The 57,671-nt window shown below is 52.8% G+C and carries 48 protein-coding genes and 1 pseudogene (1 of these 49 only partly in view); 13 read left to right on the top strand and 36 right to left on the bottom strand.

Annotated features, from left to right (window positions below):
• The 3 genes from GP475_RS07310 to rpsB form a co-directional block, all read right to left on the bottom strand.
• Positions 1–466 carry the 5' end (the start) of an acyltransferase family protein gene (locus tag GP475_RS07310; protein WP_187973777.1) on the bottom strand. 1,619 nt of this gene lie to the left of the window's left edge, so only the first 466 of its 2,085 coding nucleotides appear in the window; it begins with the start codon at positions 464–466; its stop codon lies off the left edge, out of view.
• Between the two features lie 146 nt (positions 467–612).
• Positions 613–1,440, bottom strand: coding sequence for a translation elongation factor Ts (gene tsf / locus GP475_RS07315; protein WP_187973778.1), 828 nt, complete (start codon positions 1,438–1,440; stop codon positions 613–615).
• Positions 1,441–1,534: 94 nt separating this feature from the next.
• A complete protein-coding gene (gene rpsB / locus GP475_RS07320) occupies positions 1,535–2,353 on the bottom strand; it encodes a 30S ribosomal protein S2 (RefSeq protein ID WP_187973779.1) in 819 nt (272 codons plus the stop codon).
• Positions 2,354–2,733: 380 nt separating this feature from the next.
• Between rpsB and GP475_RS07325 the strand changes: the two genes are divergently transcribed.
• On the top strand, positions 2,734–3,255 hold the full coding sequence (locus GP475_RS07325; protein ID WP_187973780.1) for a murein hydrolase activator EnvC family protein: 522 nt from the start codon (positions 2,734–2,736) through the stop codon (positions 3,253–3,255).
• On the opposite strand, the gene GP475_RS07330 is transcribed toward GP475_RS07325, so the two are convergent.
• From GP475_RS07330 to rplS, 8 genes are all read right to left on the bottom strand, one after another.
• Positions 3,218–4,165, bottom strand: a complete 948-nt coding sequence (locus tag GP475_RS07330) for a tyrosine recombinase XerC (RefSeq protein WP_187973781.1) — start codon at positions 4,163–4,165, stop codon at positions 3,218–3,220. The genes GP475_RS07325 and GP475_RS07330 overlap by 38 nt on opposite strands.
• Before the next feature lie 216 nt (positions 4,166–4,381).
• Positions 4,382–5,548: a DNA-processing protein DprA gene (gene dprA / locus GP475_RS07335; protein WP_187973782.1), complete on the bottom strand. Its 1,167-nt coding sequence runs from the start codon at positions 5,546–5,548 to the stop codon at positions 4,382–4,384.
• 2 nt (positions 5,549–5,550) lie between these two features.
• Positions 5,551–7,080 (bottom strand): YifB family Mg chelatase-like AAA ATPase, encoded by a 1,530-nt coding sequence (locus tag GP475_RS07340; RefSeq protein WP_187973783.1) that lies wholly within the window; start codon positions 7,078–7,080, stop codon positions 5,551–5,553.
• Positions 7,067–7,423 (bottom strand): YraN family protein, encoded by a 357-nt coding sequence (locus GP475_RS07345; protein ID WP_224400498.1) that lies wholly within the window; start codon positions 7,421–7,423, stop codon positions 7,067–7,069. The genes GP475_RS07340 and GP475_RS07345 overlap by 14 nt, the downstream gene beginning before the upstream one ends.
• A 172-nt stretch (positions 7,424–7,595) precedes the next feature.
• Positions 7,596–7,904 (bottom strand): DUF2469 domain-containing protein, encoded by a 309-nt coding sequence (locus tag GP475_RS07350; protein ID WP_187973784.1) that lies wholly within the window; start codon positions 7,902–7,904, stop codon positions 7,596–7,598.
• Positions 7,894–8,580, bottom strand: coding sequence for a ribonuclease HII (locus tag GP475_RS07355; protein WP_187973785.1), 687 nt, complete (start codon positions 8,578–8,580; stop codon positions 7,894–7,896). Before GP475_RS07355 ends, GP475_RS07350 begins: the two co-directional genes overlap by 11 nt.
• Positions 8,581–8,583: 3 nt before the next feature.
• On the bottom strand, positions 8,584–9,381 hold the full coding sequence (gene lepB, locus GP475_RS07360) for a signal peptidase I (RefSeq protein ID WP_187973786.1): 798 nt from the start codon (positions 9,379–9,381) through the stop codon (positions 8,584–8,586).
• An 81-nt stretch (positions 9,382–9,462) separates the two neighbouring features.
• A complete protein-coding gene (rplS, locus tag GP475_RS07365) occupies positions 9,463–9,804 on the bottom strand; it encodes a 50S ribosomal protein L19 (protein WP_187973787.1) in 342 nt (113 codons plus the stop codon).
• Positions 9,805–9,960: 156 nt separating this feature from the next.
• On the opposite strand from rplS, the gene GP475_RS07370 reads away from it, so the two are divergent.
• Genes GP475_RS07370 through GP475_RS07380 form a run of 3 tightly spaced genes read left to right on the top strand, consistent with a single transcriptional unit; the run spans position 9,961 to position 13,545 of the window.
• Positions 9,961–10,140, top strand: coding sequence for a hypothetical protein (locus tag GP475_RS07370; protein WP_187973788.1), 180 nt, complete (start codon positions 9,961–9,963; stop codon positions 10,138–10,140).
• Positions 10,106–11,842 (top strand): ATP-binding cassette domain-containing protein, encoded by a 1,737-nt coding sequence (locus tag GP475_RS07375; RefSeq protein WP_187973789.1) that lies wholly within the window; start codon positions 10,106–10,108, stop codon positions 11,840–11,842. Before GP475_RS07370 ends, GP475_RS07375 begins: the two co-directional genes overlap by 35 nt.
• The gene (locus GP475_RS07380; protein ID WP_187973790.1) at positions 11,842–13,545 is read left to right on the top strand and encodes an amino acid ABC transporter ATP-binding/permease protein; all 1,704 of its coding nucleotides are present in this window, start codon (positions 11,842–11,844) and stop codon (positions 13,543–13,545) included. Before GP475_RS07375 ends, GP475_RS07380 begins: the two co-directional genes overlap by 1 nt.
• On the opposite strand, the gene GP475_RS07385 is transcribed toward GP475_RS07380, so the two are convergent.
• The 4 genes from GP475_RS07385 to rimM all read right to left on the bottom strand — a co-directional run bounded on the left by GP475_RS07385 (position 13,542) and on the right by rimM (position 18,252).
• A complete protein-coding gene (locus tag GP475_RS07385; protein WP_187973791.1) occupies positions 13,542–15,851 on the bottom strand; it encodes a Tex family protein in 2,310 nt (769 codons plus the stop codon). The two genes, GP475_RS07380 and GP475_RS07385, sit on opposite strands and share 4 nt — an antisense overlap.
• Positions 15,852–15,930: 79 nt before the next feature.
• Complete coding sequence (locus tag GP475_RS07390) at positions 15,931–16,854, bottom strand: chymotrypsin family serine protease (RefSeq protein ID WP_187973792.1); 924 nt, start codon at positions 16,852–16,854, stop codon at positions 15,931–15,933.
• A 1-nt stretch (position 16,855) separates the two neighbouring features.
• Complete coding sequence (trmD, locus tag GP475_RS07395; RefSeq protein ID WP_187973793.1) at positions 16,856–17,752, bottom strand: tRNA (guanosine(37)-N1)-methyltransferase TrmD; 897 nt, start codon at positions 17,750–17,752, stop codon at positions 16,856–16,858.
• Between the two features lie 2 nt (positions 17,753–17,754).
• Positions 17,755–18,252: a ribosome maturation factor RimM gene (rimM, locus tag GP475_RS07400; protein WP_187973794.1), complete on the bottom strand. Its 498-nt coding sequence runs from the start codon at positions 18,250–18,252 to the stop codon at positions 17,755–17,757.
• 147 nt (positions 18,253–18,399) lie between these two features.
• On the opposite strand from rimM, the gene deoD reads away from it, so the two are divergent.
• A complete protein-coding gene (gene deoD / locus GP475_RS07405) occupies positions 18,400–19,113 on the top strand; it encodes a purine-nucleoside phosphorylase (protein ID WP_187973795.1) in 714 nt (237 codons plus the stop codon).
• Positions 19,114–19,116: 3 nt separating this feature from the next.
• A complete protein-coding gene (locus GP475_RS07410; protein ID WP_187973796.1) occupies positions 19,117–20,490 on the top strand; it encodes an MFS transporter in 1,374 nt (457 codons plus the stop codon).
• 107 nt (positions 20,491–20,597) lie between these two features.
• On the opposite strand, the gene GP475_RS07415 is transcribed toward GP475_RS07410, so the two are convergent.
• From GP475_RS07415 to GP475_RS07425, 3 genes are read right to left on the bottom strand one after another with little or no spacing between them, the layout of a single operon-like run.
• Positions 20,598–22,235 (bottom strand): phospho-sugar mutase, encoded by a 1,638-nt coding sequence (locus GP475_RS07415; protein ID WP_187973797.1) that lies wholly within the window; start codon positions 22,233–22,235, stop codon positions 20,598–20,600.
• Positions 22,236–22,239: 4 nt separating this feature from the next.
• Positions 22,240–22,884 (bottom strand): deoxyribose-phosphate aldolase, encoded by a 645-nt coding sequence (gene deoC / locus GP475_RS07420; RefSeq protein WP_187973798.1) that lies wholly within the window; start codon positions 22,882–22,884, stop codon positions 22,240–22,242.
• 34 nt (positions 22,885–22,918) lie between these two features.
• Positions 22,919–24,202, bottom strand: a complete 1,284-nt coding sequence (locus tag GP475_RS07425; RefSeq protein ID WP_187973799.1) for a thymidine phosphorylase — start codon at positions 24,200–24,202, stop codon at positions 22,919–22,921.
• 173 nt (positions 24,203–24,375) lie between these two features.
• On the opposite strand from GP475_RS07425, the gene GP475_RS07430 reads away from it, so the two are divergent.
• Positions 24,376–24,792 carry a cytidine deaminase gene (locus tag GP475_RS07430; protein WP_187973800.1) on the top strand — a complete coding sequence of 139 codons (417 nt, stop codon included), beginning with the start codon at positions 24,376–24,378 and terminating at the stop codon, positions 24,790–24,792.
• Positions 24,793–24,795: 3 nt separating this feature from the next.
• Entirely contained in the window at positions 24,796–26,010 is a 1,215-nt protein-coding gene (locus GP475_RS07435) for a NupC/NupG family nucleoside CNT transporter (RefSeq protein WP_187973801.1), read from the top strand.
• 58 nt (positions 26,011–26,068) lie between these two features.
• Here GP475_RS07435 and GP475_RS07440 read toward each other — a convergent pair whose 3' ends face one another.
• Positions 26,069–27,028: a sugar-binding transcriptional regulator gene (locus tag GP475_RS07440; RefSeq protein WP_187973802.1), complete on the bottom strand. Its 960-nt coding sequence runs from the start codon at positions 27,026–27,028 to the stop codon at positions 26,069–26,071.
• 101 nt (positions 27,029–27,129) lie between these two features.
• Positions 27,130–27,618 carry a 30S ribosomal protein S16 gene (gene rpsP / locus GP475_RS07445; RefSeq protein WP_187973803.1) on the bottom strand — a complete coding sequence of 163 codons (489 nt, stop codon included), beginning with the start codon at positions 27,616–27,618 and terminating at the stop codon, positions 27,130–27,132.
• A gap of 249 nt (positions 27,619–27,867) precedes the next feature.
• On the opposite strand from rpsP, the gene GP475_RS07450 reads away from it, so the two are divergent.
• Positions 27,868–28,341 (top strand): ankyrin repeat domain-containing protein, encoded by a 474-nt coding sequence (locus GP475_RS07450; RefSeq protein WP_187973804.1) that lies wholly within the window; start codon positions 27,868–27,870, stop codon positions 28,339–28,341.
• A gap of 14 nt (positions 28,342–28,355) precedes the next feature.
• On the opposite strand, the gene ffh is transcribed toward GP475_RS07450, so the two are convergent.
• The 14 genes from ffh to gdhA all read right to left on the bottom strand — a co-directional run bounded on the left by ffh (position 28,356) and on the right by gdhA (position 49,354).
• On the bottom strand, positions 28,356–29,954 hold the full coding sequence (ffh, locus tag GP475_RS07455; RefSeq protein ID WP_187973805.1) for a signal recognition particle protein: 1,599 nt from the start codon (positions 29,952–29,954) through the stop codon (positions 28,356–28,358).
• Between the two features lie 44 nt (positions 29,955–29,998).
• Positions 29,999–32,116 carry a [protein-PII] uridylyltransferase gene (locus tag GP475_RS07460; protein WP_187973806.1) on the bottom strand — a complete coding sequence of 706 codons (2,118 nt, stop codon included), beginning with the start codon at positions 32,114–32,116 and terminating at the stop codon, positions 29,999–30,001.
• Entirely contained in the window at positions 32,097–32,435 is a 339-nt protein-coding gene (locus GP475_RS07465) for a P-II family nitrogen regulator (protein ID WP_187973807.1), read from the bottom strand. Before GP475_RS07465 ends, GP475_RS07460 begins: the two co-directional genes overlap by 20 nt.
• 75 nt (positions 32,436–32,510) lie before the next feature.
• Positions 32,511–33,839: an ammonium transporter gene (locus tag GP475_RS07470; protein ID WP_187973808.1), complete on the bottom strand. Its 1,329-nt coding sequence runs from the start codon at positions 33,837–33,839 to the stop codon at positions 32,511–32,513.
• A 472-nt stretch (positions 33,840–34,311) separates the two neighbouring features.
• Positions 34,312–35,997 carry a signal recognition particle-docking protein FtsY gene (gene ftsY, locus GP475_RS07475; protein WP_187973809.1) on the bottom strand — a complete coding sequence of 562 codons (1,686 nt, stop codon included), beginning with the start codon at positions 35,995–35,997 and terminating at the stop codon, positions 34,312–34,314.
• Between the two features lie 26 nt (positions 35,998–36,023).
• Positions 36,024–39,575: a hypothetical protein gene (locus tag GP475_RS07480; RefSeq protein WP_187973810.1), complete on the bottom strand. Its 3,552-nt coding sequence runs from the start codon at positions 39,573–39,575 to the stop codon at positions 36,024–36,026.
• Between the two features lie 61 nt (positions 39,576–39,636).
• Positions 39,637–43,131, bottom strand: coding sequence for a chromosome segregation protein SMC (gene smc / locus GP475_RS07485; protein ID WP_187973811.1), 3,495 nt, complete (start codon positions 43,129–43,131; stop codon positions 39,637–39,639).
• Positions 43,132–43,169: 38 nt separating this feature from the next.
• Positions 43,170–43,454: an acylphosphatase gene (locus tag GP475_RS07490; RefSeq protein ID WP_187973812.1), complete on the bottom strand. Its 285-nt coding sequence runs from the start codon at positions 43,452–43,454 to the stop codon at positions 43,170–43,172.
• Complete coding sequence (locus GP475_RS07495; protein WP_187973813.1) at positions 43,451–44,926, bottom strand: alanine/glycine:cation symporter family protein; 1,476 nt, start codon at positions 44,924–44,926, stop codon at positions 43,451–43,453. The genes GP475_RS07490 and GP475_RS07495 overlap by 4 nt, the downstream gene beginning before the upstream one ends.
• Positions 44,927–44,971: 45 nt before the next feature.
• Positions 44,972–45,823 carry a bifunctional DNA-formamidopyrimidine glycosylase/DNA-(apurinic or apyrimidinic site) lyase gene (mutM, locus tag GP475_RS07500; RefSeq protein ID WP_187973814.1) on the bottom strand — a complete coding sequence of 284 codons (852 nt, stop codon included), beginning with the start codon at positions 45,821–45,823 and terminating at the stop codon, positions 44,972–44,974.
• A 6-nt stretch (positions 45,824–45,829) separates the two neighbouring features.
• Positions 45,830–46,612, bottom strand: a complete 783-nt coding sequence (rnc, locus tag GP475_RS07505) for a ribonuclease III (RefSeq protein ID WP_187973815.1) — start codon at positions 46,610–46,612, stop codon at positions 45,830–45,832.
• Positions 46,609–47,142, bottom strand: a complete 534-nt coding sequence (locus GP475_RS07510) for a YceD family protein (RefSeq protein ID WP_187973816.1) — start codon at positions 47,140–47,142, stop codon at positions 46,609–46,611. The genes rnc and GP475_RS07510 overlap by 4 nt, the downstream gene beginning before the upstream one ends.
• Positions 47,143–47,172: 30 nt before the next feature.
• Positions 47,173–47,931, bottom strand: coding sequence for a DivIVA domain-containing protein (locus GP475_RS07515; protein ID WP_187973817.1), 759 nt, complete (start codon positions 47,929–47,931; stop codon positions 47,173–47,175).
• Between the two features lie 76 nt (positions 47,932–48,007).
• Positions 48,008–49,354, bottom strand: coding sequence for an NADP-specific glutamate dehydrogenase (gene gdhA, locus GP475_RS07520; protein ID WP_394367375.1), 1,347 nt, complete (start codon positions 49,352–49,354; stop codon positions 48,008–48,010).
• 138 nt (positions 49,355–49,492) lie between these two features.
• Between gdhA and GP475_RS07525 the strand changes: the two genes are divergently transcribed.
• On the top strand, positions 49,493–50,596 hold the full coding sequence (locus tag GP475_RS07525; RefSeq protein WP_187973818.1) for a glycerate kinase: 1,104 nt from the start codon (positions 49,493–49,495) through the stop codon (positions 50,594–50,596).
• On the opposite strand, the gene GP475_RS07530 is transcribed toward GP475_RS07525, so the two are convergent.
• A complete protein-coding gene (locus GP475_RS07530) occupies positions 50,593–50,988 on the bottom strand; it encodes a hypothetical protein (protein ID WP_187973819.1) in 396 nt (131 codons plus the stop codon). The genes GP475_RS07525 and GP475_RS07530 overlap by 4 nt on opposite strands.
• Positions 50,989–51,017: 29 nt before the next feature.
• Here GP475_RS07530 and GP475_RS07535 point away from each other — a divergent pair, with 29 nt between their 5' ends.
• The 3 genes and pseudogenes from GP475_RS07535 to GP475_RS07545 all read left to right on the top strand — a co-directional run bounded on the left by GP475_RS07535 (position 51,018) and on the right by GP475_RS07545 (position 56,154).
• A complete protein-coding gene (locus tag GP475_RS07535) occupies positions 51,018–52,355 on the top strand; it encodes a DUF4921 family protein (RefSeq protein ID WP_187973820.1) in 1,338 nt (445 codons plus the stop codon).
• A 71-nt stretch (positions 52,356–52,426) separates the two neighbouring features.
• Complete coding sequence (locus tag GP475_RS07540) at positions 52,427–53,689, top strand: amidohydrolase (protein ID WP_224400525.1); 1,263 nt, start codon at positions 52,427–52,429, stop codon at positions 53,687–53,689.
• Positions 53,690–53,764: 75 nt separating this feature from the next.
• A pseudogene (locus tag GP475_RS07545) lies at positions 53,765–56,154 on the top strand (glycogen/starch/alpha-glucan phosphorylase).
• An 84-nt stretch (positions 56,155–56,238) separates the two neighbouring features.
• Here the strand turns inward: GP475_RS07545 and pyk are convergent.
• Positions 56,239–57,669 (bottom strand): pyruvate kinase, encoded by a 1,431-nt coding sequence (gene pyk, locus GP475_RS07550; protein ID WP_187973821.1) that lies wholly within the window; start codon positions 57,667–57,669, stop codon positions 56,239–56,241.
• Between the last annotated feature and the right edge of the window lie 2 nt (positions 57,670–57,671).

A 57,671-nucleotide genomic window follows, 5' to 3' on the forward strand; every position in this document is an offset into this window, starting at 1 on the left:
CGGCTGGCAAAATACGTCGAGCTCTTCGCAACCAGAACTGCGGTAGGCTCACAGATCTGGTGACGGCTTTTTCGCGAACCAATAGCGACGTGATTAAGAATCCGGAGAGGACGAAGAAGATATCGACCCCCAAAAATCCACCAGGAAGCAGGTGTGCAAAGAAGTGATAGATCACTACTACTGATACAGCGATACCCCGAAGACCATCTAAGCCAGGGACGCGACGAATCTTTGGTTTGTTCTTCTTCTGCCCTGGCCTAGACGGCGCCGGGGCGGTAGTTTCCCGATGATCGTCATGTGGCACCGACGTTGGCCGCGGCGCAATGGCACGCGGCTGGACTTTCTTCACAGGGAGAGGGCGTCGGGCTGGAGTCAGCGCTTTTATAGGTTCGCGGGAGGACTTGCCAGGCGGCAAGGCTAGTTGTGGTTCAGTTGGCTTCCCCGGGCCCACCTGCGACGATTCCATCCCTGATAAATTTCCCTCAATCCAATAGTGCCGATGCCTGCTAAAGCACTAGCCCAAAAACGACAGAGACCACCCTACGCGCATGAGGCGCGAGGGTGGCTCTTTGGGGGCGGGTGTGTCGCTAAACAATACCCTCTAAATAGATATTAGTGCTGGCCGACCTCAAAACGGATAAAGTCCGTGAGGGTAACTCCCGCTTCATCCATCAGTTGTTTTACGGTCTTCTTATTGTCAGCAACAGAGGGCTGCTCAAGAAGAACAGCATCCTTGTAGAAACCGTTGAGGCGCCCCTCGACAATCTTCGGAATAGCCTTCTCCGGCTTTCCTTCCTCACGGGTAATTTGCTCAGCAATGCTGCGCTCTTTCTCCACTACCTCAGCGGGAACTTTATCCCGGCTCAGATAAGCGGCTTTCAATGCAGCTACCTGCATGGCTGCATTATGCGCTGCCTGCTCTGCAGCCTCTCCGGAACCGGTGTAAGCAACAAGCACGCCTACTGCCGGAGGTAGGTCAGCAGACCGCTGGTGAAGATAAACCGAGACGTTATCGCCCTTGATGGTAGCGGCGCGACGCAGTTCGAGTTTTTCACCGATCTTGGCAGACAGTGCCTGGATAGCGTCAGCGGCGCTTTGACCATCCACCTCAACTGCCTGTAGCTCTTCGGCAGAGTTCGCGCCAGCGGCAGCAGCAGCTTGAGCAACCTTAGCTGCGAAGTCTTTAAACTCGGCATTCTTAGCCACAAAGTCGGTTTCGGAGTTGACCTCAATCATGGTCTTGCCAGATACCGCAATAAGGCCTTCAGAGGCATTACGCTCGGCACGCTTACCAACATCCTTGGCACCTTGAATACGCAGGACCTCAATGGCCTTTTCAAAGTCACCATTGGTTTCTTCCAGCGCATTCTTACAATCCAGCATGCCGGAACCGGTGATTTCACGAAGCTTCTTTACGTCTGCAGCGGTGTAATTCGCCATGAGTTTTTGTGTTCCTCCTTCGATGGGAACAAAGTTAAGTCTGGGAACACCCGGGGTCTCCCCAGACATCGTTGACAGTGCGTCCTAGCAAATTTTACTGAGCATCCTCAGCTTTTTCAGCTGTTTCCTTCGCCTCAGCATTAGCTTCCGCAGACTCCACCGCTGCGGCATCCTTTTCTGCGGTATCACCAGCGGATTCCTTTGCAGCAGCCCGCTCACGCTCTTGCCGAGCCTTACGCCCCTCTTCAACGGCGGTAGAAATCACACGCGTGAGCAACGTGGTGGAGCGGATAGCATCATCATTACCCGGAATAGGATAGGTAACTTCATCAGGATCGCAGTTGGTGTCCAGGATAGCTACCACCGGAATGCCCAGCTTCTTTGCTTCAGCAACAGCGATATGTTCCTTATTGGTATCAACAATCCATACTGCGGAAGGAACCTTAGACATCTCAGCAATACCACCGAGGACTCGCTCAAGCTTGACCCGTTCGCGGGTGAGCATGAGGACTTCCTTCTTGGTGCGTCCTTCATAACCGTTCTCAGCAGCGTCCATAGCCTGAAGTTCTTTCATCCGGCCCAGCCGCTTAGATACAGTCTGGAAGTTCGTGAGCATACCGCCCAACCAACGGTGGTTTACATAAGGCATGCCAACACGCTCAGCTTCAGTCTGCACTGCTTCCTGAGCTTGGCGCTTTGTTCCTACGAACAAGATAGTGCCGCCGTGCGCCACAGTTTCCTTGACGAACTCGAAAGCCTCGTCAATATAGGTCAAGGTCTGCTGCAAATCAATGATGTAGATGCCATTACGGTCAGTGAAAATGAACCGACGCATCTTCGGGTTCCAACGACGGGTCTGGTGGCCAAAATGCACACCAGCATCCAGAAGCTCTCGCATGGTCACGACTGCCATGGGATGCTCCCTCCTTAAAAATCTCGTTTCGGTTTTCAGAATATGTGCAGGTGTTGTGTCTTTGCCTGCACCCTGGCGACCGGACCACCATCAACACCCTGGCCGGAGAACCCGATTCAGGGACCGCGTCAATAGTGATTGCTCTTAGCTTTAATGCCAAGACCGCCCGCGCGTAGTCAGCTATCCTGAGCCAGGAAAATTCTCTTCCCCATGGCACGGACACACTGCTGGCCGTAACTTTAGCGCATTTTTCTTCCAATACCTAATCCCGCTAGTGCGTTTTCCACAGCCAGAAAACACAGGTCACAGCCGTCACATTTTCCCCAAGGCCCTAACGTCTGGATCACCCACCCTCGGGATATTCCCCGAAGATATTCTTCATGAGAAACCGTATCCATGTCCGCTATGGCAGCAGAATCGGTTCAGCACTGATCTGGCTAGCAGTTCACCTTATTGTCGCTTCTCCAGCTCTAGCTTATGTCGAACCTACGAGAGCATTACCGCACGCAACTGGTGTCCTACGAGGATTCGACAAACCTGAGCACAATTGGTTACCCGGGCACCGAGGAGTGGACTTGGCCTTAGATATTGGCGCCCCCGTACATGCTGCCGAAGAAGGCGTAGTGGCGTTTACCGGCGTAGTAGCGGGGACACCGGCAGTATCCATAGATCATGCCGACGGCATTAGAACCACGTACCAACCGGTATACCCGCAGGTTAACCGCGGCGATCAAATTTCCGAAGGCCAAATCATCGGTACCCTAGCCCACCCCTTCGACGGCCACCCCGGACTCCATTGGGGAGCAAAAAAGGGCACAGAATACATCAATCCTTTATCGCTCTTATCCACCCCGGTGATTCGCCTCAAGCCCGTGGGTGGGCTTGGCGATAAACCTGTTTGAGCCGCTCAGCATTGACATGGGTGTAAATCTGCGTGGTCTGAAGAGAACTATGCCCCAACATTTCCTGAACCATACGAAGATCTGCTCCCCCCTCGAGTAAATGGGTGGCGGCGCTATGTCTTAATCCGTGCGGAGTTAATGTTCCACAGCCATTGACAGCAGCAGATTTTTCCACAACCCGACGCACTTGCCGTTGGTTGATACGTCGTCCCCGCACTCCCACAAATAGCGCGTCTTCTTCAGCCGAAGCCAATTCTTGTCGACCCAGGTCAAGCCACTTTTTAACTGCTTCAGCCGCTGGCCTACCAAAAGGCACGACGCGTTGCTTATCCCCTTTGCCCGTTACCCGTGCCGTACGCAGCCCTAGATCAATGTCTCCAACATTTAACCCGCACAACTCGGCTACCCGCATTCCTGACGCATAGAGCAATTCCAGCATGGCGACGTCACGATAATATTCTGGCTCTGAAGAAGAGTCCGTATTAGTGATAAGTTCTTCAGCTTGATCGGGATTAATCACCACCGGCAAAGTCCGATAACTGTGCGGATTAACTAGCCGAGCGGCAACATCCTGGTCGAGATAGCCCTGAGTACGAGACCATCTACTAAAAGCTCGTACTGCGGCTGCCCGGCGCGCCAAGGTGGCACGACTTCGCCCAACGCGCATAGCTTCCGCTAACCAGGAGCGGAGATTTTCCAAAGTGAAATCCGCATAGGTGGGAGCTATCTTCGCTAAGGATTGAAGATCAGATCTGTATCCCTTTACCGTGGCCGAGGATCGACCTTTCACCAAGCTTTGATAATCCGCAAAATCCTCAATGGCGGCGTTGAGTTGGACGCGGGGCCTCGACGTGGTCGAAGGCGGCGTCGGCCGTTGCTCCGACGCCGCCTCCCTTGTTGACTCACCCATAATGCACAACCTTAGCTTCCGATCAGTCCCGGGGCGAGGTTCCTTTATCCTTACGCTGACCCGATCTTCCCTTTCGGTAGCGATCCTGAGCCCAGCCCGACTCAGGATCACTTAACTTAGGCTTGCCTGCATCACTTTAGCCTAACCTTCGTGAACCGGCAAGGGGTCTGCGGAAAATTTTCTTGTTTCATCATCCCCCTTCGCTGGTTTCCGTGACTAGCAGCGGATCCAAGTGGTTCCCTTCCTCTGGCACAAACCGCGTTCTTGCAGCGCCATCAAGGTATAAACGCATAATCTGAGAGGCACTCCAGAATCTCGAGCGATATTCTCGGTTTCGATCCGGTGGTAGTTACTTAGCGCATCAAAGACCCGTAACTCTACCGGAGCTAAACCTTGAATATCATCGGCTGCAAATTGCCTCTCCCATTGTTCGGTAGCGTCCACCGCACCCACTTGTTCTACAAGTGAGCGAATATCATCGCCACTGATTACTAGTTGGGCCTCTCCCTTTTGAATTTTGTCATGACATCCAAGAGAGTTGATCGAAGTGATCGGACCGGGCACCGCCATACCTACCCGTCCTAGGCCTTGAGCCCACATCAAGGTGTTTAATGCCCCGGAACGCCACGCGGCTTCTACCACCACTGTTCCTTGTGATAGTGCGGCAACCAATCGATTCCTGGTCAAGAAGCGATGTCGAGCCGGTCTGAGTAGTGGCGGATACTCAGTAAGTAGTGTGCCGCCACCTTGGGCAACTCGACGAAATAGTTGCTTATTGGCTGCCGGGTAATTGACCCCTGCCCCGCTAGCCATCACAATGATGGTCCGGCCACCCGACGCCAAAGCCTGCTCATGGGCGACAGTATCTACCCCTAAGGCTCCTCCCGAGACGATGTTCCACTGATGCGGAACCAACTCACTGACGAGTTTTTCTGTGGCGTGCCTGCCGTAGTTACTTAATGCCCGTGTACCAACAACCGCGATAGCTCGCTGGCTTGATTCGGCCACCTCGTCCCCCGCCACCCATAGGGCATGTGGACAGGTGGCATCATGCTGATAACTACGGATGATGTCGCTTCTCCCCGATGAAGCAAAGCCGAAGGCTTGTTGAAATTGCTCCTGAGGCCATTCTGTATCCGTGGCACAAATAATCCGGAAACCTAAGTGCGCAGCCTGGGCCAGATCCTCTTTGGCGGCAGAGTGCTGATAGCGACTCTCACTTTCACTCAGTAGTTTCTTTCCGATCCACGGTTCCCGATGAAAAACCCCGTGGGCGATTTTTTCGAGTTCGATGCCAGCTGACAGGTGGTGCTGGAGTGCTTTGCTCGGGCCTTCGATCACTCGAGAAAGATAGGCGGCAGCCTGATGTTCTTTACTCCACATTCTTAGAATTCCTCATATCCATTGTCGTGGTGAAAGGCCATCGCTTTTTCCATGTGATCCATAGTCGGCTGCCTTGCCCCCGCAAGATCACATAACGTCCACGCCAACCTCAAATTCCGGTTAACCCCCCGCTGAGAGATTGTTCCACGCGCTAGATACGCCTCAAGCATCGCCATTGCTGCCTCGTCAGCAGGAAAATGGCGTCTCAAAAGATGTCCGCTGAGATGCGCATTAACTCTCACCGCTAATCCGCGTGATGCCCAGCGATGAGCAGCACGATCCCTAGCTTCGGCGACTCTTTCTGCAATCGCAGCACTCGATTCGGCAGCTCGATCAAACAGGCTCTGACCTGTGGAATGACTACGCACGATAATGTCCAGGCGGTCTCTTAATGGCCCAGAAATATTGCTCAAATATCGTCGTCGAATATGAGCTAAACAACGGCACTGATGGGGTTTGTCAGCACCACAGCGGCAGGGATTAGCCGCCATCAGCAATTGGAAACGCGCCGGAAACGTGACCTCGTGTCGCGCCCTCATCACAGTGACTTCTCCGTCCTCGATGGCGGTCCGTAGCCCATCCAAAATGGGTGCTGGTATTTCTGAAACTTCATCAAGAAATAACACACCGTGGTGAGCTAAACTCACCGCTCCAGGGTGAGGATTACCACTGCCTCCTCCCAATAACGCTGCTCTACTTACGCTATGGTGCGGGGCAATAAAAGGAGCGTGACTTAAAGGCTCAACAACCCCCAGTCCGCTGAGTGAATGAATTGCGGTGGCTTGAATCCTTTGCACAGAATCGAGTTCGGGCAAAATACTTGGAAAACGAGCCGCTATCATTGACTTTCCGGATCCTGGGGGACCGATCATCAGCATGTGATGTCCACCGGCAGCAGCAACTTCGGCTGCCTTAATGAGACTAGATTGACCTACCACGTCTTTCATGTCCCCTGAAAAGCGTTGCGCTTTCCGGAATTCAGGGGAACTCGGTGGCAATAACCCCACCTGCCCTATTGCCCAACCCCACACCTCGCTCAGAGAGTCAGCAACCAGGACAGTTACCTCGTCTTGAGAAAAGAGAGTAGCTTCTGAAGCGTTTGCCCGTGGAATAATAACAGTGGGTATTTTTTCATCGCGCGCAGCCATGAGCGCAGAAAGAACTCCAGGCACCGGTTTAAGCCTCCCATCTAGCCCCAACTCCCCGAGGAACATGGTGGAAGCACAGCGATAAGAAAGTTCTGGATCACTAGTTGCCGCAGCCAACACCCCCATGGCCAGCGACAAATCATAGTGTGCACCGGTTTTTCGAAGTGAAGCCGGCGACAAGGAAATCGTAATTTTTGAGCGCGGCCAGCCAAGCGTCGAGTGTTGAATTGCCGTCCGCACCCTCTCGCGGGCTTCACTAATAGACGTATCGGCTAGCCCGACGATATGGATGCCTGGCAGACCCGAACCTATCTTGACTTCCACGGTTACCAGGTGAGCACTAACTCCATAGAAACTAACGGTGCGTGTGCTAGCAAGCCCCATCCTCAACCCCCTTGAAAATGCGAACAGTGCCGGATTGGATCTCTACGACATCAATCCGTATCTGCTGGACGTGATGTTCCCGGAGCCAGGCAGCAATGGCTCGCCGTAGTCGTCGGATTTTATCTGCAGTGACCGCCTCAGCACCTCCAAAATCTGTTCTAGTGCGAGTCTTGACCTCAATAAACACGACGGTTCCGTCTCGTTCCTTGACGATGAGATCAATTTCGCCACCCGGGTATCTGACATTGCGGCCGAGAACACTGCCCCCTTGTGCTTGGTAGATCTGTGCAGCATGAGACTCGCCAGCTTTGCCAAGCAACACGTTGTGTTTGATGCGTGCCACAACAACACCTCCCCCCGAAAAAAGAAATGACGTTTAGGTGACTTCTACTCTGGATGCTGTGGGCACCAACCGCCAGTTAAGCAAAGAAAAATCACCCGAAGCTGTGGAGAACAAGAGTATTCCACAACTAAGGGCGAAAGGAGTTGACTATCGATTCTTTTTCGGCTCCCAGTTAAGACTCGGGCATCATGATGTCCGGCTTATCTAGTTCCTCAATATTGACGTCTTTATATGTAATAACACGAACATACCGAACAAATCGTGCGGACCGGTACATATCCCATACCCAGGCATCAGACATCCGCACTTCATAATAAACATCAGAGCCCTTAGTATGCGGAATTAATTCCACCGCATTAGCTAAATAAAATCGCCGCTCTGTTTCCACAACGTAGGAAAATTGGCTAACCACATCCCGATATTCCCGGTACAGCGAAAGTTCAACCTCAGCTTCGTAATTATCCAGTTCCTCAGCGCTCATGGTTTCCCTTCTCTTCTGAAATCTGGTTATTTAGCCACTCGTGATGCGCAGCTTTGATATTGGCATAACTATATCGGTGTTCCGGGCAAGCTCCGTGACGGCGCACCGCTTCCAGATGAGCAGAAGTTCCATACCCCTTGTGATTTTTCAATCCATATTCTGGATAGTCCTGATCCATCCTCACCATGAGTTCATCCCGTGCTTGTTTCGCTAAAACGCTGGCTGCAGCAATACATCGCACATAGCCATCTCCACCGATAATTGGCAGCGAAGGAATAGTTAATCCCGGCACCCTCATCGCATCAATCAGCACATAGCCCGGTCGAAGATCTAAAGCAGTTACTGCCCTTCGCATTCCTGAGATATTGGCGTGCTGAATTCCCCATAAGTCAATATCAGCAGCCGGAATGTGAATAATTGACCACGAGATCGCATATTTTTTAATCAGTGGCGCTAACAAAGCACGACGTTGAGCAGTTAATTTCTTTGAATCGGTCAATGTCGCTAGCTGCTGAATTGGTTCATCCGGAAGGACGCAAGCAGCCACCGTCATGGGACCACAACATGCACCCCGTCCGGCTTCATCTACTCCAGCTACCGGCCCCAGATCAGCTTTACTCAACGCTACTTCATAGGTCCGCAGGTGTTTAAGATTTCGCACACGCCCAGAATTCATCTTCTATTGATTGTGAATGTCTCGGGATTCCACTGCGCCAATTCGACTAAACGGAAAGACAATCGCCTGAACCTTACCGCGAATATTTTCCCGTGGGATTGTTCCTTGGAATTCATCTCCCAGGTGGTAGCGAGAATCCTTGGAATTTGTACGGTTGTCTCCCATCATGAAGTAATGGTCAGCGGGGACTGTAATGGGGCCAAAGTAGGGGCCGCCGCATTCGGTAGACCCGATTTGCGGGTCTACCGGGTAGGTTGGCGGGGAAAGAATATAGGCGCTGTCGATTTGTTTACCGTCGACCATAATCCCAGGATCCCCCGGCAAACAGGACACCGTTTGCCCTCCGGTAGCAATAATGCGCTTCACTAAATCATTCTCATCCGGTGCCACTAATCCAACATAGGATAAACCGTTTTGAATTCCACGAATAAAAGGGTTTTCTGAACGTTGCGAAATAAATGACGTATCCCAGGAAGGAGCACCTTTGAAAACTACGACGTCACCGGGTTGAGGATCAGAAAAGTGATACGTGACCTTATCTACCACTATTCGATCTCCGGTACAGCCGGTACAGCCGTGCAAGGTCGGTTCCATCGATTGGCTCGGAATTACGTACATCCGACCAATAAACGTTTGGATAACAAAAATGAGTGCCAATGTAATGACGATGACGAGTGGTATTTCCACATACCACGGCAATTGCTTGCGTTCCTTGCGAACACGGTGATGAGAAGTTGGCTGGGAGTCTCGGGGAGTCGTCGTGTCGTCCTCGGGAGCGGAGATGCGGAAAGAATCAGTCACCTTGCAGAGAATAGCACCAAAGAAAAACACCCCCGTGCTTTCTTCTGAGAAAGCCTGGAGGTGATAAGGAAACTAGTTGTATTAGCGCTTTTCCTTGATGCGGGCTGCCTTGCCACGCAATTCACGCAGATAGTACAACTTCGCACGACGTACAGCACCGCGACGAACAACGTCAATATGATCGATATTCGGGGAGTGAACTGGGAAGGTACGTTCAACACCGATACCGAAAGAAACCTTACGCACGGTAAAGGTCTCGCGGATACCACTGCCCTGCCGGCGGATCACCACGCCCTTAAACAACTGGGTACGGACATTGTCGCCTTCGATAACCTTGACGTGAACGTCGAGGGTATCGCCGGGGCGGAAATCAGGTACATCATCGCGCAGCTGTGCTGCATCAACCTTGTCAAGAATATTCATGAAAGATCGTCCTTCACTTTTCTAGGGACAGAGGACCCTGGCGGCACTTCCTACTATGTGGCGCTCGGCCGGTTCGTATCCGTGACATTTTTGCGACCCACTGGCAAGCCAATGGTCAACCCAAGTAGTGTGCCATAAACCAGCGCTGAGGACAAAATGGGTCGACGCACTGCCAGCCCAGGAAAGATGCCGCTCCTCATCAAGCTGAGGTATAAACTACTGGCGTCCCTGGGAATCCCCCATCCTGCCGGGCTTATCGTACGGCAACGATCCCCGACTCTCAACGTCAAAGGCAAAGGTTATGGCACATCCAGCTCAGATGTCGTCGCCAAATAACAGCACGACCACGCAACCAACGTCGGTGCGAAAAATACCGCTCGATGATGCGCGTGATCGAACATTCCAGTTCATGAGTTTTCTGCTGGTGCTGCTAAAAACCCTCGCGCTTTCTTTCATCTGCGTGGTTATTGGCCATAGCCTCGGGGATTTTTTCTCCTCGACGAGAGTGCCTGCATCTTTCCCGTGGATACCGTTGTTCTGCTGGACCGTCATTGCAGCAGGAGCTGAAGGCCTGAGACTCAACCTGGAACACATCAGTGCCCGACTAAGCCAGTGGCGCTACCAAGACCGCCTCCTCGCCCACGTCTTCCGGCGCGGCCCAGCCCAGCTCGCCAAGGAACGCCGAGGTGCGTTGATTTCGCTTCTCAGTCAAGGCACCACTCGCATCGCCGAGTACCGCCAAACTTATCTAGGACACGCCATCGGCGGCATTTTTTCACCAGTCGTGGTGCTCATCGTCATGGCTTGTTATGCCGATCCAGTGACCGCAGCTTGGCTCTGCGTAACTGTTCCAGTACTCCCACTCCTGCTCGGCAGTTTTTCCCACGTCACTCGGAAAGTATCGACGCGTTCACGCCAAGCCCGCGCACGTCTCTCTGCCCGCTATCTCGATGCTTTGCGTGGCTTAGAGAATCTCACCATCACTGGAGCAGCACCCCGAGTGTCCCAGGAACTAGCTGAGCTGGGAGAAGCTAACCGTCGCGAGATCATGCGGGTTTTAGCTGCTAACCAGTTAATTCTTTTTATTATTGACGCAGGGTTTTATCTTGCTTTCATTAGCACTTCCACCGCCTTAGCGTTATGGCGGGTCGGACGCGGTGAACTCGACGTCGGGGACGGACTCGCTATTTGCCTACTCAGTATCTTGTTGCTGGCCCCGATGTCTGAAATCGGCGGATTTTTCTATGTCGGCATGGCGGGCCGAGCCCAACAACGCGCATTCCGTGGTTTCCTCGGAACCTCAATACCTCCGGGAACAACCTCTTCGTCTCCTTATCCTGATCAGGTGATGAGGCACGGTTCCTCACACTGCGTGGGAGAAAAAGACGCCCCTGAATTACAGATCACGGATCTGAGGTTCCGCTATCCATCTGCTTCTCTTCCGGTTCTTGATCAAGTGAATATCACCTTTGAGCGAGGGAAGTTTTATGGCATAGCAGGGCGGTCAGGATCCGGGAAAACCACGCTTCTCCGGCTGCTGAGTGGTGTACTCACCCCAGAACACGGCACGCTGAAAATTAACGGTCATCCCTGCGGTTGCGTCGATCTTAGAGAAGCCAGCGCCGTCGTTAATCAATTCACCTGGTTATTTTCCGGAACAATCCGAGAGAATCTACTGCTTGCTCACCCAGCAGCTACTGAGGAAGAGATGTGGGTGGCACTGAAAAAAGCTCGATTAGATCACGAAGTTCAGCTTTTCCCGCAAGGACTTGATACTCGGATCGGCGAAGGAGGAGCTGGCCTATCAGGTGGACAAGCGCAACGTCTTTCCTTCGCTCGAGCGTTGTTATCAGGCCGTCGCCTCCTTATCCTCGATGAACCCACTGCTCATATTGATCGGGTATCAGAAGGCTTTTTGCTCGAGGGGCTCAGAAACTTAGGATCGGATTACACCATCATTATGTCTACTCACCGCGAAAACTCTTTCCACTATGTAGATTCGCTCATTGATATCTCCGAACTGGGGGTGAAGAAGTGATGGTGTCGTGGTTACTAGCACAAACTCGCCCGGTACTAGCGCCCTTAGCATGGTCTACCTTGTGCCGTATCGGGGATCACCTTTTAGGATGTTTCCTGCTTGGGCTCTCCGCATGGGGAGTTTTCTCCTATGCCATCGCGTGGCACAACGGGGCAGGATTTAGCACCTCGGTGTTAACCACCATTGTGGTCACTATGGTCCTGGTCTGTCTCCTTAAAGCCCTCCTCCACTACGGGGAACAATTCCTCGGTCACCTCGTCGCTTTCAAAGCCCTGGAATTGCTCCGCACGAACCTTTTTAGCTCACTGATCCCCCGATCCCCGGCACTAGTATGCGCCCGGTCATCCTCCGGATCCGGTGACCTCTTAAGCCGAATTACCAGCGATATTGACGGCATTGAAGTGTTTTTTGCACACTCCATCGCGCCGATAATTTCCTCTGTTGTCGTTCCATTCTTCCTCCTGGGAGGAATCGGCATCCTCATTTCACCATCGTTGGCATTCACCGCGGCGCTCGTTGTGGTCATCACGTGGTGTCTGCTTTTGATCGTGGGCTGGAAAAGCACAACCACTGCGGCAGAATCCCGGCTGCGTTCTACTGGTCAGATCAACCAACATCTCAGCGATACCATTCATGGTCTTGCAGAAGTCATCGGATATAACGCTGTCCAACGAAGAACCAACGAGTTAACCACGTTGCGCCACACCAGCATCGCCTCTTCCCAAAGAATTGGTTTTTGGTTATCTACTCGACGTATCTTCACTACCGCCGGGCAGGTTCTCAGTGTCATCCTCCCGCTGTGGGCAGTATGGTCAGATCTCACTACCGGGCAACTCAGTGTGCAATGGTGCGCCGTGGCATTAATACTGCTATGGCGCCAGTGGGAGACGATCGATGGTGTGGAGGCGTGCGCCACAGCTCTCCACACCGCTTTAAGCGGTGCACGCCGGATCTATGAGGTGGCTCATTCTCCGCTTCCTATCCTTGATGGAACAACCCCCTTCCCCACCGATCACGCCCCGGACATTACCTGGAATAACGTCTACTTCTCTTATCCAGAAGAAGGAGAACAGCTCCGAGGTGCGCACTTAAAGTCTTTCACCGCACAGGCTCATTCTGGTCAATGGACTACATTTATCGGCCGAACTGGCTCTGGAAAATCTACAGTTATTCGGCTTCTGCTGCGCTACTGGGAACCAACCCAAGGCACGATCCTTATCAACGACACCGATCTTTCTCAGTTCTCTCGCCGTGATCTCTATGCTTCAGTTGGAGTAGTAGCTCAACACAGCAGTCTGATGAGCGGAACAATAGCCGATAACCTTTCGCTAGCTACCCCGCACATCACAGATTCCCAGATGTGGGAGGCTCTTCACGCGGTGGGCTTAGCCGAAGAAATCACCTCCCAGGGGGGATTGGCGGCATCGGTGGGTGAAGCAGGAAGCTCGTTGTCCGGGGGCCAACAGCAACGGCTCGCTATTGCAGCGATGCTGCTAAAACGTCCATCCTTGGTAATCCTCGACGAGGCTACCTCACATCTCAACCCACCCCTAGCCGCACAGGTCCGCCATCACATCCGAGACTTTCTGCCGAACGCCACCGTCATAGAGATTAGTCATAGTGCAGATCGTGAGGATCCACTTATTGACCAGGTCATCAACCTTGATGGTGGGAAAATTATCGAGACCTCACAGCGGGACTAGGAGCCAAAACCGGCTTGTCGTAATGCGTCGGCCATAGCACCAGATGGTGACCGCTGAGATTGTCGTTGAGAGTTATGGGTTCGACGTTTTCCTGAGCGATGTTTCTGTTCCGCTGGGGAAACAGACTTCCTTTTGGCTCGGGGTTTCGAGGTCGAGGCTTCACCAGGTTCATCATCTAGGCGAAGGCTAAGACCGATCCTCTTGCGGTGTTCATCAACCTCCACCACTTTGACTTTCACCACTTGTCCAGAGCGAACCACATCATGAGGGTCACGAACGAAGCTCGTGGACATCGCCGATACATGGATCAGCCCATCGTGGTGAACTCCGATGTCTACAAAAGCCCCGAACGCAGCCACGTTAGTCACCGTGCCTTCCAGGATCATCCCCGGTTGGACGTCGGAAATCTGTTTCACACCCTCGTGGAAGCGGGCCGTCTTGAACTCAGGACGGGGATCTCGTCCGGGCTTTTCGAGCTCACTGAGAATATCGCTCACCGTAGGGATACCGACCGTAGAATCCGCAAAATCAGCAGGATTGAGCTTTGATAAGACAGCTGAATTAGCAATCAGCTCGCTGACATTTAACCCCGTGGTGTGACAGATTTTTTTAACAACTGGATAGGACTCGGGGTGCACCGCAGAAGAGTCCAAGGGCTCTTGGCCATTACGGATTCTTAAGAAGCCGGCACACTGCTCGAATGCTTTGGGGCCTAGGCGCGGGACTTTATGCAGCTCTTGGCGCGTCGCAAAAGCGCCATGTTCATCACGATAAGACACAATATTTTCAGCGAGCGTAGCCGTAATACCCGCTACCCGAGCAAGCAACGACGCTGAAGCTGAATTGACATCTACACCGACTGCATTGACGGCATCTTCTACCACTGCATCCAAACCACGGGCCAGCAGACTCTGGTTGACGTCGTGTTGGTACTGCCCTACCCCAATGGCTTGGGGATCAATTTTCACTAGTTCCGCGAGAGGGTCTTGGAGGCGTCGGGCAATAGACACCGCCCCACGCAGTGACACATCCATGTCAGGAAATTCTTCTGCTGCTACTGGTGACGCAGAATAAACTGATGCCCCAGCTTCGGACACCACCACCGGAATCGGCCGCCGCCCCCCAGCTTGAGCGATAAGATCAGCGACCTCGTGAGCTAATTTATCGCTTTCTCGACTCGCAGTACCGTTGCCAACGGCGATCAGCTCTACTCGATACTCAGCGCACAATTGGGCAAGTACCTGAACCGCTTCATCCCATTGCTGACGTGGTTGATGGGGATAGACAACTGCAGTATCGAGAACTTTCCCGGTAGCATCCACCACCGCAGCTTTTACCCCATTTCGGTAACCAGGATCAAGTCCAAGTGTGGTTCGCTGCCCGGCAGGAGCAGCCAGGAGCAAATCCCGAAGATTGCGCTGAAAGACGTCGAGAGCTTGAGTTTCAGCAAATTCCCGCAATCTATTGCGGATATCCAAGGCAGCAGACACCTCTAATTTTGTGCGCCAACCAAACCGAACTGCATCGCGAAGAAAGTCTGACTCCTTTGTCGCTAGCTCGAATTGCGCCGCAATCATGTGCTGGTAAGACTCGTCATCACCCGGCTCAAATGTGAGGTGGAGAAAACCCTCCTTTTCGCCTCGGACTAGAGCCAGAATTCGATGTGATGGCAACGAGCTAAAGGCTTCAGAGAAATCAAAATAATCTCGGTACTTAGCTCCCTCCGTCGCTTTGTCAGCTACCACTCGAGATATCAAAACCCCTTCGCGGTACATCTTTTCCCGAATAGCCCCCACCATGTCAGGGTCAGTAGCGAAACGATCAATTAAGATCGCTTTAGCACCTGCTAAGACCGCAGCTGTATCAGGATACCCCTCGGTGATGTACTCCTTTGCTAAGGAGTCTGGGTGCTGCGTAGGGTGAGCGATCAGAGTGTCCACCAACGGTGCAATTCCGGCTTGACGGGCCTTATCAGCCTTCGTCGTCCGCCTCCTCTTAAAGGGAAGATACAGATCCTCTAGCCGAGCCTTAGAATCGCACGAGTCAATGAGACTACGTAAGTCCGACGTCAGCTTCCCCTGCTCATCAATAGCTGCGATGATGGCTTCTTTGCGCTCTGCTAGCTCTTTCAGATATGCGAACCGTTCCTCTATATGCCGCAACTGGGCGTCATCTAAACCCTCAGTAGCTTCTTTTCGGTAGCGGGCAATAAAAGGAACGGTATTGCCGTCCTCGAGAAGCTTCAGCGCAGAGGAAACTTGGTGTTCCTTAACATTGAGTTCCTGAGCTATTGTGCGTGCGATCATTCCGGTTAGTGTAATAGTTCAGCACCGGAGTTTGACAACTGTCAGGCTGGTGTTCCTTGTCCCCGCAGAGGTCAATAATTCACTGGATACGATGAAAATCCAGGTAGGCGTCGGGATAGGAGTGCCGAATAGCATCTAGCACTCCCCACATCGGAGCTACGCCGGCTTCTTCCTCGGCACTGTCCCGGCACCTAGTGTCGGGAGAACCATCTAAATGCACCGAACTAGCAATCCCATAAATAACTTTATAGTTCCCCACTGAAATATAGTGCGGCCCACCGCTGTCTCCTGGTCGTTGACAGATATGAGGAATAAGGCTTTTAATATCAGCTTCGTGTCCATTACCTAGATCCAGAGTGAAGAGATCGATTTGATCATCGTTGATGAAGCCACATGTCTCTAGGGTTGTTCCGCCGTATTTACACGGAAGCGGTTCTGCCGCTAAGACGGTGGGGATGGCTGGTTGGGGAGGTGCCACGGGGGTTTGAGGATTTGTAATCTCAATGAGCCCCCAGTCTTCGAAGGATCCATCATTCTGGGGCATCAAGGATGAGTAACGAAAAGTTCCTAGGGGTTGATGAAGATCCGGCTGGCCATCTTTATCAAGGGCATAGATTTTATCTCCTACTTGCCCACAATGACCTGCGGTTACTGCGTAGTTGCGCGAGACAGCGGAGTTGTCAACATCGGGGGCGCGGAAAGAAAAAGCGCTGGTGCACAGAGTGAAGGTATCTGGGTTAGGAACGGGTGGGATAATTCCGAAGGTGGTGCCGGGGGCCCAGAGAGGATCGCGGGGAACCACCACCTGGATACCTGAGTTTTCAGCGTCTTGGAGCACCTGGGTAGGAAACGTAGTGGTTGGTACGGAAGGCAGTGAAGAAGCACGAAGGTGGGGGCTATCCGGTGAGAACTCCTCAAACCAGGAGGAAGCATAATTCCTTAACCCCCAAACTCCGGACAGTATTAGGAGAACAAGGAAAAAGGTTCCTAGTCGGCGGCTCATTCTAGCCTCGCGGTTGGTGACTATCGTCAACCGGAGAATGCCCCAATTCAAGACATCTGCGGTCTTCCGGGGATAGCTCAATCGTGGAGAGTAAATCCGGGCGTCGCTGCATGGTTCTTAGTAGCGCTTGATCTCTGCGCCAACGGTCTATATTGGCGTGATTTCCGGAAAAAAGGATCTCAGGTACATCTAGACCTCGCCACTGTCTAGGTTTGGTAAAGCTGGGGCCTTCTAAAAGGCCATCCGAAAAGCTGTCGTTCTCATGGCTTTGGTGATTTCCTAAAACTCCGGGGATTAGGCGGACAATAGCTTCGGTGATGACCAACGTTGCTACTTCTCCACCAATGAGAACATAGTCTCCGATGGATACCTCTCTCACCCGATAACGCTTCTGAGCGTCGCTAAACACCCGTTGGTCTATCCCTTCATAACGACCGCAGGCAAAGACAATGTGACTCTCCGTGGACCAGGTTTGAGCCTGGGCTTGGGTAAACGGGATTCCTGCGGGAGTCGGGACAAGTAACAATGGTAAGGAGGGGTCCTCGGTTTCGGTGCAATCGCGGGGCCGGTCATAGCCAGAGGGAATATAGCCTTGTCGTTGATCGTGACGTTGCTGCCGTTGGTGTGGCAAGGAGCTACGCCACACATCAGCATGAGCAGCCGGACCGTGGGCTTGAGCAACATCATCTAAAGCAGGACCCCACACATCGGGTTTCATCACCATTCCCGGCCCCCCGCCACAGGGGGCACTGTCGACTGCTTGATGCACACCGGTGGCCCACTGCCGAAGATTGTGAACCCGGACTTGAAGAGTGCCTTGTTCAATTGCGCGCCCCAGCAATGCATGGCGGAGAGGGTCGAGGTATTCCGGGAAGATGCTGATTACATCAATTTGCATAATTACAGCTCCAACAGACCATCCGGAGGGGTGATCGCTACTTTTCCGGCAGCTACATCCACCTCAGGGACAATGGCGTGGACGAAAGGTATTAGACAGTTCTTTCCGGTGTGTAGCTCAACTTCTAACAGCGTGTTGCGGGGAAGATGGGAGACACCCGTAATGGTGCCAATCTGAGTACCATCATGAAAAACAGTCAATCCCTCTAGCTCATGGTCATAAAACCCATCATCATCCGGCTCACGGGGTGGAGCCATAAACCTCGTCCCACGCAAAGAATCAGCTGAAGTCCGATCCTTGATCTCAGCGAATTTCACTAATAGACGCCCTTGGTGTGGACGCACCGCAGTAATGGTGAGCTGGTGTTCCTTGTTATTTTGAACACCTCGAAGTACTTGGCCGACAGCGAACCGTTGTGCTGGTTCATCAGTAGTCACCTCAATCGCAACTTCACCGCGCACCCCGTGGGACTTTATCACTCTGCCAATCATCAGCTCCATGGCTAAGTAACTTATCAGTCTAAATAAAAATATCTACCACTGGAACATTTGTAATTTTCAACATTGACTATTGTTAGCAATCAGTCGTAGCTTAAGAAGTAGCTAACTGGCTGCTATTACCTTATCTTTATCGAGCAAGGAGAGCTCATGCTTTCGACGCCGCACATTAATCCGCAGGGCGTACCCATCGCCGAGACTGTTCTCCTCCCGGGCGATCCTCTTCGCGCCAAATTCATTGCTGAAAACTACCTCGACGACGTGGTCCAATTCAATAAAGTCCGCAATATGTTGGGCTATACCGGCACCTTCCACGGCAGCCCCGTCTCAGTCATGGGATCCGGCATGGGGATCCCCTCGATATCTTTGATCTCCCATGAATTACTCCATATTTTTGGGGCCCGACGCCTCATTCGGGTTGGTTCTTGTGGGTCCTTCCAAGCTCAACTCAAACCCTACAACATCATTGTGGCCCAAGGTGCCTGCACTGATTCCCGATTTATCGAACAATTTCAGACCCCAGGGACCTACGCCCCCATTTGCTCCTGGAATTTACTCAAAGCAATCAGTGCAGAGGCTGAACGTCAGGGGATTGAGATACACGTCGGCAATATTTTGTCTTCGGATATTTTCTACCACTTTGATAACAGCGTTAATGAACGCTGGGCCCGGATGGGGGTCCTAGGAGTGGAGATGGAATCTGCCGGCATGTATGCCGTTGCCGCTGCGGCAGGCGCCGAGGCGCTTGGTGTATTTACTGTCTCCGATAACCTGATAACCGGGGAAAAGACCACATCTGAGGAGCGAGAAAAAGCCTTTACTCAGATGATGGAATTGGCTCTCCCGCTCGCAACATTAGGATAAGACATGACTAAGGTATCAGCGAAAGCCGCTGTCCCCATTCTCCTCATCACCTTTATCTTTAGCCTGGTTATAGACAACGGCTTCAAATTCATGAGCCTCGCTATTTCCCAGGACCTCTCACTAAATATTTCCACTGCCTCGTTGCAAGCCACCCTAGCCGGAATAGTCATCGGCATCGGAGCCGTGGTCTACGCCGCGTTGGCAGATAGTTTCCCCATCCGCAATCTTCTCAATATCGGCCTCATTCTTATAGCCGTCGGCTCTATCATCGGATTCCTCGGGCAACACGTGTGGACTCTGGTACTGATGGGACGACTTGTTCAAACATGCGGATTGGCGGCCGCCGAAACACTCTACGTCATTTACGTCACCAAACACCTACCTGAAAAGGATCAAAAAACCTACCTCGGGTTTTCCACCTCGGCGTTCCAACTAGCGATGCTCTTCGGCACCCTCACCAGTGGGTTTATCGCAACCTACGTGTCGTGGACCGCGATGTTTTTGGTGTCTCTCCTGGCGCTTCTAGCCATTCCCGTGGTCACCAGAAAAGTCCCGGTAGAAGCCGCTGTCCGCGGAAACTTAGATCTCTTTGGATTGCTCTACGTCGCAACCATTGCAACCTCAGTGATGTTCTTTATGACCAGCTTCAAGTGGATCTGGGTCGTGGTTTTCGCACTAGCGCTCATCCTCTTCATCCTCCATGTACTCAAATCCCCTACCGCACTAGTGAAACCCGAATTTTTCAGCAACCAACGCTATGTGTGGGCGCTCATCACCGTAGCTGTGGTGTATTCCACCCAACTAGGGCTAACCACCCTCGTCATCCCTTATGCAGTCAAAGAGCTCCATAATCTCAACTTAGATACCGCTAGTCTTCTCATGGCGCCAGGATATGCCGCCGGCGCCCTCCTCGGCGCACTGTCTGGATACGTAGCTAAGGTTCTCAATTCTCGCCAAACCATGGTGGTGGCTCTAAGTTTAATTGTGGTAGCCCTGCTTCTCATCGCCATCGTGATCGACGGTCCGCTCTGGGTCATTGTCTTTGCAGTCATCCTTTTCTCTGGGGGTTTTGCCACCATGTACGCCCCCTTGGTTAACTCTGCGCTCCAGAACATTCCCGCCGAAAAAACGGGGGTAGCTATTGGGTTTTATAACCTCACCATCAATATCGCTATCCCCGTGGGAATCAGCTACACCGCCGCTTTGATCGACTCCGGAATATCATCACTGGGGGCTTTATCAAACGCCACCACCACTACCGGCCTCGCCATTTCTTCCGTTACCTGGATATTAGCGGTGATTGCTGCCAGTGGAATGGCCATTTACTTTATCTCAGACTTCTTTATGTCTAAGAAGGAGAACGCTTCCCGCTTGTAAACCGCTGCACTGTGCAGGTTTTCCGCAGCAGAAACTAGAAAACCCGGGGCCACTGATCTTAAGAATCACTGCCTCGGGTACCTCTGTGATCAGCAATAGACGTGCACTTATGCCTTAAGACATGCCGATAATTCCGCTTCTATGTGGTCCATCCGTTGAGCAGCCTGGTCTGCGGAATGATCCACAGTTTCCAGATAACACTTCAACTTAGGTTCGGTGCCCGACGGTCTTATTACCACTCGATCTCCCGCTTGGCTAATCAACATGATTCCCGGCGTGGACGGCAATCCCGCATAGCCTTCGGCAAGGTTGTAGCTACTCACCACCGGGCTACCAGCCAAGGATTTAGGAGGATCAGCAATAACGTTAGCCAAGGTGGAAGAAATATTTTCTGAACACGTAAATCTCAGCGTCAACGGCCTGGTGAGGTACACGGAATACAGCTGATCAATCTCGTGAGCAAATTCAGCTAGATCCCGTCGAGCGGCTAAATCTGCCACCCGCAGGCAAGCACTGATTCCGTCTTTATCACGCACCCACTCCGGGTCCGTACAGTATCCCAACGCTTCTTCGTAACCAAAGGTTAAATGTGGGGTTCTTCCAATCCACTTGAATCCGGTCAGGGTAGGACGGAACGATAAACCATTTCGCCGAGCAATTTGTTCTAGAATCCGCGAGCTGACAATGGAACAGGCAAGAACCCCGTCTCCATCACGGCGTCGGGCACAATCTTCCCCAAGCAGGGTACCAACTCGATCACCGGAAAGCTGCACCCACTCTCCGCCCTGAGGAATAGCCACGCTACAGCGGTCCGCATCCGGGTCTAAGGCTAGAATAAGCTGGGCATCGTGCCGCTGAGCAGTGGCTATCGCGAGATCTAAAGCACCTTGTTCCTCCGGGTTAGGGAAATCAACGGTAGGGAAATCTGGGTTTGGTTCCTGTTGCTCAGCTACTGGGTAGACGTTGTGAAAACCACAACGTCGCAGCACCGTTTCCAGAACTTTCCCCCCTACCCCATGCATAGCTGTTATCACGATGGGAAGATCTCGCCGCTCATATGGAATCAGCGAGCACACCCGTGAATAGTAGGCTTCAAGCAGTTCCTCCCCTTGCCTTGTAATTAAGCGCGAGTCCCGGTCAATCTCATCTGCTTCTGGACTCTGAGCAATAGCTTCCGCTATCTCTTGGTCAGCGGGGCTAATGAGCTGCACGCCGCGTTCCTCATCGCTTTCTACTACTCGCCCACCCAGATAAACCTTGTACCCATTATCTTGAGGCGGATTATGACTGGCCGTAATCATCACGCCTGCATCGGCGTTGAGATACCGCACAGCAAAAGCTGTCACCGGGGTAGGAAGCTGTGGTGTTAAAGACTCAACGTGGCAACCGGCCGCTGACAATACTTGACAGGCAACTCGGTGAAAATCTGCGGACCCATGCCGAGCATCGCATCCCACCACTACTCGAGGCTGTGGTGTTTTTCCGGTCAACCACCGCGCCAATCCGAAACTCGCTCTAGCGATGGTGGCGTGATTGAGATAGGACTCACCTGCACCAATCCGGCTTCGTAAACCTGCTGTTCCAAAAACTAACGGACCGGAGAATCTGGCCTGAAGTTCGGCGTGTCGCTGATCTGGATCTGCTAGCTCTAATATCTCACTGAGTTCCTTCCGAGTCGCGGGATCCGGATCATGGGCGATCCAGTGGCGAGCTCGGTGCAGCAGTTCTTGCTCACGAGATGTCATGATCTCAGAGACCTTCAATAACGTCGCGGGAGGAGGAACATCCCAGTCGAGTAGCTCCAGCCTTAATCATTGCCAAAGCTGTGGCTGTTTCTCTAATTCCGCCTGAGGCTTTAATCCCCAGTCGGCCTCCAACAACTTTGTTCATGAGCTCAACCGCGTGCACACTCGCCCCACCTGCCGGGTGAAAACCCGTCGACGTTTTGACAAATTCTGCCCCGGCGCGTTCCGCAGCCAAACAGCATTCGGTGATTTCTTCATCACTCAGGGCGGCGGTTTCCACAATGACTTTTAGCACCGTCCCTGGGATAGCTTCACGCACTGTCCGAATATCTTTTTCTACGGCTAAAAAGTCTCCGGTTTTCGCGTAGGCCACATTGATGACCATGTCTACCTCAGCTGCGCCTTTGGCCACAGAATCGCGAGCTTCTGCGGCTTTGATAGCGCTGTCATGAGCTCCTGAGGGGAATCCGCATACGGTGGCAACCTTGAGATTATCTGGAACCTCCACCGGCAACAGGGAGGGGGATATGCACACTGAATAGGTGCCCAATTCAGCCGCTTCAGCCACCAAGTCTTTGACCTGCTCCGGTGTAGTTTCTGGTTTCAACAAAGTGTGATCGATGTACTGCGCTAATTCTTCGCGTTTCACGGGTTACGCCGTCCTTACTTCCATCATGGGTTATCTAATAAATTCTCTCGTGAATCAAGATCCGCTCAGCGGGTTTTTCCATCCCAATGTCGATCCCTGCCGTGATAACTTCCATCGCCCGCTCAAATCTGTCAGGGGTGTCGGTATGCAAGGTCACAATCTTTTGCCCTCGACTAACTTTTTCCCCATATCCAGTATGAATCTCAATTCCAGCAGTGGCTTGCACGGGGTCTTCTTTGCGAGCTCTCCCCGCCCCTAATCGCCAAGACCCAACTCCCAACGCCAAGGCATCTAGTTTCGTGATGTATCCATCCTGAGAAGCGCAGATGTCATGGGTATGCTGCGCCTGCGGGAGTGCGGCATCGGGATCTCCGCCCTGGGCGCTGATCATTGCTCGCCAGGAGTCCATTGCCCGTCCATCTTGTAACGCAGCGGCCACATCTGCGTCAGGCATGCCAGCCAGCTCCAGCATGTCGGAGGCGAGGGCACATGTAAGTTCGACGACGTCCGACGGTCCGCCGCCGGCGAGAACTTCTACCGCCTCGCGGACCTCGAGGGCGTTTCCAATGGTTCGTCCTAATGGAATAGTCATATCGCTAAGCACTGCTCGGGTACGCACTCCAGCGTCTTCACCGAGGTCCACCATGGTTTGCGCGAGTTCACGCGCCTGGTCCAGGTCTTTCATAAAAGCACCACTCCCGACTTTGACATCGAGCACTAGGGCCGAGGTGCCCTCAGCAATTTTTTTACTCATGATGGAGCTAGCTATTAGAGGGATACTGTCAACCGTAGCGGTAATGTCCCGGAGCGCATAGATCTTTTTATCGGCAGGGGCCAATCCTGCTCCTGCAGCAGCAACAACTGCCCCATTATCCTCCAGGATCTCCATAAGACGTGAGTTACTTACCTCTGCTTTCCATCCGGGAATCGATTCCAATTTATCGAGGGTCCCGCCAGTATGCCCCAGTCCTCGACCTGAAAGTTGTGGAACGGCTACTCCAAAAGAACTGACCAGTGGCCCAAGGGGAAGAGTGATTTTGTCCCCTACCCCGCCAGTGGAATGTTTGTCAACGGTGGGTTTAGACAGAGAGTCAAAGCTCATCTTGTCCCCACTATTAATCATGGCTTGGGTCCAGTCCACGATTTCGCGACGGTTCATTCCATTAAGAAACACCGCCATATTCAGGGCCGCCATTTGTTCATCGCCCACCACCCCACGCGTATAGGCATCAATGACCCAGGCAATCTGTTCTGGGCTAAGTTCTTGGCAGTCTCGCTTAGTACGGATGACATCAACGACATCAAAGGCTTCCGTCATGGTAGTTCTCCTTCGAGATTTCCAGCGATGGCGCCCGCTTCATTTTTGTGATCTAAAATTCTTGCGCCAATGCCTATGATCCGATTATCATTCGAATTAGAACAATTGTCAATGAGCCAGTTATCTAATGTTCCGCACTGGTTCATCGGTGGTCGTCGAGAAAGGATCCCGGTATGACCTCCGCAATAACGATTAATCATGAGGAGCTGTTAGCGGCTGCCCGGGACGTTGCTCACCATGCCTACGTCCCCTATTCAGGTTTCCCCGTCGGTGCTGCACTCATTGACAGCGAAGGAACCATCACTACCGGCTGCAATGTCGAAAACGCAGCTTATGGAGAAGCGATTTGTGCCGAACGCAATGCGGTGACCAGCATGGTCGCCCGCTTTGGGTATCGCCAGATTGTCGCCGTCGCCATCGTTGGGTTAAAGGCGGCGCCGTGTTGGCCATGCGGCGCCTGTCGCCAGGTTCTCCGCGAGTTCAACTGCGGCGCAGTGATCGTTGAAGATTCCGAGCATCAGCCGCTATCTTTAGATTTTGAAGAAATTTTGCCGAATTCTTTCGGCCCAGACGCTCTGGAACAGGAGTAAAACATGGAGCGTTTTCAAGGTCTCATCGGCATCATCCTCATTCTCGGGGTGTTGGTGCTCTTTTCTTCCCACCGTCGCCACATCAAATGGCGCACTCTCGGCGTCGGCTTAGTCTTGCAAGTTGTTTTTGCTCTGCTGGTTCTCAAGTGGGAACCGGGCTTCCACGCCCTACGGTGGACCGCCGATGTGGTGCAAAAACTTATCGACTTCACTGCGCAGGGAACATCATTCGTGTTCGGACCGCTTTTTGGCGAAAAAACCGGTTTTGTTTTCGCCCTTAATGTGTTGCCGGTCATCATCTTCCTGGGCGCACTCATCGCTGCCTTGTATTATTTCCGAATCCTGCAGTGGTTTGTCGAGATCGTTGGAACTGCGCTGAACAAACTCATGGGCACCTCTAAGGTGGAGTCCGTCTGGGCCGCCACCGTCATTTTCCTTGGCCAATCTGAAGCCCCCTTGGTGATCCGCCCTTGGCTACCTAAACTCACCCGATCCGAGCTCTTCGCTTGTATGACCGGAGGATTCGCCTCCGTCGCGGGGTCTACCCTGATTGGTTATTCCCTCCTCGGCGCCCCGCTGCCATATCTATTAGCAGCCTCAATCATGAACGCGCCGGGCTCCTTGATCGTGGCGAAAGCCCTGATGCCAGAAACGGAGGTTTCTACGGCTTCGGCGAATGTTCGCTCCGTGCGGGACGAAGAAAATAAAAATATTATCGACGCACTTGGGGCCGGGGCTATGGCAGGTGGCCGGATCGCTGTTTCGGTAGCGTGTATGCTCATCGCCTTTATCGCCTTGATCTCCATGCTTTCGGCTATCCTCGGCGGAATCGGGCATCTCTTCGGTCAGGATAACTGGTCCCTCGAGGGACTCTTCGGCTTAGTTTTCTCTCCTCTCGCCTGGGCTATCGGCGTTCCGTGGCAAGAATCGGGTTTAATAGGCAGTTTCATCGGTCAAAAGACCATCCTCAATGAGTTCGTCGGCTATACCTCATTTTCCGGTCATGTCAACGACCTTTCTCAAAAAGCCATTATGATCTCAACCTTTGCGATGGCTGGTTTCGCTAATCTCTCTTCTATCGCTATCCAAATTGGCGCCTTCGGTGCGCTCTGCCCTGAACGTCGCGGAGACGTAGCAGAGCTTGGCCTCAAAGCTCTTTTCGCTGGGTTCTGCACCAACATGCTCAACGCCGCAATCGTCGGAGTCGTCGCCCTATAACCAAGGCAGTCACAAACCCAGGTTGAACATCATGTTCTGGTGTGGGACCTGGGTTTTTCTATGCCTCTTCCCAACCTTCTTCAAGAATCTCTGTCGCTGTATCAGAATCAATGACCAGATGGGTCGCAAGTCCCATTGTGATAGCAACATCAATAGCTTGTGCTTTCCACCGGCCACCGGCCACCATAATTCTCACGGGACGCTGAGCTAAATCAGCCAGCGAAATCCCTACGGTCCGTTCATCAATTTCCGCGTTCGCAATATCGCCTGCGGTATTAAAAAACCGGGAACACACATCACCAATAGCCTGGGTAGATAAATCAGCTATTTCTGAGTCAGTCAAATAACCTAAAGTCAGTGGTAAAGAATCAGGGTGGGCATGGCCGACGGTAAAAACAACTACCTCAGTAGTGCGGCCTAATTGTAATAAATGAGCTATATGGCGATCATTTTCAACTACGTGCTTGGTTTCCGCATTATCGAAAATGACGGGCAATGGTAAGGTGCGGGCGTCGGCATCAAATGCCCGGCAAAACAGGTTAATGGTCTCCATATCATTGGTTGTGGACTTGGTATAGCTCATTCCCCCCTTGAGCTGGACAATTTCTACACCCCGGCGTGGATAATATTCCAGGGCCTGGGCTACCGCATGCATGGTACGACCCCACGACACTCCTACTCGGTAACCATCATTAACCTCGCGGCTGAGCAGCTCCGCCCCCGCTCGTCCCAGTTCAGCAAGCAATTCCTCACTACTGTCTCGCGGTGCATCAACCACTCGCACCTCCTGGACGCCATAGCGACGATAACGCTCTAATAATTGTTCAGCTGCTTCTCCGCTACTTTCTCTGGGATCATGAATTTCAATAACGACGAATTTCTTCTCTTTCGCCAGTTTCAACAATTTAGAGACGGTTGGCCGGGATACTCCAAGTTCTTTAGCGACCTCGGCCTGCCCTAATCCCACAAGATAGTATAGCTTAGCCGCTCGAAGCGCCTGCTCATCCCGAATTTCCATAGCTAAAACTGTAGCAGCGCAAAAAAATAACCGCCATTACCCTGCATTAGGTAATAGCGGTAAATTGACTGATTTTTAATCCGTCATACCAAAGCTAAAAACTATTCAGCTGCTTCGGCATCAGCGTCAGCTTCACCAGCTGCAGCGGCAGCCTTCTCCGCTTCGAGCTTCTCAGCTGCTTCTTTCGCAGCTTTTTCCTCGCGCGCCTTCCGCTTCTTCTCGGTAATAGCCTCAGCAGTCGGCCCTTCATTAGCTTCTGCCAGAGCTTTGTTAAAGAGATCCAGCTTGGACGGCTTTTCTTCAGCAACCTTCAGAGTGCCTTCGGCACCAGGAAGACCCTTAAACTTCTGCCAATCACCAGTAACCTTCAGCAAAGCCAACACCGGTTCAGTGGGCTGGGCACCAACCCCCAACCAGTACTGAGCCCGCTCTGAGTCAATCTTGATCAAGGAAGGCTCTTGCTTGGGCTCGTAGATACCGATATTTTCGATGACTTTGCCATCCCGGCGAGTCCGGGCATCAGCCACCACTACTCGGTAGTGAGGAGTACGAATTTTACCGAGACGCTGTAATTTAATTTTGACAGCCACAACTATCCTCTTTCTTTTGGTCACCGGGCAGTTCAGACGCTTATCAGCAATTACGATAAGCCGGTTCAACCCTTGGATTTAGCCTGCGCGTGACCACCGGTCGGCCGGAGCCGATAACGATGTTACGCAGAATTATGTGTTATCTTTATCCTCCTAAAGACAACCTGGGTAATTATAGTCAGCTAGCAACCCAAATCCAAATATGGCTACCAGATGCGATTTTCCCACAAAGGATGTACATTAATCGCTGTGACCTCCCCTGTGCTAAGGCTTCCGCGCACTTTTATCAGGTACACCGATAATCACCGTGTTGAGTCCCTTCTTCTAAGCAACGATACGAAAGGGCTGGAGCACCTCATTAATCGACTTGGGCCCGACGTCCGCGTGGACGGTGACAAAACTCTACTGATGTTAAGTGCAGAAGGTAATTACCTCTGGACAACCAATCTTCTTTGCGCACATCACGCCGACGTCCATGCTAAGGATGAAAAAGCCCGCACAGCATTACATCACGCTGCCATCTGGGGTGCCGATGATATCGCTCAAACACTCCTCAACGCTGGAGCAACCATAGATCCTCAAGACCACAGCGGCCGCACCCCCTTGTGGTATGCGGCCGCTAAGCATTACCCGGATTCAGCGATCGTCGATGTTTTATTAACAGCCGGAGCCAATTCCAAAATTCGGGATTCTCGTGGCATAAACCCCAACGATCTCCTCTAAAACCCCGCAGTAACCTATTTCTTTTTCTTCTTCTGGCTGAAATCAAGATTATTTAGATCGATATTTTCCAGCCCTTTGGGCATAGCACCTGGCATACCCATACCGGGGAAACCACCTTGACCGGCATCCATCTGCTGTTGAAGCTTCTGAAGCTCCGCCATAGAGGGCATCCCCATACCGCCACCTGAACGCTGTTTAGGGGCTTTACGCTTCCCGTTTTTCCCTTTTCGGCCTTTAGGTTTCTTCTTAGTAGCGCTGCGGCCTATACCCCCCATCCCAAACTGGCCAGCCATCTTCCCCATCATCTTCTTCGCATCAAAGAAACGCTCCACCAACTGGTTAACCTCGGAAACCGAAACGCCAGATCCCTGCGCAATTCGCTTCCGCCGAGACGCATTCAGAATTTTCGGATTATTCCGTTCTTCCGGCGTCATCCCTCGAATAATTGCTTGAATCCGGTCCAGGTGCTTTTCATCAACCATGTCGGCCATCTGATTCATCTGCTTGCCCCCCGGCAGCATCTTCAACAGATTTCCGATAGGACCCATTCGACGAATCATCAACATCTGCTCGAGGAAATCCTCAAGCGTCAACTCACCGGATCCAATTTTGGTAGCTGTCTCAACCGCTTTTTGCTGATCGAACGTTTGCTCGGCTTGTTCAATGAGGGAGAGAATGTCCCCCATCCCCAAAATTCGGCTGGCCATACGCTCGGGATGGAAGACATCAAAGTCTTCGAGCTTTTCACCAGTTGAGGCAAACAAGATAGGTTTGCCACTCACCTCACGAATAGACAGTGCAGCACCACCACGTGCATCACCATCAAGCTTGGACAACACCACGCCAGTGAAATCCACACCATCGCGGAAAGCTTCCGCGGTAGTCACCGCATCCTGACCAATCATGGAGTCAATGACAAAGAGGACTTCATCTGGAGATACCGCGTCTCGGATATTCCTCGCTTGGGTCATCAGAGTCTCGTCAATACCCAAACGTCCCGCGGTATCGACAATCACAATATCTCGTTGCTGACGTCGTGCTTCTTCAATACTTTGGCGTGCCACCTCCACGGGATCACCGTGGCTAGTCCCCATATCATGATCGGAGGAGTCGGGGGCAGTTCCCGGGTCAGGCGCAAAAGTGGGAACCCCAGCCCGCTCACCCACAATTTCTAACTGTTGAACTGCACCTGGGCGTTGCAAGTCACAGGCAACCAACATCGGGGTGTGCCCTTTTTTACTCAAGTGAAGGGCTAATTTTCCAGCCAACGTGGTTTTACCGGCACCTTGAAGACCAGCCAACATAATGACTGTGGGAGGATGTTTCGCCAGATTGAGACGCCGAGTTTCCCCACCCAGAATCTCAACCAGCTCCTCATTCACAATCTTAATGACTTGCTGAGCAGGGTTAAGGGCCTCAGATACTTCCGCTCCGAGTGCGCGTTGCTTAATGCGTTTGATAAATCCGCGCACAACGGTTAAGGACACATCCGCTTCTAAGAGTGCTAGCCGGATTTCTCTAGCAGTTGCGTTGATGTCGGCCTCGGTCAGGCGTCCCTTCCCTCTCAGTCCAGTGAGGGCCCCGGTTAACCGATCGGACAACGACTCAAACACGTCAGTGCTCTCCCTTACAGATCTTTATGCTAGGTCACCTTATGCTAACTGTTCCCCAGGGCTCGGGTCACGTTACGCTCCGTCTCTGCCCTATTTATGGGTGCTGATAATGCAGAACGAACAATAAGAGTGTCACCTATATTCTTCAATTCAATCCAATCCGCTTCAGGCAAAACACGCAGGATCTCACCAAAAACACCAGGCTGATCTGGGGTGCGGATTTCAATAATGGATTCATGCCAATATATCGCGCAGGGCCGTGGTTGGATCTGAGGGATCACGGTATGAACACCTGAACGATAAGTTTGGATCAAATCATTAGGATCAATGGTTTGCCTCCCGGCCGTCGGGCGCACGACTAATTCAGCTTGCACCTGTTCTCCTACCCGGACCATACGTGCCGCCTCGATATTCCAGGCTTTCGCCGCGCAAAGCGCGAGAATACGGATACTTTGCCGTTGGTGCTCTCCTCTCCAGTAGACCACGGGGAAGCCGTCTTCACACTCTGGGTGTACGCCTAATTCACCGGGGACTCGAACCATAGGGGGAGCGGGACTGAGGTAGTGGAGGCGTTGAAGTTCTTCCCGGCCGCGAGCTATGAGGTGATCACGGCCGCGCTCCAGGCGCGCATTCCACACCCCTGGCCCAGTTGCGAGAGCATCTGCCTCGGTAAGCACCCCTAGTAGCTCAAGGGTAAGGATGTCATGGTGGACTGCCTCCAGGAGAGTATCAACGGTTCGCGGATCATAAATATCACACTGTGCCACCAAGCGGGATAAGGTGGTGTGTTCTGCCACGAGAGTTTGAACACGAGAGCGATCCTGGTAATGAAAACCTAATCGGGCCGCCATCCGGGCGACCTTCTCAGCGCCTACTTGCTCATGGGGGCGTCCATAGCCTTTACCGATGTCGTGGAAGAGGGCCCCCAGGAGCAACAGATCCGGGCGTGCCACCTGCACCGACCGACGGGCGCATTCGGCAACCGTCGCCAATAAATGGTTATCGATGCTGTGAATATGAATAGGCTCCGCGGGGCGTCTCCCCCTCACCCATTGCCAGTCAGGAACAAATCTTTCCCATAATCCGTGAGCATCAAGCTCCGCTACCACGTGCGGGCTCCACTCGGATGAGGCCAACACCGCAATAAAATCTGCGCTTTGAACTTTCAGCCAAGGTTCTGGGGGCACTGGCGTCCGGGCTAGCCGAGCCCACACCCCTGGATCAATAGGTAATCCATAGCGAGTTGCCGAGGCCGCTACCCGGAGAGGAAGACCAGGATCTTCAAAATTTGGCTCTCTGGATAACGTGACTCGCCCCTCTGATTCCACCACGTCTAATTCTAAAGGGCGACGCCGCGAACTGCGCCGATACCAGGGTTGCCGACGGTTGAGCAGAGTCCGCGCCCCGGCTAAAGCTTCAGTAAGTGCCTCATCAATTTTCTTCCCGGCGGACACCAGATCTCGAATGAGATCATAGCGTGATTCATACCCCAAATCATGAGCAATATCCCCCGCATATTCAGGATCAAGTATGTCTCGACTACGGCGGAGGTGCTCATGCAAACAGGCCCGAATTTTAAGGATGAGTTCTCGTTCCTGCCCCAGAGGTGGAGCGTCAGCAAGATGCGCCAGTGAAATTGCGCGGATCAGATCCGCGTCACGTAGCCCTCCACGGCCCTGTTTTAAATCGGGTCGGGTCATAGCTACCACCGAGCCGGCACGTCGCCATCTTTTGATGGCACTATCTACGACGGCATCGAAATTCTTCGGCATGGCCCGGCGCCACATCTTTAACGCGGATTGCCGAGCTCGAAGACTTAGCTCCTCTGCTCCACTGATGTGGCGAAGATCTAACAGAGCCAACCCCGCAGTCACATCGTGGTTGACAATGGCGCCACATTCATCGGGAGTGCGAACTGCGTAGTCAATTTTCTTCCCGGCATCCCACAGCGGATACCAGATCTGAGCGAGCTCTTCTTCCGTCGGGGCGCATCCAGGCTCGTGAAGAAGGAGTAAATCGAGATCGGAATGAATGGTCAATTCCCGACGCGCTAAGGAGCCGGTGGCCGCCAAAGCCGTACCCTCAGGAAGAGGAAGTGTCCAAAGCAGCGCTTCTTCTTCCTGGAGACGTTGAGCGGCTCTCTTATAGGGCGGCGTCGTCACGTTCCCCGGTGCGTACCCGCACAAGTTGCTCTACTGGGCTTACCCATACCTTGCCGTCCCCGATTTTCCCGGTGCGGGCCGAACTAACAATAGCGTCAACAACATCTGCTACTTGAGCATCATCGATGACGACTTCAATTTTCAATTTCGGCACAAAATCCACGGCGTATTCTGCACCGCGATACACCTCACTATGACCTTTTTGCTGACCAAAACCTTGGGTTTCGGTCACAGTCATACCGTGAATACCAACGTCTTCCAGGGCTTCTTTAATGTCGGTGAGGGTGAAGGGTTTTACAATAGCGGTGATCAGCTTCATCAGGGCATCTCCTCAAGATTAAGCATCCGGATAGGTGGGGTTCCTCCGCGCAAATTTTAGCGCGTTGTCGTGGGACTATCGGATATCAGGACCGATATTGTCATAAGCAGTTTCTCCGTGTTGGACTAAATCCACACCCCGGTTTTCTTCTTCATCATCTAAGCGCCAGCCGCTGACCTGCTTTAAGACCAGAGCAATGACGGTGGTGAGCGTCGCTGAGAACACCATCGCAATAAGGGCAATGAGGATTTGAATGATAAAGAGTTTGAAACCTGCTAGTCCGCCACCGGTGAACCATCCCGTGTCAGAGGCTAAAAGGCCAACACCCACGGTGCCCCATAACCCAGCAACCAGGTGAACTCCGACGACGTCGAGGGAATCATCGAAGCGGAAGCGGTACTTGAGCCCAACACCTAAGCAGGCTAAGCCACCACCAATCGCGCCGAGGATGATCGAGGTGACGGGAGTCAGGTTTCCTGCTGCTGGGGTGATGGCCACAAGACCTGCAACCACACCGGAGGCAGCTCCTAAGGAAGTGGGGTGCCCGTCGCGAAGCTTTTCAATGAGCAACCAGCCCAACATTGCTGCCGCTGTAGCCACAGTGGTGTTGAGCCAAGCCAGCCCAGCTAATCCATTGGCTGCGAAAGCCGAACCGCCGTTAAACCCAAACCAACCGAACCACAGTAGAGCTGCGCCGAGCATAACAAGAGGTAGGTTGTGCGGACGATGTGGTTGACGCAAGAAAGTTTTGCGATGTCCAACGATGATGGCTAAGACAAGCGCCGCCGTACCCGCAGAAATATGCACCACTGTTCCACCGGCGAAGTCGATGGGGGTAATCGCAGCAACAGTTTTCCCTGCTTCTTCTGTCGTACCAAATAGGCGGGCAGATAAACCGGATTCGGTGTGCCCCAGTAGTCCGCCTCCCCACACCATGTGAGCTAGCGGGAAGTACACAAAAGTCGCCCACAGACCGCTAAAAAGCAACCAGGTGCCAAACTTTACGCGTTCGGCGAGCGCGCCAGAGATCAACGCTGTCGAGATAACGGCAAACGTAAGTTGGAATCCGATATCAATGACATTGGGATAGTCATTGGCCCCAGCGAGGTAATTTCCGGCTTCGTCAACAATGGAATTTCTTAAGCCGAAAAACTCGAAAGGATTAGCTACTATCCCGCCTAGTGATTGGGTGCCGTAGGACATTGACCAGCCCCAGAACACGTAGATAACGCTGACTACCCCTAGGGCGCCGAAGCTCATCATCATCATGTTGAGGACAGATTTTTGACGCGACATTCCGCCATAAAAAAGGGCCAGAGCCGGAGTCATCAGCAGCACTAACGCTGCGGAAATCAGCATCCAGGAGGAATTACCTGAGGCCTGTACCAGGTCAGCATCGGTCATGGTGGTGAGGCCTTTCTCTTCAGTTAATACAGTCAATCCACACCAGCTCGTGGCGTTTCTTTTCTTCGACGCCCTAGGGGTGGGAGGTGACCTGGTTTCTCACCCCTAGGACATAACTAACTATAGACCGACAGATTTATATTGAGCTAACCGAACCCCAGGGGTAAGGAAAATTTTGCTGCAGAATCAAGAGAGAAAAGTACGGTTACCTGGGTTAAAACATCGGGACGGATCATACCCACACTCCCCCCGCAGGTATCTCAGAAAGCCCCTGTAGCCGGCCCCCTCACCAGAGACAGGGAGCCCATTTCCGGAGGCGGGATCCACCGATCCCACCTACTATCCGTTAGCCGATGTTCATATCAACGGCACTTCCAGGTAACCGTACTTAGTGTCTTATGACTGTGCTCGACGCCTTTTGGTTCCCTTACCCTAATTTAGGGGGAACTAGACACAGGGTCCGCTTGGAGTTCTATCCCAGCAGGGCATCAACAAACCCCTCGACTTCAAAGGGAGCTAAGTCATCGGCGCCTTCACCGAGACCAACCAGTTTCACCGGAACTCCCAGCTCTTCCTGGACCTGGAACACAATCCCCCCTTTGGCTGTTCCATCAAGTTTCGTGAGCACCACGCCAGTAATATCCACCACATCGCGGAAAATCCGGGCCTGCATGAGGCCATTTTGACCCACTGTGGCATCTAGAACCAACAAAACCTCATCAACGTGGGCTTTCTTTTCGACAACTCGCTTGACCTTACCCAACTGATCCATCAAACCTTTAGAGGTATGCAAACGCCCAGCGGTATCCACCAGAACTACGTCGGCGCGCTCTTTAACTCCCTGGGCCACAGCATCGAAAGCTACTGAGGCGGGATCCGCACCTTCTGCGCCGCGAATGGTCGTCGCACCTGCACGACGCCCCCATGTTTCTAGCTGATCGGCAGCAGCAGCGCGGAATGTATCAGCCGCTCCCAAGAGAACCGAATGACCCATGGACACCAGAACCCGAGCGAGTTTTCCAACAGTGGTGGTTTTCCCAGTGCCATTCACACCCACAACTAAAACCACCGCAGGTTTACCTTCGGAGGGAACTGCTCGAATAGACCGATCCATATCGGGTTTCGCCGCTTCAATCAGGCATTCCCGAAGCATACTTCGAGCTTGAGCTTCATTGGCTACCCCAGATTCAGCGATCCTCGTGCGCAAATTGTCCATGACCTTCTCGGTAGCCACTGAACCTAAATCCGCCATATAAAGCGTATCTTCAATTTCCTCCCAGGCGTCCTCATCGAGGTCTCCGGCACTTAAGATCCCTAAAACGCTCTTACCGATAGCGTTTTGCGAGCGTGACAAACGTCCACGTAGACGACCAATCCGCCCGGCGGCCGGAGCAATGTCTTCTTCAGGCTCTTGACGTTGACTAGGAGTTACTGGTTCCTCAGGAACCGGAGTAACCTCTTTTGCCTCTGCCGCACTTTCCACCTGGGTTGCTGCCGCCTCAGCAGCTTCAGCTGCTTCAGCCTTGCGCTTAGACTGCGCGCTGTCCCCCGTCTCTTCACCGTGGGAACCATCTTCTTCATCCGTTTCTTCGGATTCCGCAGTCTTTAACTCTGGTGTCGAAAATTCTTTTCTATCCCGCTCCGGCGCGTGATCAGTAGCCGTCAGCTTATCCACGCCTTCACGATTCCCTGATGCGTCCTCCCGAGTCTCTTCCCGAGTTTCTTCCCGCTGCGCATCTCCCCCGAGCGCCGCTAACCCCTCTTGAGGATCTTCAGCAATCTGGTTTTCTGGACGCTCAGATGTTGCCGGAACCTCAGCTTCTGAGTGCTGAGAGTCCTGCTCCGGAAGCTTTGAGGCCAGATTCGGCTGATCCAACGGCGGTTGCGGAGTCGACCGAAGATCTTCTCTACCGGAGTGAGGTTCCTCCCGCACCACAGGCTGCTTTTCCCGCGCCGGCGCCGCAGAAGCAAATTGAAAGCCCTGTTTCGCCTGATAATTTCCGGACTTTTCTTGTTGAGTCAGCTCACGCTGCGGTTGCTCCTGCTCCCCGAAGCTAATCAACTTGGACTTGCGCCGATGATTACCCCACAGCAAAAGCAGGATAATCACCAGTACAATCGCCAGAACAATACCAATGATTACATACGTTGAACCCATGGGGTCTATGGTAGCGTTGCTGAATTTTAGTCGCGCAGGCTTGCTTGAGAGATAGCCATCACCATGGCATCAGCGCTAACAATATCTCCGGTTACTAAATCCGGGACAACATGAGCAAGCTGTGCCCAACCACGGGCGGCGTCGTCTAGAGTCCGGGATTTAGTCATTAAACCGTGAGCGTGCATTCGCGCTGAAAGGGCGAAAACCATCGAAACAACCGGCGCTAACGCCCAAGCGTGATTCGGGTCTTCCGTGTTAACACCATCGAGTTTGTCAAACCGAACTCGCGCAGCCGCATACAGATTTCGCTGAGTACCGCGCATAGTTCGCAATAATTTCACCGCGGGTTTAATGAGCCCTTCGGACGTCATCAGTGAACGCAGTTGTTCGCGGTGTCGGAACGCCTCAAATACCGCCATGAGGCGGTTCCCCTCTTCCATAATGGCCCCGGGGATCACCTCGACATTGGCAAAAAACATTCCCAGTAGTGCTTCTTGTTGAGATACATCCATCTGCGCGATCCGGACCGTGGATTGGTCAATACAAGCACTATCGAGCGTGGCGTCGCGCCCAGTGCTTAAGGTGCTAACCAGATTCTTTCCGGCGGTTTCGGCTAGCACATCTAGCTGGGCCTTTAAGGCTCGACGTCCGACTGTCGCCGCATCCACATCTCCTTCAGCTAGGGCTTGATCCACCTGACGCCATAGTTTCGGTAGACGAGATAATTCCGCGAGCGCCCGCAACCAGGGCGTGGAATGAAAAGCCGCAGGGATATCTTCCGTATGGTCGGATTCGGACTCGAAATTCACCGCTACGAGCCCGGAATTAATAATTTGTCCCGGCTGGTTTTCGGCAGGTACTAACGAGCCCGACAACGCCCCGATGGAAGCAAAAGGACGAGATTCTAACGCAGTTTGAATCGCTGGGCGAGAACTCGACGACGCAGCCCCCAGGTGATCCCACAAAATAGGAAGAACTTCATCATTATCGGGAGCAGAATCACGTTCCCCGGCGAGGAAGGCGGAAAGCTCACTGAGTGCGTCATCTTGAGCTGTGAAATATCCTTCTTGGGACGCCCCCAAGGTCCCCAGTCCAGGCGCCTGAGGAGACCACAGGTTCATAAATGGGTCTCGGGTGTGGAGCTGCACCCGAAGGGGACCAGCATCTACCAATTCAGGGGGAAGCGCCGTGCGTTCTCCCTCCACAGCAATGCTACAAGCCGGTGACCACGGCGCAGTTTCTGGCCACACCCAAGCATCAAGTCGGCGTTCTGGAGCCAGCTCACTTAGCACCAGCTCGCCATTGTCAATACTGGCAGTCGTTGCATGTGGCGTCGAGCTGATCCCCGCTAAACAGACTGAAATATGACGGTTGATATTGGTGTCAGTCCACTCGCAGTCTAAGGTTCCCGAGGGTAAGAGAGCTGCTGAAGCAGCAATGTCTTTCATCGAGGCAATCCAGGTGCGCCCACCGTCATCTGAGTTCATCGACACTGTACGCAAGGGAGATCCGTGGTGATTTCGCACCGCTATCCGCGGTTTATCCATGGTGCCAATTCCCCTCACTCTGATTTCTCCAGCCGGATCAAAAGACCGGGATTGGCACTCTAAGCGAGTAGTTCGCCACATTGGAGGATAAGCCAGGAGTGGGACCTCAAAGTGAAGCCGAGGCGGGGTAAATCTTAAGGGGAGTCGATCTCCTTCATCGGTGGAAATCACCACATCTGCCCCGGCCTCGGAGGCACCCACCGTGATTGTTTGCCCCGGTTCTACGTCGAATGGTTTTTCACCATGCCATAGAGTCAACGTGGATTCGCTTAACCCACCTCCGGTCGGAATCCGAACCGTGGTGCTTCCACCGCCAATTTCTATGCGGGTGCGGATTCCTTCAACAATCCCGTAGCGATGACGGAAGGATTCATTACGCGGCCCACGTAACCTAATGAGATACTCCCCAACCCAGGGTGCATCGTAGGCCTCAGGGTCGAAAATCGGGAATTCTCCGCCTTCAGCAGGTACTTCCAGAGGCTCAGGGTCCGCAATTTCCTCACCCGCGACCCCAACCCCAGCGTAAGCAGAAATAGAGAGATACCAGATTTCATCAGTACCCGATAGTGTCGGCGGAAACTCAGCTATGACGGAATCTCGATGGACTTTCAGTCCACCGGAAGTTCTTAAGCACTCAATGGGGGCCGAGGGATGCCGGAAGCGAGCCCGTTGCCGTGGGTCAACGCACCGGACTTCATGCATCGCTGATGGGGTGTGTCCTGGGCGCAGAATTTGGATACTAGCCGCGTTGCTGGCGTCGATCAGCCGACAGCTCCAATTCTCCCAGCCGGGAATATCAAAGCGCTCAAGCTCCGGGAGTTCCTGTCCAGACACTACATCCATCATCGTGGCTTCTACCGGAGCGACCACGTACAACTCTTGATGGTGCAGCGAGGCTTTAGCACTGAGATTTTGCCCGTTGGCGGCGAAAATAAGGACTGGATCATCGGCGTTGAGGACAGGAACGGCCCAAGAAATATTATTGGTAGCATCAAGCACTGCAACTTCTCGGACCGGATGGTCCACGAAAATATCTAAAACCTCAGCATAGGTTGGTTCTCCCCACGCCCGACCAGTCCGGAAAATTCGAGTAGTGCCTTCAATACTTACCCGCCAGGATACTTCTGCCCGGCCATTCCCACCCGGCGCTACCCGTTGTTCGGGTAGGCGTAGACAAATTTTGTGCCGGGCTGTGTCCAATACGAGCCGAGGTCGAAGCTCCCGAAGCGCTACTCCTACAGCGCTGGCCCGGTCTGTGGTTCCTACCGGGCGTTCTCGGAGTTCAGCGACGACAAGTTCACGCACTAACTGCGGTAACTGCGGTTGAAGGTGAGAGTAGTCCCGGTCCAACCAGGAACTTGGATGAGCTACGGAGAAGCGTCGAAGTTCCTGAACACCGGGGAGAAGTTGGTGCAGGTGGGCACCACATTCATGAAAAATACGGTGAGTGATGGGACTTGTGTCCGCGCTCAGGGCAGAGCCTAAGACTTCAGTTACTTCAGTGCTTTTTACCTGAATCTTCGGATCAATGCTATCCAAGGTCTCTAGAATGGCGGGAACTTCAGCCGCTGTCATGCCGGCATGGAGTAGAGCAATAAAAGCACCGCTAGGGGCAGGATGAAAGTCGGGGACGACCAACCCACATTTTTTAAACGCCGGAAGTGCGTGACGTTCTAAAGCTGCCTCCCACTGAGGTTGCGGTTGAATACCTAAACCCACAAAATATTCTTGCCAAAACTGGTCAGGATCTATCAGTCGCGCTGCCCTGGACACGGCAGTGGACACCAGCAACGAAGGGGTGACCTCTAGCAAGGCATCAATATCGGCCCCAAAAGCAAGTTGGCGACCTAAAAATGTTCCAAATAGTCGATCGATTCTTTCTAACTCATCGGAACCAAGATCGGTGTCAATAAACCAGTCCAAGTCCGGGTGAGCGAGCTGTTGAGAAAGTTCCAACTCGGTGTGGGAGGCCCAGCCGAGTAGAGAGTCCGAAAGATCAGCGAAAGGGGTGGGGTTAGCCGCTGGGCTCATGGGGTGGGAAGACTCCTTACACACTAAAACTCAGAATGGTTGGACAAAGACGGTGGAAAGTTTACTCGGTGTCCTTGGTGACACGATGAGGGGACATCCGCTGACTGAGCACTCTGGTTACCCCATCATCTCTCATAGTCACACCATATAAAACATTCGCGACATCCATCGTCGGTTTTTGGTGAGTGATCACAATGAGCTGGGAGTCTTTACGTAGTTCTTCTAAAAGCGCAATAAGACGACGCAAATTCACATCATCTAACGCTGCTTCAACCTCATCGAGGACGTAAAAGGGACTGGGTCGAGCTTTGAAAATCGCCACCAACATCGCTAAGGCAGTCAGCGATTTTTCCCCACCCGATAGCAAGGAAAGCCGAGTCACTTTCTTTCCCGGGGGACGCGCCTCTACCTCAATCCCGGTCGTTAACATGTCGGCGGGTTCGGTCAGAATGAGCCGTCCCTCACCGCCGGGAAAGAGGGTGCGAAATACGGCCGGAAATTCTGCCTCCACGTCACGCCAGGCGTCACAGAAAAGTTGAAGTATTCGGGCGTCGACGTCATAAATAACTCCCTCGAGGTCAGATCTGGCTTGAAGCACATCATCTAGCTGAGAGGACAAAAAACGATGGCGTTCTTCCAAGGCCCGATATTCTTCCAAGGCCAAGGGATTGACTTTGCCTAAAGAACGGAGGTCTCGTTCCGCTTGTTTCACCCGTTTTCGTTCTGCCGAAACATCAAAATCCGGTCCCGGCTGATGGTTTTCCAGAAGTTCTGCCACGGGAATCCCCAATTGTTCAACAGTCTTGTCAACAGTCTCATCATGGCGAACCTGCGCTTGGCTTAAAGCCATATCTGCATCGTGGCTAAGTTCTACTTTTCTAGCGTGATGGGTGCGCACCTGTTTAACTTGCTGCTTTAGCCCGTTGACCTGGTTTTTCAACTGGGTCTCGCGGCTTAATAAGTCGTCGCGCTGAGCACCGGCACTATCAACCTCCAGCCTTATCGTCATCTCTAGTTCGGCCGCCAAGTCCACAACTTTACGGGCAAGAGCAACACGTCGCCGCCGTTGCTGCATCCGGGCTTCAAACCGCTGGCGAGCTTGTTTTTCCTGTTCTGCTTGTTGTATTAGCCGATCGGCCCGCCCGCTCAACTGTTCAGCTTTATCCTGGAGCTGCCTTAAACTCATGCGAACTTCCATCTCCATGGCTCGTCCTTGCGCCACAGCGGTCTGAGCTTCATCGCGGGCTTCAGTGGAGGGTTGATCAGTGCTGTCGGGCTCTTCTACCCTCGCTACCCGATCTCTGGTGTCCGCCAAGGACCTTTCCGCCTGCGCTCGTCTTTCTTCTTGCTCGCGGATTTGTTGTTGAATTCGCTTCCATTGTTCTTCTCGACGTTCAACATCCCGCGCTATCCGCTGCGCATTGCGCCGGCATTCCTCCTGCTTTGCTGTGATCTCACGGATCGCAGCCGTTGCTTTCGCGCTTCTCATACGAGCGTCTTCAGCGCTGTGCTCAGCCCCAGCTACAGTGCCTTTGAGCTGTTCTGCATCATGTTCGACGCGTGTTAGCTCCATTTCCGCTTCACTAATTTGTGAGGAGATCTCTACTCGAGTGGATTGAGCTTGGCCACGCTGCACCCAGCCTTCACCGTACAGTTCTCCGGTTAAGGTCACTGCTCTTAATCGTGGATCTTCGCGGACCACCTCTTGGGCACGAACCCCATCGGGAACCAACACAACATCCGCAAGAAGCCGAGTAATAACTTCCGCTATTCCTGGATGCGGCGACATCTTGTCTCTTAGCCAAGAAATAGTTCCAGGAAGCTCAACTTCTAAATGCCAACCATCGCCACCGTGCTGAGGCTGATCATCCCATCTCATCAAGGTCAGTCTCGACACCTCAACGTCCTGGAGCTTCTGTTCTATCTCCCCCCAGTGTGACGTTGCCAACGCATCAGAATGCGCACCCAAGGCGGCTGCTACTGCCTTATCAATACCGGGTTCTAGCCCTAATAATTCCGAAATTGGTTGTAACCCCCACTCCCCCTGTTCTACCACGCTTTCTATCGGAACAGCCGGGATAGTATGGCGCAAGGTCTCAATTCGGCTCTGCAAACCATAAATCCGGCGTTCATAACCTTTTTGCTCCTCATAGATCTGCGTCAAACGATCCTTAGCCTGGGCTAGCTCAGATTGTGCTCGACGTTCCGCCTCATTCAAAGGTTCGGCATCTGCTTCCCATTGCGCTAGTTGGCGTCGAGCTTCTTCCTGCTCCTCATAGATTTCCTGGAGTTGAGCCTTAGCGAAAGTTTCATCCTCACTCAACCGCTGTATTTCTGCCTGGCGTGCTGCTACCTCCTTGGCCTGGGATTCCTCAGCAGCAAGAAGCCGAACAATTCCTTCCCGCCGATCAGCAATAGCCCGAACCTGAGCAAGATGTTCAGCCTCAGCCATTCGCAGACGTTCTTCTTGTTCGCTGACGGTCTCCTCAATGGTGACCAACCGTTCTTCGGCAATCTCAATGGACTCTTTTAACTCACTGAGCTCGGAATGAGCTCGCTTAGCCTGAGCTTCTAAGAGTTGAGGATCAGGGCCGGAATAGGAATGCTCGGCACCATCATCACCAGCTCGATCCCGAGCGATTCTTAACGTGGCTGACACTCTCTCCAACAGAGTAGAAAGCTGAAAATGCACCTCCTGGGCCTGCGCTACCCGGGGACTAAGAACCGCTACTTCTTCTTCATACATCCCCAGTTCTTGCTCCAGCTCCTGTAACTGGAGGCGAAGAATGTCCTCTTCTTCAGCAGCCCGCTGCGCCTCCCCTTCGGCACTTTTCAGCTTCACCCGCAGGTCAATAATCTGTACTGCCGCCAAATTATGGCGCGCCTCGCGCAACTCCGCCTGCACTGTTGCGGCCTTTTTTGCCGCCTCCGCCTGGCGCGCTAACGGAGTCAATTGACGGGACAATTCGGCGGTCAGATCCTTCAGACGATCCAAATTAGCCTGCATCCCCGCCAACTTGCGCTGGGCTTTTTCCTTCCGTCGACGGTGCTTTAACACCCCAGCAGCTTCTTCAATAAAAGCACGCCGGTCCTCAGGTCTTGATTCTAGAATTTCAGATAATTTCCCCTGCCCGACAATGATATGCATTTCCCGGCCAATCCCGGAATCGCTTAATAGTTCCTGAACATCCATCAACCGCGCACGAGAACCATTAATCTCATATTCACTGCCCCCATCCCGAAACATTCTCCGGGTAACCGACACCTCTTGGTAGTCAATAGGTAAAACCCCATCATGGTTGTCGATGGTCAACGTCACCTCGGCCCGCCCCAAGGCTTTCCGTTCCCCCGCCCCAGCGAAAATAACGTCCTGCATTTTTCCGCCCCGCAAGGTCTTTGCCCCTTGCTCACCCATCACCCAGGCAAGGGCATCCACCACATTTGATTTCCCCGAGCCATTTGGCCCCACCACGGCGCAAATCCCCGGCTCAAACTTGAGAGTGGTAGCCGAGGCAAAGGATTTAAAGCCTTTCAGAGTCAGGGATTTTAAGTGCACGCGACTATCCTACGTGCTAGCCCCCGATCCCCCGAATTCTAGCTCGTTTCAAAACCAGATATTCCCCGTGGTTCTGACCACTGGGCAATGACCTTGTCAACCTGACCAGGACGTCTGGTGGTGCTGGGTTGTTCTTCAAGCCACCGCAAGAGACACTCGACGTCTTTTGCCTCTCCTTCCGCAACCACGCACACCCTGCCGTCGGGCAAATTCCTCGCTGAACCAGCTAAGCCTAAGGACAAAGCCTGGCTCCTCGTCCACCAACGAAACCCAACCCCTTGGACTGTGCCGTGAACAAAAGCAGTCAGCCGGCTTTGGCTCATAGCACCTTCGCTCCTTTCTCCCAATCACGAGTAACTGGGTCATCGCCTTCCCAGCAATCCACGTTTTTAGCCTCCGGCAGCATTGAACGATGGAATACTGGATCGAGGCCGTGACTACGCTGGACAGAGTAATTGCGCAACAGTTTAAAGGCGTATCCACCCAAGGGCACAATAGCGATGAGGTTAATAATTGCCATCGTCGCTGAGAACGTATCAGCCAGGGCCCAGACTAGTGGCACTGTTCCAATAGCTCCCCCGAAGACGCAGAGCAACACAACTACGCGATATAGCTTAAGCACCGTGGGGGATTCGGTAAAGAACATAATGTTGGTTTCTGCCAAATAGTAATTTCCAATGACTGAGGAAAAAGCGAGAATAAAGAGGATGAAAGTAACGAAGTGGATACCCCAATGTCCAACTTCGGCAGCGAGAGCATCTTGGGTCAGGGTGGCTGATTTCATGTCCGCACCAAATTGAGGGTTGGACAGCAAGATAATAAAAGCGGTAATTGAGCAAACCAGGAGAGTATCAAAATACACACCTAGGGTTTGTACTAATCCCTGTTTCACCGGGTGCGACACCGTGGCGGTGGCAGCAGCATTAGGTGCAGACCCCTGACCGGCTTCATTAGAAAACAGACCACGACGCATACCATTACTAAAAGCAGCACCCAGGGTAGCTCCAGCTATTTCCCGTAGACCAAGAGCGCTGCCAATAATGTCGGCGAGCATACCCGGGATCTTTTCAGCATTTAAGATCAGTACGACAACCCCGATAAGCAGGTAAGCACCAGCCATGAAGGGGACAATGACTTGGGTGGCGTTTGCGATACGTTGTACCCCGCCAAAAATAATGGCTGCGGTAAGAGCTGCGACGGCAATTCCCACCACGATTTTCAGGTTCATCCCATCATAGTCGAGTGAGTTCGATACCGCCTCAACGATGGAGTTCGTTTGCACTGCGTTGTACACAAAACCATAGGTGATGGTGATGGCAATACCGAAAATCACAGCCAACCAGCGAGTATTGAGTCCCTTAGTCATGTAATAGGCGGGACCACCACGATAAGCCTTACCGTCTTTTGTTTTCCAGAGCTGAGCTAGAGTGGATTCGACAAAAGCGGTAGCGCCGCCGAGGAGCGCGATCATCCACATCCAGAACACAGCGCCCGGACCGCCGAGAGAAATCGCAACCGCGACACCGGCCACGTTTCCCGTACCTACGCGGGACGCGGCTGAAATTGAAAAAGCCTTAAACGCAGAAATAGATTGATCATCTTTTTCTCCGCTGTGGCCTTCATGAGGAACAGGACGTTCAGTTACTGCTCGGAACATATCCGGAATCATCCGGATTTGGACCAACAATGTCCGTAAGCCGAAGTAAAAACCGGCCAAAATCAAAATGATTGGGACAACCCACGTCCATAAAAAGGGGTTGATCCCGTTTGTCAGGAAGGATTCCAGTGTTGCCATGAAAGGCATGCTACCCCGCCGGTGATACACAACACCATTTCAGGATCAAAGTAATTGACACCCTGGGCACCAATGGGTAGATCTGTTCATCCACGACACTCTTTGAATAGTTGTGCCACAACGCGGACAGGCCCTGCCTTCTTGCCCATATACCACCAAGGATCGGGAGAAATATCCCGACGCCCCATTAACGTTCACATAGAGGCTATCGAAACTCGTCCCCCCAGCCGCTAAGGCTTTGAGCATGACTTCTTGGACGCATGACAGCAGTGTTACTACATCTGTGAACCGTAATCGGTAAGCTTTGCGGGTTGGTTTTATTCCCGCCGCCCATAGGGCCTCATCAGCATAAATATTACCGATTCCCGACACCACAGTTTGATCTAAGATCACCCGTTTAATCTCAGATCTTTTTGTTCGGATCCGGCGAGCGCACACGCGACTATCGAAATCTTGATCCAGGGGATCAATAGCAATATGGCTGACTGGGACCGGGACGCCAGTCTCATCATAGGGGCACCAGAGCCACCGTCCGAAGGTGCGTTGATCCAAGAAACTGAGTTGTTTCATCGGTGCTTCCGGATGAAGTGGATCAGACAGTAGAGCTTTGATGCGCAGATGAGGGGAGGTGACTTGTCCCGGCGGGCCTACCAGCATTTGGCCGCTCATCCCCAGGTGGACAAAAAGTGCACTGTCTCCGTGGTTGAGGTCAAACCACATGTATTTACCGCGGCGACGAATTGCCGTGATTTTACTGTTGCCGAGAAGAGTAGCGAGGTCACCGTCTTGTCCGCGGTTAGCGCGCGGATGATAGACCTCAACATGGTGGAAACTCGTGCCTAGGAGATGAGACTCTAGGCCGCGTCGGACAACTTCTACTTCGGGAAGCTCAGGCACAAATTCCTAGCTTTCCGAGTCAACCTTAGGCAACGTGGCCAAGAGTTCATTAATGTCACCGCGAAGCCGCGAGAAAGCCTGATGTGCCGCAGCTTGTTCGGCTAGTTTCTTATTGGTGCCCTCGCCTTTCCCAAAGATGCGTCCGGCGACGATTGCATCAGCAAAAAAATGCAGCTCGTGCTCTGGGCCGCTGGTGGTGGTTTGGTAGGTCACCAACCCTAAGCGCCGGTGAGATACCCGTTCCTGAAGGGTGGTCTTCCAGTCTTGGTGGCGCCCCTGAGCAGTAGCATGATCGATTTTCTGACGGAATAACCGCAACACCACATCGCGAGCGGTATGAAAACCATGCTCTAGGTAAATGGCGCCTAGCAACGCTTCGGTCGTGTCCGCCAGAATAGAATCCTTATTGGCTCCATCAGTGCTTTGTTCACCGCGGCCTAGCAGGATGTGAGGTCCTAAATTGATAGCTCGTGCAATATCCGCCAAGCCATAACGAGAGACAATCGACGCGCGCATCTTAGAAATATCGGATTCTGGGCGCTCCGGATATTGCTGATAGAGCTGTCCGGCGACTGATAAACCGAGGACCGCGTCACCCAAAAATTCTAAGCGCTCATTATTCGGCAAACTTCCGTTTTCGTTGGCGAAAGACCGGTGGGTCAAGGCTAACCGTAGCAGATCATCTGATAGCTCTACCCCTAGTTTCTCCACTAAGGGTGCGTGATCAACGGCGGCGTAGGCCTGGGCTAGGGCTTCAGGACCGCTGAGCCGAGTTCGTTTCCGGCTCATAAGAATTTCTCCAATCCAGCCCACCGGGGATCCGGAAGCTTCTCCTCGTCTTCTCCAGAAATCCCGTCTGGAGCTGGGACGGTGTCATCATCTACGCAACCACCAAGGCATTGCGGATTAAAGGGAAGGCTTAATCCCGCCTCATCAATAAGAAGCTGAAGCAGATCAATTTTCCCATTATCAACGTGCCCTAAACCATCATTAATATCCTCATCATCCTCATCAGGGTTCCCTTCCACAAAATGTGGATCAGCGCTAAAAACGCCGCTGATATGGAAGGAGGATTCCGGACGCAGCTCATGCAAGCAGCGCACACACTCACCGGTGAGGATGGCTCGGACATCAGCGTCTGCCATGATTGCATCGCCTAGCGGGGTCAAAGTGGCCTCAACCGTGACCTCTTGACCCTCGGGGATACCAATCATTTCCACTCCAATTCGAGTGGGGCTGGGCCCAATTTGGACACGGTGTTCTGGTAGGTCGCCAGATTTCAATAAGTCAGCGACATCAAAGATAAAAGGTGAAGTCATGGTGACTGTAAAGCCTACCTGCCTACCCCACTAATTGTCGTATCCATAGTCACGATCCGAATAGGATCGCTCAGAGTACTCTCCGTATCCTCGGTCAGCACCTCCGGCTCCCGCACCCCGGCGTAATGCCTGACGGTCGCGAGAAATAGTCCGTAGGACTGTTGAGAGGGTCTCTTCGAAATCAGCGAGCTTGCCGTCGACAAACTGGTCGCACTCGGTGCGGAGTTTCCGTGAGTCACTGTGCGCAGCATCGACAACACGGTGTGCCTCTTCATTAGCTCGACGTACGACCTCAGACTCAGAAACCAACCGACGCTGTTCCGCTAATCCTTCTTCAACACTGCGCTGATAATGGTCATTGCCATCAGCTACCAAGCGATCAGCTTCGCCACGGGCCCGAGCCACAATGTCTTCAGCATCTTCCCGAGCGGTACTGACCATATGGTTGGCTTCATCTTCAGCTTTAGCCACAGTGCTGCTGGCGCGTTGCTGAGCGTCCTCAATCATGTCGTGGGATTGGGCTGTGGCATCATCTACTAGCCGGTCTGCTTCCTCCTGAGCATCAGCCACAATATCGTGGGCACGTTCCTCAGCGCCGCGGATCAGCTCATCGCGCCGATCTAAGACATCCTGAGCATCATCAACTTCAGCGGGTAAGGCATTGCGGAGATCATCGAGCAAAGCTAGCACTTCATTGCGCGGCACCATGCAATTAGAAGTCATGGGAACGCCGTAGGCTTGCTCTACGGTTTGGACTAATTCATCAAGGGCCTCAAAGACGCGGTACATGCCCCCAGATTGTAGCGAGGCCGCGTCCCCAAGAGGTGGAGCCACGGCCTAGAACTAGAGTCTTTAACCCTGATTTTTAGATAACACCTTGAGCCAGCATGGCGTCGGCAACTTTCTTAAAGCCAGCAATATTTGCACCAATAACGTAGTCACCCTCCCGGCCGTATTCCTTAGCGGTGGAATCAATATTCTGGAAGATATTGGACATGATCCTGTGAAGACGCTCATCGGTGTATTCAAAAGACCAGCTATCACGGCAGGCATTTTGCTGCATTTCCAGTGCGGAGGTCGCAACGCCACCAGCATTAGCCGCCTTACCGGGCGCGAAATGAACTCCCTCGGAACGGAAAACCTCAATAGCTTCGGCAGTGGATGGCATATTGGCACCTTCTGCCACGAAGCGGCAACCATTCTTGACGAGCAAACGCGCATGGTCACCGTTGAGTTCATTCTGGGTAGCGCAGGGCAGAGCAACATCGCAGGCTAGTTGCCAGATAGTGCCATCTTTATGGAACGTAGCTGGGGAATCACTATTTTCTACATAGTCAGCAACGCGTCCACGTTTGACTTCTTTGATCTCTTTGAGAAGGTCGACGTCTACCCCCTCCGGACATTCCACCCAACCGGAGGAATCGGAAAACGCGATGACCGTGGCACCTAGTTCTTGGGCTTTCCTGATGGCATAGATAGCGACATTGCCTGAACCAGAGACAATCACTTTAGCGCCGTCGAGGCTAGCGTCATTGACCTTCATCATTTCAGATGTCAAATACACGGTCCCATAACCAGTCGCCTCGGTGCGCACTAAGGACCCACCCCAGGTCAATCCTTTACCGGTTAAGACTCCAGACTCATGCTGATTAGCCAGGCGACGATATTGTCCAAAGAGATAACCGATCTCGCGTCCACCGACTCCAATGTCCCCAGCCGGGACATCGCGGTATTCGCCGATGTGTCGGTGAAGCTCAGTCATAAAGGACTGACAAAAGCGCATGACCTCACCGTCGGACTTCCCCTTGGGGTCAAAGTCAGAACCACCTTTGCCGCCACCAATAGGCAGGCCGGTCAGGGAGTTTTTGAAAATTTGCTCAAAACCAAGGAATTTAATAATGCCCAGGTTCACTGAAGGATGGAAACGCAAACCACCCTTATACGGCCCTAAAGCGGAATTAAATTGCACCCGGAATCCACGGTTGACTTGCACTACCCCTTGGTCATCAACCCACGGCACCCGGAAAATCAGTTGACGCTCTGGTTCGCACAGGCGCTGGATCAAGCCATAGTCGGCATAGTGAGGATCCTTATTCAACACAATTTTTAAAGAATCAAGGACCTCTGCCACTGCTTGGTGAAACTCCGGTTCTCCGGCGTTTCGCTTAAGCAACATGTTGTAATAACTCGAAACCTGCTCATCTGCACTCATCAGAAAAACCCTTCTTTCCAGACTAATCGTGGAAGACTCTACTCATCTTTCTATCGGCAGGTAGATGAACGCAAATAATATTTGTATGGTTTGACTCACATTCGCGCGTGATAGTGCACCATAGGTTAATCTTTGCCCATGGCTTCTCCTCGCATCGTGATTTGCCCCGATTCCCTCAAAGGTACTGCCACCGCATCCGACGCGGCTCAATTCTTGGCGGACGGTATTCACCAGCTCTTACCCCATGCTGACATCGTGTGCACTCCCCTCGCCGATGGTGGTGAAGGCACCGCCGAAATTTTAGGTGGAGAAGAGATTACCCTTCCCACCACCAACGCCGTCGGGCGGTTGAGTGAAGCTACCTATTATTGGGACGCGCAACACCACACCGCGCATATTGATATAGCGGCTGCCTCAGGTCTGCCTGAGGTCTCAGACAATCTTCAACCGCTGCGGGCAGATACGTATGGCACTGGAGTTCTTATTGCTGATGCCTGTACTCGGGGTGCGACCACCATCGTGCTATGCCTTGGTGGTTCCGCTACCACTGATGGAGGTACCGGGATCATGGTGGCGCTTGGCGCTCAGCCATTAGACTCCCGCGGCTATCCCGTTGCCCCGGGCGGCGGACACCTCAGTGAAATTGTTCGTTTTAATATCACCGAACTTAATGTTCCTGCTGCTGCTGTTGAGTGGGAGCTTCTTGGTGACGTAACCTCCCCTGCTATCGGCGAACACGGAGCCGCCCACGTCTTTGGCCCGCAAAAAGGCGCGTCGGAAGAAGAAGTGCTAACACTTGATGCTGGGATTGCCCATCTTTGTGGCGTTTTAGATATTGATCCTCGGCTCCCTCGGCTGGGCGCAGCCGGCGCTGCCGGGGTAGGAGTCCTCGGGCTGTCGCGATTTATCCACGGCAACGACGAGCACGTGCGCCTTAAGCCAGGGGCAGCCACAGTTATGGAAAAACAACGCCTAGCTGACGCAATCTCGCAAGCAGATGTGGTTATTAGTGCCGAGGGGGCTTTGGACTCGCAGTCTTTTAGCGGAAAAATCATTGGTAATGTAGCTGAGCTCACTGCCCAGCACGGGGTTCCGATGATCGTTGTCGCCGGGAAAGTCGACCAGACGTTGTCTTTACCTCAACACCTCAGCGCTTATCAGCTACCTCCCGGGGAGGTGAGCTGGCAGTTGCGAGAAGCTGGAAAAGACATCGCACGTTCCCTAAGCCAGCAGAACTCTTAAGGAAGAATTTCGATCTTCCACGGGAAGATCGCCGGTAGTTCATAATCGGTTTCCCTCATCAATAACACTGGATCTTGAGGTAATTGCGCCTGAGGAGTCAAAAATCGAGAGAGCACCATGGCTAACTGATTGACAGAACCGTGCAGCCCGATGAGGGAGATGGCGTATCTGTGCACCCTCATATCATCGGCACCTAAGCCGTGTTCTTGACTAAAGGTCTCGCGCAGCTGCGCTTCTACCCCTTCTTCCAGATGAGGATCAGGGGTGTGGTCAACAGCTGCGGACTCAAGTTTCCCAGCCTCGGCGAGTCTATCCATAGCGGCACCAAAAGCACTGGCTAATTGATCAGCAAGTGAATCCGGGACAAGACAATCAAATTGGATCACGGGCATGAGGACACTCTAGCGATACCCTGGGAGATATGACAGCTCCCATGAATTTCCGGCCGAACCCGCTGACCACCATGGCGGACGGCACAATCAAGCAAGTCAATCCCTTTTCTGGGACCGAGGTCTGGACGGTTCCAGGCCGGGGGAATCGTCCCTTAGCGCGTTCCATCGCCAATCCCCAGCCGCTTGATGATGATATGCGGTATCGGCAAGATGCTTTCGGTTCTGAGCGTCCACTCGATACCCCGCCTGAGAAAGCCCGAATGGTGCGAATTGGCGATCATTGGGAAATTCTTCGTGGTTTATTGCCGGATGAATTAGCGAGCCATCCGGCTGAGTTTCGACGTGTCCCCAATCTTTTTGAAATCGTTTCTTATGACTATTGGCGAGAAAACTATCAGTACTCTCCGGACCCAGAAACCTCCGCGAGAATGGAGCGCTATCTCCGTGACCCGGCTGGAAAAGAACACGTCAAGAACATTGTGAGGACCAGGTTAAAAGCCTCTGGACGCCACCACGATGCCGAAACTTTTAAGGATAATGACCTGCTAGCCTTGGCTCCCTCTTATTTCGCCGGAGGACACGACGTCATTATCGCCCGACGCCACTATGTTGATGATGCCGTTGACAGTTCCCAGCTCGCTTCCTCAGGAACCTTGACGCAGGAAGAACATGCGGGGTTTATTCTGTTCACCGTAGACGCGATGCGCGATCTTTATGAAAGAAACCGCTATGCCCAGTACGTCGTCGCCTTTCAAAATTGGTTATCTCCAGCCGGCGCGTCCTTTGAGCATCTCCACAAGCAGCTCGTTGCTATTGATGAGGCCTCTGTCCAGGCAGAACTAGAAATTTCTCGGCTGCGTCAAAATCCCAACATGTACAACGAATGGGGAGCCGACTTCGCTTTCCAGCACAACCTCGTCATTGCTGAAAATGATTATGGAATAGTGGCTGCTGGGGTTGGGCACCGCTACCCCACACTCACGTTGTATTCTCGCTCTGAGACCTCAGAACCGTGGCTTCAGAGCGAGGACGAGGTTCGAGGAATGAGTGATCTTATCCACGCCTGCCATGCGGCAGCTGGTCCCCATGTGGCATGTAATGAGGAATGGCACCATCGTCCCCCAGGCCTGGATTTAGCGATGCCCTGGCGCATTAACATCAAATGGCGGGTATCTACCCTCGCCGGTTTTGAAGGCGGCACCAAGATATATGTCAACACGCTCTCACCGGTGGACGTTCGCGACAAAGTGGTTCCAGAGCTATATCGACTCCGCGATGAAGGACACATTTCCCAGCAAATTCGTATTGCCACGGAGTGTCAGGCTCAGCGCAATCCCTTGCGCTATAACCCGCTACTGCGCCTTTAAGACTGAAAACACAGGTCTATAATGGGACTTCGCTAAAAGAATTAGTTGTTACTCACCGAGGAAGAGGAAAGATGATGGCTGAGAGTCCCGCTATTGCCGAGTTTGTCAAGAATCATGGCGTGGATCTTAGCTGGCAGCGCGAGTTCTACCAGGATCTCCATGAGCATCCAGAGCTTTCTGGGCAGGAACAAGAAACAGCGCAACGGATTCTGCGTCGACTATCCGACATCAACTGTGAAGTCATTTCCCCCATCGGGGGCTTTGGCATCGTCGCCGTTCTTCGCAACGGCGAGGGTCCCTGTGCCTTATTCCGAGCAGATTTTGATGCACTACCGGTAGAAGAAACCACCGGGGTCCCTTTTGCCTCAACCCGGATGCGCCCTGGGGTGAATGGGGAGTTAACTCACGTCATGCACGCCTGTGGCCACGACATGCACACCACAGCGCTCATGGGGTTATTAAAAGTGTTAGATGAACGACGCGATGTCTGGCACGGAACTTTCCTCGCGTTATTCCAACCTTCTGAGGAAAATGGGCGCGGCGCTGAAACCATGGTCGCCGATGGTTTAGTTGATCGAATACCTCGCCCTGATGTTTGTCTAGGACAGCACATCATGCCGGGGCGGGCAGGTGAAGTCCAAACTATGGCAGGCGCACAATTTGCCGCCTGTGATTCCATCCGGATTATCATTCCCGGTCGAAGTGCCCATGGTTCTATGCCTCACCAAGCAATTGACCCAACATTTATTGCCGCAATGATTGTGGTTCGGCTCCAGGCGATAGTGTCTCGTGAGGTCAATCCCAATGATTTTGCGGTGGTGTCGGTGGGGACGCTCAAAGCAGGTTCAACAAATAACATCATTCCCGCCACTGCGGAACTGGTTTTGAACTGCCGTTTTTATGATGATTCCGTAAAACGCCACGTGTATGCCGCAATCCGACGTGTCGTCGAAGCTGAATGCCAAGCCTCAGGATGTGAAGCTCAACCAACCTTCCAATTCTTTGGACACGGGGAAATGATCAATAATCATCCTGAGGTTTTCCAGACCGTGCGCCCAGTTTTCGATGAAGTCTTCGGCCCAGATTCCGTGACTGCGCACCGCACCACCGTGTCAGAAGATTTCGCCAATATCCCCCGAGCCTTTGGGGTTCCCTATATGTATTGGGTTATCGGCTGCACTCCGCGTCAGGTTTGGGATCACGCGGTAGCTACCAAGCGCGTGGCTCAAGACGTCCCAGTTAATCACCAAAGCACCTTTTTACCCGAGTATGAACCTACGGTGTACGCCACCACACATGCGGCCTTGTCAGCGATCTTGGCGTACCTGGGTTAAGGTATATCGAATGAGTCTGTGAATGATCATGGACCACTTTGACCTCATCCCCTAGTCCAGGAGTCTCCTGTGTCAATGAGCGACACCGCTTCTCTTCCTGCGTTGTCCGATACTGTCGGCAGCCATGTTCGCGCCGCCGCCGGAAAAAGCCCAGCCTCAGCGACCTCCCGCAAGTTTTGGTTTGGGTTGTCCGACGCCGTCATGGAGCAAATAGCCGACCGCTGGGAAGAAACCACTCGTGCTTATGCTGCTACACGTCGTCAGCATTATTTTTCTGCTGAGTTCCTGATGGGACGAGCCTTGCTCAATAACCTCACCAACCTGGATTTGGTGGAAGAGGCTGAACAGGCTGTATCCCAACTGGGCCACAACCTCAGCGACGTCCTTGAAGCTGAAAATGATGCCGCGTTAGGAAATGGCGGTCTAGGCCGACTTGCCGCCTGTTTCCTCGATTCCTGCGCAACGATGGATCTCCCCGTCACCGGTTATGGTTTGCTCTACCGCTACGGATTATTCCGTCAAATTTTTGAGCAGGGCTTCCAGGTAGAGCAACCCGATGCGTGGAAAGAAGACGGCTACCCCTTCGTGGTCCGCCGAGAAGACGAACAATACACCGTTACCTTTGATGACATGGTGTGTCGAGCCATCCCCTATGACATGCCGATCACCGGATATGGCACCAAGAATGTCGGTACTCTCAGGCTGTGGAAAGCTGAGCCGCTGCATGAATTCGACTATGAAGCTTTTAACTCTCAGCGGTTTACTGACGCCATCGTGGAACGCGAACGGGTGATGGATTTATGCCGGGTTCTCTATCCCAATGACACCACCTATGCCGGCAAGGTTTTGCGCGTTCGTCAACAGTATTTCTTCACTTCAGCGTCACTTCAGGCCATGATTGCCAATTACCGTGAGCATCATGGTGATGATCTGCGCGGATTCGCAGAGTACAACTGCATTCAACTCAATGACACCCACCCGGTGCTAGCCATTCCAGAGCTCATGCGGTTGTTAATGGATGATCATGGCCTCGGCTGGGAGGAAGCCTGGGATATTGTCTCTCAGACCTTTGCCTACACCAACCACACCGTGTTGGCTGAAGCCTTAGAACAATGGAGCACCTCTATTTTCCAGCAGCTATTTGGCCGCGTCTGGGAAATTGTGTGCGAGATTGATCGCCGGTTCCGGGAAGACATGCGCTCTCGTGGGCTGAATGAGGAGCGCATTCACTACATGTCTCCGATCCATGACGGCACCGTACACATGGCGTGGATTGCTTGTTACGCTGCGTATTCCATCAACGGTGTCGCTGCCCTGCACACGGATATCATCAAGTCTGAGACGCTGCGGGATTGGCATGAGTTGTGGCCAGAAAAATTCAACAACAAAACCAATGGTGTTACCCCGCGTCGTTGGCTGAAGATGTGTAATCCTCGATTGTCGGAATTATTAACTCGACTTTCCGGGTCCGACGCCTGGGTCCGGGATTTGCACCAACTGCACAACCTCCGTCATTTCGTCGATGATAACGCCATCATGGATGAATTATTGGCCATTAAAGAAGCCAATAAGCAGGATTTCGCCGAGTGGATCAAGCAACGCCAAGGCGAAGTCCTCAACCCCTCCTCCATTTTTGATGTCCAGATCAAGCGTCTTCATGAATACAAGCGTCAGCTCATGAACGCCCTCTATTTCCTCGATCTCTATTTCCGCATTAAGGAAGATGGGGAAACTGATATACCGCCACGGACATTTATTTTCGGCGCCAAAGCTGCCCCGGCTATGTTCGCGCCAAAGCGATTATTAAGCTCATCAATGCCATCGGCGACTTGATTAATAATGATCCGGAAGTCAACCACATCTTGCATGTGGTTTTCGTGGAAAATTATAACGTCTCTCCCGCGGAAAAAATTATTCCGGCAGCCGATATCTCCGAACAGATCTCCACGGCCGGCAAAGAGGCCTCTGGGACCTCCAACATGAAGTTCATGATGAATGGTGCCCTCACCCTCGGGACCTTAGATGGCGCCAATGTCGAAATTGTTGATGCTGTTGGAGAAGACAACGCCTACATTTTCGGGGCTCGCAATGATGAGCTCAACGCCTTGCGCCAAAACTACCGTCCTCGGGACGCCTATGAAACCGTCCCAGGTTTACGTCGAACCCTTGACGCCCTAGTAGATGGACACCTGGATGACAATAACTCGGGAATGTTCCATGATCTATTAAGTTCTCTCCTTGATGAAGGCGGCTGGGAAACTCCCGACGTTTATTACGTGCTCGGAGATTTTGCTGATTACCGCGCAACTCGTGACCGCATGGCGGCTGATTATCTGGCCGATCCGCGCGCGTGGGCACGAAAGTGCTGGATTAATATCTGCGAATCTGGTCGTTTTTCCTCCGACCGCACCATCGATGACTATGCCCGGGAAGTATGGCGGTTGACCCCCAACCCCATAGCATAGTTCATCTCAATAATGCGGCTAGGATATCAACCTAGCCGCATTTCTTCTGCCTCTATTAACGGGGTAAAACTTACCCCCGCCGTGCTAATCAGCTACCGGCTTCGAGGTATCTTCTCCGAGCAAATGGACATGAATCATATTGGTGTTTCCCGATTCCCCTGGAGGGGTACCAGCCACAACCACCATCATGTCATCGCGTTCATAGTCAGACATAGCCAAAAGAGCTGAATCCACTTCCTGCATCATGGAATCAGTATCCTCAACCGGTTCACACAAGAAGGTTTCCACTCCCCATGTCAACGCCAGTTGGGAACGTACAGCCGGGTGCGGAGTAAATACCAACAACGGCAGGTGAGAATGCAACCGCGCCACACGTCGGGCGGTATCGCCGGAGGTAGTGAAGGCTACCAACGCCCGAGCGTTCAAACGCTCGGCAATATCCCGTGCAGAGTAGGAAATCACACCCCGCTTGGTGCGCGGAATATGAGTCAACGGCGGAACACTGCCGTGAGACTCGGCGTGGCGAACAATCTTCGCCATTGTTCGCACCACATTCTCCGGGTCAACACCCACCGAGGTTTCTCCCGATAACATCACTGCATCAGTACCATCAAGCACCGCATTGGCAACGTCTGAAGCCTCAGCGCGGGTTGGCCGGGAATTTTCAATCATCGAATCCAGCATCTGAGTAGCCACAATAACTGGCTTGGCGTTTTCCCTGGCAATCTGGATAGCGCGCTTTTGCACCAGCGGTACCTGTTCCAAGGGAACTTCCACACCGAGATCACCGCGAGCCACCATAATGCCATCAAAAGCTAAAACGATAGATTCAAGCGCATCTACTGCCTCGGGTTTCTCTAGTTTCGCAATTACGGGCACCCGTCGCCCGACCTCATCCATGACTTCATGCACGAGGTCAACATCTGCCGGAGAGCGAACAAAGGATAGAGCAACAATGTCCACCCCTAGCTTCAAGGCAAACCGCAGATCTTCTTTGTCCTTTTCGGACAAAGCCGGAACAGAAATATCCATTCCCGGTAAAGATACGCCTTTGTTATTAGATACCGGGCCGCCTTCAGTTACTTCGCATACAACGTCATTACCTTCAACGGCTTTGCATACTAAACCAACTTTGCCGTCATCAACCAGCAGGCGATCTCCAGGACGAGCATCTCGAGCAAGCCCCTTATAGGTGGTAGAAACCCGATCATGAGTACCCGGCACATCATCCACGGTGATCCTTACTGTCTCACCAGTCTCCCAGAAGGTCGAGCCATCGGTAAACCGCCCTAAGCGAATTTTCGGGCCTTGGAGGTCAGCCAGGATCCCTACCGCATGTCCGGTTTCATCGGTAGCTTCACGCACCCATCGGTAATTCTGCTCATGATCAGAATGATCACCATGGGAGAAGTTCATCCGCGCTACATCCATACCAGCGTTAACGAGGGAGGTAATCCCCTCCTTGCTCGCTACCGCCGGACCCAACGTACAGACGATCTTGGTTCTTCTATCCACTG

Origin of the sequence: Corynebacterium poyangense (assembly GCF_014522205.1) — a bacterium.
Classification (GTDB): domain Bacteria; phylum Actinomycetota; class Actinomycetes; order Mycobacteriales; family Mycobacteriaceae; genus Corynebacterium; species Corynebacterium poyangense.

Bases quoted from the DNA above. Each gene is read 5' to 3' on its own strand.
- tsf (WP_187973778.1), bottom strand. From the start codon at position 1,440: ATGGCGAATTACACCGCTGCAGACGTAAAGAAGCTTCGTGAAATCACC.
- rpsB (WP_187973779.1), bottom strand. From the start codon at position 2,353: ATGGCAGTCGTGACCATGCGAGAGCTTCTGGATGCTGGTGTGCATTTT.
- GP475_RS07325 (WP_187973780.1), top strand. From the start codon at position 2,734: ATGAGAAACCGTATCCATGTCCGCTATGGCAGCAGAATCGGTTCAGCA.
- GP475_RS07330 (WP_187973781.1), bottom strand. From the start codon at position 4,165: ATGGGTGAGTCAACAAGGGAGGCGGCGTCGGAGCAACGGCCGACGCCG.
- dprA (WP_187973782.1), bottom strand. From the start codon at position 5,548: ATGTGGAGTAAAGAACATCAGGCTGCCGCCTATCTTTCTCGAGTGATC.
- GP475_RS07340 (WP_187973783.1), bottom strand. From the start codon at position 7,080: ATGGGGCTTGCTAGCACACGCACCGTTAGTTTCTATGGAGTTAGTGCT.
- GP475_RS07350 (WP_187973784.1), bottom strand. From the start codon at position 7,904: ATGAGCGCTGAGGAACTGGATAATTACGAAGCTGAGGTTGAACTTTCG.
- GP475_RS07355 (WP_187973785.1), bottom strand. From the start codon at position 8,580: ATGAATTCTGGGCGTGTGCGAAATCTTAAACACCTGCGGACCTATGAA.
- rplS (WP_187973787.1), bottom strand. From the start codon at position 9,804: ATGAATATTCTTGACAAGGTTGATGCAGCACAGCTGCGCGATGATGTA.
- GP475_RS07370 (WP_187973788.1), top strand. From the start codon at position 9,961: ATGGGTCGACGCACTGCCAGCCCAGGAAAGATGCCGCTCCTCATCAAG.
- GP475_RS07375 (WP_187973789.1), top strand. From the start codon at position 10,106: ATGGCACATCCAGCTCAGATGTCGTCGCCAAATAACAGCACGACCACG.
- GP475_RS07380 (WP_187973790.1), top strand. From the start codon at position 11,842: ATGGTGTCGTGGTTACTAGCACAAACTCGCCCGGTACTAGCGCCCTTA.
- GP475_RS07385 (WP_187973791.1), bottom strand. From the start codon at position 15,851: ATGATCGCACGCACAATAGCTCAGGAACTCAATGTTAAGGAACACCAA.
- GP475_RS07390 (WP_187973792.1), bottom strand. From the start codon at position 16,854: ATGAGCCGCCGACTAGGAACCTTTTTCCTTGTTCTCCTAATACTGTCC.
- trmD (WP_187973793.1), bottom strand. From the start codon at position 17,752: ATGCAAATTGATGTAATCAGCATCTTCCCGGAATACCTCGACCCTCTC.
- rimM (WP_187973794.1), bottom strand. From the start codon at position 18,252: ATGGAGCTGATGATTGGCAGAGTGATAAAGTCCCACGGGGTGCGCGGT.
- deoD (WP_187973795.1), top strand. From the start codon at position 18,400: ATGCTTTCGACGCCGCACATTAATCCGCAGGGCGTACCCATCGCCGAG.
- GP475_RS07410 (WP_187973796.1), top strand. From the start codon at position 19,117: ATGACTAAGGTATCAGCGAAAGCCGCTGTCCCCATTCTCCTCATCACC.
- GP475_RS07415 (WP_187973797.1), bottom strand. From the start codon at position 22,235: ATGACATCTCGTGAGCAAGAACTGCTGCACCGAGCTCGCCACTGGATC.
- GP475_RS07425 (WP_187973799.1), bottom strand. From the start codon at position 24,202: ATGACGGAAGCCTTTGATGTCGTTGATGTCATCCGTACTAAGCGAGAC.
- GP475_RS07430 (WP_187973800.1), top strand. From the start codon at position 24,376: ATGACCTCCGCAATAACGATTAATCATGAGGAGCTGTTAGCGGCTGCC.
- GP475_RS07435 (WP_187973801.1), top strand. From the start codon at position 24,796: ATGGAGCGTTTTCAAGGTCTCATCGGCATCATCCTCATTCTCGGGGTG.
- GP475_RS07440 (WP_187973802.1), bottom strand. From the start codon at position 27,028: ATGGAAATTCGGGATGAGCAGGCGCTTCGAGCGGCTAAGCTATACTAT.
- GP475_RS07465 (WP_187973807.1), bottom strand. From the start codon at position 32,435: ATGAAGCTGATCACCGCTATTGTAAAACCCTTCACCCTCACCGACATT.
- GP475_RS07470 (WP_187973808.1), bottom strand. From the start codon at position 33,839: ATGACCGATGCTGACCTGGTACAGGCCTCAGGTAATTCCTCCTGGATG.
- ftsY (WP_187973809.1), bottom strand. From the start codon at position 35,997: ATGGGTTCAACGTATGTAATCATTGGTATTGTTCTGGCGATTGTACTG.
- GP475_RS07480 (WP_187973810.1), bottom strand. From the start codon at position 39,575: ATGAGCCCAGCGGCTAACCCCACCCCTTTCGCTGATCTTTCGGACTCT.
- GP475_RS07490 (WP_187973812.1), bottom strand. From the start codon at position 43,454: ATGAGCCAAAGCCGGCTGACTGCTTTTGTTCACGGCACAGTCCAAGGG.
- GP475_RS07495 (WP_187973813.1), bottom strand. From the start codon at position 44,926: ATGGCAACACTGGAATCCTTCCTGACAAACGGGATCAACCCCTTTTTA.
- rnc (WP_187973815.1), bottom strand. From the start codon at position 46,612: ATGAGCCGGAAACGAACTCGGCTCAGCGGTCCTGAAGCCCTAGCCCAG.
- GP475_RS07510 (WP_187973816.1), bottom strand. From the start codon at position 47,142: ATGACTTCACCTTTTATCTTTGATGTCGCTGACTTATTGAAATCTGGC.
- GP475_RS07515 (WP_187973817.1), bottom strand. From the start codon at position 47,931: ATGTACCGCGTCTTTGAGGCCCTTGATGAATTAGTCCAAACCGTAGAG.
- gdhA (WP_394367375.1), bottom strand. From the start codon at position 49,354: ATGAGTGCAGATGAGCAGGTTTCGAGTTATTACAACATGTTGCTTAAG.
- GP475_RS07525 (WP_187973818.1), top strand. From the start codon at position 49,493: ATGGCTTCTCCTCGCATCGTGATTTGCCCCGATTCCCTCAAAGGTACT.
- GP475_RS07530 (WP_187973819.1), bottom strand. From the start codon at position 50,988: ATGCCCGTGATCCAATTTGATTGTCTTGTCCCGGATTCACTTGCTGAT.
- GP475_RS07535 (WP_187973820.1), top strand. From the start codon at position 51,018: ATGACAGCTCCCATGAATTTCCGGCCGAACCCGCTGACCACCATGGCG.
- GP475_RS07540 (WP_224400525.1), top strand. From the start codon at position 52,427: ATGATGGCTGAGAGTCCCGCTATTGCCGAGTTTGTCAAGAATCATGGC.